This window comes from Actinocrinis puniceicyclus (assembly GCF_018283645.1).
GTDB lineage: Bacteria > Actinomycetota > Actinomycetes > Streptomycetales > Catenulisporaceae > Actinocrinis > Actinocrinis puniceicyclus.
Map to the genome: position 1 here is coordinate 1 of NZ_JAGSXH010000033.1, position 52,887 is coordinate 52,887.

A 52,887-nucleotide genomic window follows, 5' to 3' on the forward strand; every position below is an offset into this window, starting at 1 on the left:
CGCCCCGCACCCACCCCCACACACGCAGGAGAAGACAACCAGACAAGACACGAGCAGCGTTCACGACGATCCACCCACGAGCACCACCGCGCACCCACACGGGCACGACCGGCGCCACCACCACACACGCACCACTACAGCACGCGCACAGCAGATGAAAGCTCCTTAGAAAGGAGGTGATCCAGCCGCACCTTCCGGTACGGCTACCTTGTTACGACTTCGTCCCAATCGCCAGTCCCACCTTCGACCACTCCCCCCGGAAAACCGGTTAGGCCATGGGCTTCGGGTGTTACCGACTTTCGTGACGTGACGGGCGGTGTGTACAAGGCCCGGGAACGTATTCACCGCAGCGTTGCTGATCTGCGATTACTAGCGACTCCGACTTCACGGGGTCGAGTTGCAGACCCCGATCCGAACTGAGACCGGCTTTCCGGGATTCGCTCCGCCTCACGGCATCGCAGCCCTCTGTACCGGCCATTGTAGCATGCGTGCAGCCCAGGACATAAGGGGCATGATGATTTGACGTCATCCCCACCTTCCTCCGAGTTGACCCCGGCAGTCTCCCGCAAGTCCCCAACCACCCCGAAGGATGTTGCTGGCAATACAGGACGAGGGTTGCGCTCGTTGCGGGACTTAACCCAACATCTCACGACACGAGCTGACGACAACCATGCACCACCTGTGCACGACCCCAAAGGACAGGCCGTCTCCGACCCTGCACCGTGCATGTCAAGCCCTGGTAAGGTTCTTCGCGTTGCATCGAATTAAGCCGCATGCTCCGCCGCTTGTGCGGGCCCCCGTCAATTCCTTTGAGTTTTAGCCTTGCGGCCGTACTCCCCAGGCGGGGCGCTTAATGCGTTAGCTCCGGCACGGAGCCCGTGGAAACAGGCCCCACACCTAGCGCCCAACGTTTACAGCGTGGACTACCAGGGTATCTAATCCTGTTCGCTCCCCACGCTTTCGCTCCTCAGCGTCAGTAACGGCCCAGAGACCCGCCTTCGCCACCGGTGTTCCTCCTGATATCTGCGCATTCCACCGCTACACCAGGAATTCCAGTCTCCCCTGCCGCACTCCAGCATGCCCGTACCGGAAGCCAACCCGCCGTTAAGCAGCGGGCTTTCACTCCCGACGCGACACGCCGCCTACGAGCCCTTTACGCCCAATAAATCCGGACAACGCTCGCACCCTACGTATTACCGCGGCTGCTGGCACGTAGTTAGCCGGTGCTTCTTCCCCACCTACACTCACCCCATGGAACACCACAAGGCTTGGCCGATGGTGAAAGGGGTTTACAACCCGAAGGCCGTCATCCCCCACGCGGCGTCGCTGCGTCAGGCTTCCGCCCATTGCGCAATATTCCCCACTGCTGCCTCCCGCAGGAGTCTGGGCCGTGTCTCAGTCCCAGTGTGGCCGGTCGCCCTCTCAGGCCGGCTACCCGTCAACGCCTTGGTAGGCCATCACCCCACCAACAAGCTGATAGGCCGCGGGCCCATCCCTGACCGAACTGCGCCCAATCAAGACACAGACTTTCCACCACAAGACATGCATCCTATGGTCATATCCGGTATTAGCCCCGGTTTCCCGGAGTTATCCCAGAGCCAAGGGCAGGTTACCCACGTGTTACTCACCCGTTCGCCACTCACCCAGGGCCGAAACCCCGGATCCGTTCGACTTGCATGTGTTAAGCACGCCGCCAGCGTTCGTCCTGAGCCAGGATCAAACTCTCCAAAAAAGAATCCGAAACCCGGCTGAAACCATCCCGACGGGGGTCGGGACAACAACAACCATCCAAAAAAACTAATGGCATCGTAAACATAATCGACACACTGTTGAGTTCTCAAGAAACAGACACCGCATCCCCAGAGCTTTTCAGCCCCGGAGAGGTGTTCTCTTTCGGTGATCCCTACTCTACCAGATCTTCAGCCTTGCTTTTCCCACCGTTTTCGCGAGGAGACGGTGGCGCCGAATCCGTCACGCAGACGGAGATCCGGCCGCAATCCGAAGGAGGAAGGGATTTAGCCCGCCGGCCTGGTCAGACAGCGCATGCGCTGTGGTGATCCGGACTCGGCGACGTCTTCTTACGTTACGCGCGGCCGAACGCCACGTCAAACCAGCAGCTCGACAAGCCGATCAGACCCCCGCGGCAACCCGCTGCGGCTCGCTCAGCGCTGAAGCGTCGGCTTCAACTCCCGCAGCCGATCGAGCAGCCCGTTGACGAACTGCGGCGATTCCGCGGTGGACAGCTCCTGTGCCAGCGAGACCGCCTCGTCGATGGCGACCACCTCCGGCACGTCCTGCCCCCACAACAGCTCGAAGACGCCGAGCCGCAGCACATTGCGGTCCACGGTCGGCATCCGGTCCAGCGGCCAGCCGATGGAGTAGGTCTCGATCAGTGAATCAATCCGGTCGATGTGCTCGACCACGCCGTTGACCAGCTCGATCGTGTACTCACCGATACGCGGGTCGGTGTCCTGCGCGGTCATCTGCTGGGACCTGGCGACCCGGTCGGCCAGGATGCGCGACGGGTTCGCGTCCTTGAGGTCCGCCTCGAACAGCACCTCGAGTGCTCGCCGCCGCGCCTTACTCCTGGTCGCCACGTCAGTTGTTGATCCGGCCGAGGTACTTGCCCTCGCGGGTGTCCACCTTGACCTTCTCGCCGGTCGAGATGAACAGCGGAACCTGGATCTCGTAACCGGTCTCCACCGTGGCCGGCTTGGTCCCACCGGTCGAGCGGTCACCCTGCAGACCCGGCTCGGTGTACGTGATCACCAACTCGACCGCAGCCGGCAACTCGACGTACAGCGGAACGCCGTCGTGCGTGGCCACAGTGACCTCAGCGCTCTCCAACAGGAAGTTCGCGGCATCGCCCACTGTCTCGACCGGCACCTGGATCTGGTCGTAGGTGTCGGTGTCCATGAACACGAAGTCCGTGGACTCCTTGTACAGGTACTGCATCGTGCGCTTGTCCACGTTGGCCGTCTCGACCTTGATGCCCGCGTTGAAGGTCTTGTCGACCACCTTGCCGGTCAGCACGTGCTTGAGTTTGGTGCGCACGAACGCCGGGCCCTTGCCCGGTTTGACGTGCTGGAACTCCACGACGTTCCACAACTCGCCGTCGAGGTTGAGCGTCATGCCGTTCTTCAGGTCGTTGGTCGTGGCCACGGCCGGGTCACTCCTAGCGTGAGACTAAGGTTTTGCGTTCATCGCAGACCGCCAAGTCTAGCGGTCGGTCGGCGGCGCTCTTCCCGCCCGCAGGTCAGCGGGAGACCTCGGCGTAGGCGGCGGCGAGCAACTGCGGGTCGGGAGCCTCCAGCACGGCGGGTTTCGCAATACCCTGCAGCACGATGAAACGCAGCCGGTCCGCCCGGGCCTTCTTGTCGATGCGCATGGTCTCCAGCAGTTGCGGCCAAGCGTCGGCGCGGTAGGCCAGCGGCAGTCCGAGCGCGCCGAGCAGATCGCGGTGGCGCTGCGCGGTCTGCTCGTCCAGGCGGCCGGCGAGCCGGCCGAGTTCGGCGGCGAACACCATTCCCACCGAGATCGCCGCTCCGTGCCGCCACTGATACCGCTCGTTGCGCTCGATAGCGTGGCCGAGGGTGTGGCCGTAGTTGAGGATCTCGCGCAGCCCGGCCTCCTTCAGATCGACCGAGACGACATCGGCCTTCACCTGCACGGCCCGGCGGATCAGTTCGCCGGTGTGCGGGCCGCCCGGCGTCTTGGCCGCTTCCAGGTCCGACTCGATCAGGTCGAGGATCGCGGGATCGGCGATGAACCCGCACTTGACCACCTCAGCCATGCCCGCGACGTAATCGTCGCCCGGCAGGCTCTCCAGTGCGGCCAGGTCACAAAGGACGCCCACCGGCGGATGGAAGGCGCCGACCAGGTTCTTCCCCTCGGCGGTGTTGATACCGGTCTTCCCGCCGACCGCCGCGTCGACCATGCCGAGCAGCGTGGTGGGGATTTGCACCACCGGCACGCCACGCAACCAGGTGGCGGCCGCGAACCCGGCCAGGTCGGTGGTCGCTCCCCCGCCGACGCCGACGATCGCGTCGGTGCGAGTGAAGCCGGAATGGCCAAGCACCGCCCACACATGGGCCAGTACCTGCGCGGTCTTGGCCCCCTCCGCGTCGGGAACCTCTATGGTCACGGTCTCGTAGGCCACGTCCAGGTCGGCGCGGATCGCCTCGGCGGTGGCCGCCAGCGCCTTCGGATGGATCACCGCGACCCTGGCGGGCTTGTCACCGAGCAGCGCCGGCAGTTCGCCGAGCAGATTGCTGCCGATGAGCACGTCGTACGGGCGTTCGCCGCCGACCTTGACGGTGGTCGTTGCGCTCATGCGGGCAGCTCCTCGACGATCAGATCGGCGACCGCCTCGGCGGACCGGCCGACGGTGGAGACGGTGATGGTGGCCACCTGTTCGTACAGCGGCCTGCGTTGTTCGAGCAGCTGCCCGAGCTGCCCGCGCACGTTGCCGAGCAGCAGCGGGCGCGCGGTGTTCAGGCCGACCCGACGCGCCGCCTCGGCCAGATCGATCTCCAGATAGGCCACGCGCTGGCCACGCAACGCCAGCCTGGTCTCCTCGCGCACGACCGCGCCGCCGCCCAGGGACAGCACCCCCTCGTGGCCGGCGATCGCGGCGCGCACCGCCTCGGCCTCAAGATCGCGGAAGTAGGGCTCGCCCTTCTCGATGAACAGTTCGGCGATGGTCATGCCGGCGGCCGCTTCGACATCCGCGTCCGTGTCGCGGAAAGACGCACCGAGCCGCTCGGCCAGCAAGGCGCCGACGGTGCTCTTACCGCAGCCGGGGGCCCCGACGAGGATCACCCGCGGACTCACCGCAGCACCTCCAGGCCGCGCGTGCGCACCTCGGCGAGATAACCGGCGAGGTTGCGCGCGGTCTCGGAGACCGAGTCGCCGCCGAACTTCTCCAGCAGCGCCTCGGCCAGCACCAGCGCGACCATGGCCTCGGCGACCACGCCCGCGGCGGGAACCGCGCACACGTCCGAGCGTTGATGGTGCGCGACCGCGGCCTCACCGGAAGCGGTGTCGATGGTGGCCAGGGCGCGCGGGATGGTCGCGATCGGCTTCATCGCGGCGCGCACCCGCAGCGGCCCTCCAGTGGACATGCCGCCCTCGGTGCCGCCGGAATGCCCAGAGCGGCGACGCACGCCCGGCCGGCCGGGCTCCATCTCGTCGTGCGCGAGCGAACCGCGGATCGCGGCGAGGCCGAAGCCGTCGCCGAGTTCGACTCCCTTGATCGCCTGAATGCTCATCAGCGCGGCGGCGAGACGCGCGTCGAGCCGCCGATCCCAATGCACGTGGCTGCCGAGGCCCGGCGGGAGGTTGTACGCGAGGACCTCGACCACGCCGCCGAGCGTGTCACCGGCCTTGTGGCACGCGTCGATCTCGGCCACCATCGCCGAGCTCGCTTCCGGGTCGAAGCAGCGGACCGGGTCGGCGTCGATGCGTTCGAGGTCGCCGGGCCGCGGCAGCAGGCCCTCCACGGTGACCACCGGCCCGAGGCGCACGACGTGGGACAGGACTCGGATACCGGCGGCCTGGTCCAGGAAGGCACGCGCCACGTCGCCCAGCGCCACCCGCGCCGCGGTCTCCCGCGCGCTGGCGCGTTCCAGAACCGGCCGGGCGTCATCGAAGCCGTACTTCTGCATGCCGACCAGGTCGGCGTGGCCGGGCCGCGGCCGGGTGAGCGGCGCGCTGCGGGCCTGTCCCGCGCCGGTGGCGGAGAACTCGGCGGAGCCGGGTTCGAGCTCGTCGAGCGAGGCCGGACCGGCGATCGGGTCGGCGGACATGGCCGTCTGCCACTTCGGCCACTCGCTGTTGCCGATGCGGATCGCCACCGGTCCGCCCTGGGTCAGCCCGTGGCGCACGCCTCCGAGGAAGGCGACCTCGTCCTGCTCGAACTTCATCCTGGCGCCGCGGCCGTGGCCGAGCCTGCGGCGGGCGAGCGCGTCCGAGACCGCCTTAGTGGACGTGCGCACGCCGGCCGGCAGCCCCTCGATGATCGCGACGAGCGCGGGACCGTGCGATTCCCCTGCGGTGAGCCAACGCAACATGTGCCGATCATCCCATGACGCGCTCGGCTGACGGAACGCGTTGTCCACAGGTCGTATATCTTCCGACGATCAGAGGAGGCCACGTGCGCATCGGCGCCACTGCGCCGACCGGGCGAAAGTGCCGCACGCGGCACCACCAGGAATTGCTCGTCGCCCTCGGCAATGGGAGACTCACCAGTCCCGCAGCGGTGGCGAGTGTGGTGAAGTGGGGAGTTGGGATGTCGGTCGCAGGGGGCTACAGCGGCGCGGCGACAGGTACCGGGGACACGACGCGTACCACGCCTCAGGTCTACCACGACGCGGTACTCGCATCGCAGCAGTCTGCGGACCAGGCGTCCGCCAGGGGTCCGGCACCGTTGCCCCCGCTGGTGCCGCCGCCGATCGATCCGAATCTGGGTTCGTTCCCGACGCCAGGCGGCGGACCGGCCGTGTCGCAGACAGTTCCGCGACAGGACACTGAAACCCCGCCTTCCGGCCAGCCGGCCGGAGCGCCCACCTTCCCTGTAGCCCGAGTGTTCGACGGAGTCAATCCCGACGGCAGCTTGCTGATCAACCGGCAGAACCTGGACCCGCGCGAGATTCCGGCGCTGGTCGCGTACCTGACGAGGGCGGCAGTGGCGCTCTCCGCGCCCGGAACCACGCGCGACGAGTTGGTGCCCGGCGCACCGCCGAACGTGCCGCGCGTCTTCCACAGCGACGGCACGTGGATCTGGCCGGCCGCGGTCGGCTACTACCTCAGCCTGCACCAGCTTCCACCGCAGCCCGAGTTGCTCGCGCACATCAGGTCTCGCAAGTACACGCTCGGTCCCGTGCATCCAGAGGCCGCGCAGGCCGCCGCGGCACAGATCCTGGCGACCCTGAATGTCCAGCCGGTGCGAGCGCAAGGTCCGGTGCCACCGGAACCTGCACCGGTCCGGCCGACGGCGGCGGCTGTGCCGACCGGCAACCCATCGGCTGCGCTCCCATCACCCGCGGCAGCGGTTACAGCACCGGTCGCGGCACTGCCCGAGTTCAGCGCGCGCTTCAACGCCGCCGGCAACCGGCACGCGGCGTGGGTCACCGAGCAGTTGGAGGCATTTCTCGCCTTCATGCCGCTCGGTGACTGGTCGGTCGATCACGCGACGCGCGTCTATCGGCAGTCCGGCCGACAGTTCCCCGTCGACGCTCTCGGCATGCTCTCCTCCACGGGCGTATGGACGTGGGCATGGGCAGATCCGGCGGCCTGGGGCGGAAACCCGGAGATCACCGAGCAGGCGCGGCGGCTACGTGCGCTGGGCGAACGAGAGGGCGTCGCCGAGCTCACCACGCCCGCCTTCGACCTCTCCGGCATCGCGGATGCGCCGGACAGCCCGCAAGACGCCGCCGAGATGCTGGCCTGGACCTCCATGGGCCTGCTGGGCGCACGCGGCTACATCGGCCACAGTGCGGAGCACAGCGCGTCTCCCGGCGGCACGGGATTAGGCGATGCGCGCGCGTATTACGTGGTCTGCGGCTCCGAGGTGCCGAACGCGGAGCCGAGGCTCAGTACCGTGCCGCGCTTCGTCATGGAAGGCGCCGCCACGTTCGGGGAAGACGACGCCGAGTGCGTACTCGGATACGTCGAGCACTACGGCTGGGAATGGAGCCGGGTTCCGGACGGGATCGTCGTCGCCGCTGAGGGCATCGGCTCGTTCACGGTGGAGATCTCGGCCGAGGGCCGGTTGACCGGGCTGTCGCTGCACACCTGACCAGCGCCGCGGTGCGGTTCAGTAGCGGCTCAGACGACGCCAGGCGACGCGCCATCGACCGCCCGGTGTAGTGCCCCTATCCCCGCGCGCTTAGTGCAGCAGTCCCGGCGACGCGCATCGCCTCGACCACAGCGGCCCGCTGAGTCGGGTCGGCGCCCGTCATCAGCTCTACCTGCAACGAAGCCTGGTGGATGAGCAGGTCGAGCCCGCCCAATACGACACCACCAGCACACTGCCAGGCTGCGGCCAGCGGGGTCGGCCAAGGGTGGTAGAGCACGTCGAACAAGGTGCCGGCCGCAGGAACCATCCGGCTCGTCAACTCGTCCGCAGCGCCCGCGGGAGTCGTGTTGACCACGAGCGGGCTTTTCAGCGCATCGCCTGCATCCGACCAGCCGTGGACGCGCAGTCGCAGGCCAAAACGTTCGGCGACCGGCAACAACTGCTCGACCCGTTTCGGCGAGCGCACGTAGATGTCGACATCACCGGTCTGGACGATCGAAGAGAGTGCGGCCAGTGCGGATGCCGCCGTCGCGCCACCGCCCAGCACGGCAGCCTCGTCCACGCCCGTGACACCGCGTTCCGCGAGCGCGGCGATCAGTCCGGGTACATCCGTGTTCTCGCCGCGCCGCGTTCCGTCGTGTTCGAACAGCACCGTGTTGACCGCTTGGACCGAGACCGCGGTCTCACTCACGGAGTGGACCAGCGGGATGACCGCGCGCTTGAGCGGCATGGTGAGCGATAGCCCGCACCACCGCCCCGGGTCCAACTCGTCCAGGAACCCGGGAAGGGCGGCCTCGTCCACGTCGAATGCCTCGTAGCTGCGCCCGGCGAGCCCGAGCCTGCGGTAAGCCGCCACGTGCAGCACGGGCGAGAGCGAGTGCGCGATCGGCGAACCGAGCACCGCGGCTTGCAGCCGCACCCCTGTCACGGTCATCAGCCCGACCCGCACAGCCCCTTGTACTTGACGCCCAGGCTCCGCCATTGGGTGTTGTTCTGAGCGTATTGGACTCCGTCGGGAGTTGCGCAGAAGTACAGGTAGTCGTTGGCGCGGTTCGGGTTCAGCGCCGCGTCTATCGACGCCTGGTCGGGGCTGTCGATCGGACCCGGTGGCAGACCCTTGATGCCGAAGACACTGGTGTTGTACGGGTTCGCGGTGTCCCTGTTGTCCGGCACGGTACCGGTGTTGCCCATGCCGTACAGGGTCGAGGTGTCGAAGCCCAGGTGTGCGAACAGCGCCGGGTTGCTGAACCGGTTGAACACCACTCCCGCGATCTTGTTCAGGTCCGCGGTGTTCGAGCCGGCCTCGGCGCGCGCCAGCGAGGCGATGATCAGCAGCTTGTACGGGGTCAACCGGAGCGCGGCCGCCTTGGCGGTCATGTTCTCCTGGTTGAACATCGCGAGCTGGTCGTCGACCATCTTCTTGAGCAGGTCGGCCGGGGTCTTGAAATCGGTCAGCACATAGGTCTCGGCGGCGATGAAGCCCTCGATGTGCGCGTAAGGGAACTTCGCTCCGGGCTGGCCGGTGTCCCAGGCCGGCAGATCGATCTTCCCGCCGGCGATGGCGGCGCGGATGTCGGCGTCACTCCAGTTGGTCTTGGCCTCCAGCGCGGCGAAGACCTGGGCGGCGCGCTCGCCCCCGTACGTGATCAGCTGCGACTTGCTGTCCTGGTTCTTCGGGTCGAGCAGGTCCGCGACGGCCGCCGCGGCGCTGATGCCCTTCGGCAGCAGGTAGGTGCCGGCTTGTATGTTCGCGCACTTGGGCTCGGCGTTACAGGCGTTGGTGAAGGCGCGCTGGCTCTTGATCACACCGGCGTCGAACAGCTTCGCGCCGATCGTCCGGCCGCCGGCGCCGGAGGGAATGTTGACATCGACCTTGGCGCCGGTACCGGTGGTCGAGACGTAGTCCGGCGGGGCGCCGTACTTGCTCTGATACCACTGCACGCCCTTGTACCCGCCGTAGCCCAGACCGCCGGCGATCACCGAGAAGGCGAGGAACACGGCGAGGCAGTTACGGCCCTTCTTCTGCTTGGGTTTGCGTCCCTTGCCCGCCTCGCCGTCATCCGCGTCATCGTCGTCGTCGATCAGTCTGAACCGGTCGTCGTCCGGCTCGTCCCGCGACAGCGGATCGGCTTCCACTCCATGGCGCCGGCTGCGCGGCGCACCCTCAGCGCGGTTATCGGTCTCGCCGGGATACCCGGACGCGCGTCGGGAGGTGCGGGCCGAGTCGGGGAACTCGTCATCGTCCTCGTACTGCGCGTAGCCGCCGGTCGATTCGACGGACCCGCGGCGGCGCCCGTACGGGTCCTGGACCTGAGTCGGCGCCGAGCCGGGCGTCTGGAGGCCGTTGGCCGAGCCGCGGCCGGGTGCAGGCCGGCCGCCGCCGCCGCCGCGATCGACCGGATACTGGCCACTGGAGTAAGGGTCTCGCGTGCCGTTGGTCGGCGTGTATCCGCCGCTGGTGGAACCGACTGCGCTGGCGCCGCTGTCACCCGGGCTGGCGCCGTTAGGCCGCCGTGCCGGGCGCGCGTATCCGCCTGATGCGTAGGGATCCGTGGCCTGCGTACCGGGCGAATACGGCTCCGATGACGATGGATACGCGCCGGATGCGTACGAACCCGAACTGTAGGGATCGGAGCTGTAAGCATCGGTCCCGTACGAGCCGGATGCGTACGAGCCGGATGCGTATGGGTCCGATGACGGGCGCGCCGGCTGGGCCGGCCGCTGCGCTTGACCTCGCTGGCCGCCGTACTGCGGCTGGGCGCGCTGCGGTTGCTGCGATTCGTAGGACTGCTGCTGGTCGTACTGCTGCCGGGACTGATACGGCTCCTGGTACGCCGGCTGCTCGTAGGACTGGGGTTCGTAGGCTTGCTGCTCGTAGGACGGTTGTTGGTACGACGGTTGCTGATGCCCGATCGAGTCCGCGTACGCCTGCTGCTGCGAAGAGTCCCACGCATGTGGCGGGGTCGAGCGCGGACCCAGTTCGTCGTAGTACGATGCCTGCGGTTGCACAGAGTAGTCCTGCGCGTACTGATTCGACTGGTACTGGTCCTGCGCGTACTGACCGGATGCCCCCGGTTGACGCGGGTACTGGCCGGACTGCCCGGGCTGCGGTTCACGCCCTGAGGCCGCACGGCGTCCCCGGCCCGGTGCGTAACCGGGCGGGGGTGCGGGTTCCTCCAGGTCGCCGAACCAACCGTCGTCGCTCAAGCCTCGAACTCCTTAACCGGGGCGTGGGGCGCGACGTCGTCGTCGGCCGCGGACAGGTGGCCGGGCGGCCGTCCAGAGGCCCGCTCGGCGTCGAGCGCGTTCTGCAGGATCACCACGGCGGCGGCCTGATCGACCACAGCGCGGCCGCGGCGACCGCGAACTCCCGACTCGCGTAGTCCACGGGTCGCCGTGACGGTTGTCAACCTCTCATCCACCAACCGCACGGGTATCGGCCGAATTGTCCGGGCGAGGCGGGCGGCGAACTGGCGCGCCTTGACGGCCGCCGGACCCTCCGCCCCGGAGAGCGAACGGGGCAGGCCGACGATCACCTCGGTCGCCTCGTGCTCGGCGGCCAGCGCCGCGAGGCGGGCGAGGTCGCCCTCGCCCGCCTTCACCGTCTCCACCGGCGTGGCCAGCAGGCCGTCCCGGTCGCAGACGGAGACGCCGATCCGGACCGCTCCGACATCGACGCCGAGCCGCTTGCCCACTCTCACAACGGACCGTTCTCCCTGTGTCGCTGACTACGTCCTGGTACACCGACCGTCAAGGACGTACGGCGGGGCGCTCCGGTTCACCGCGCCCCGGTGCCACGTCCTGATCACGACGTCCGGCTATCCGCGCCCGGCCGCGGCGACCTGTGCCCGCACCGCTTCGAGCGCCGCGTCCAGCGCGCCCAGGTCGGTGCCGCCGCCCTGCGCGACGTCATCCTTGCCGCCGCCGCCACCGCCGAGCGTCTGGGCCGCGGTGCGTACCAGCGCCCCGGCCTTGAGACCATGATCCCTCGCCGTCTCGTTGGTCGCCACCAGGACCAGCGGGCGCCCGTTCGACGCCGCCGCCAGCGCGACGACCGCGGGCCGCGAGCCGAGCCGGCCGCGTACGTCGAACGCGAGCTTACGCAGGTCGTCCGCGGAAGTGCCGTCCGCAGCGCGGTGTGCGATGAAGGCGACGCCGTGCACGTCCACCGCCCCCGCGGCCAGCTCACCCGCGACCGCGAGGACCTGCCCGGCCTTGAGCGCGGCGATCTCCTTCTCCGCGTCCCGCAGCTTCCCGACGATGCCCGCGATCCGGTCCGGAAGTTCCTCCGGACGGGTCTTCACCAGCTCGGAGACCTGCGCGAGCAGTACGTGTTCGCGGGCGAGGAAGTCGTAGGCGTCCGCGCCGACGAGCGCCTCGACGCGCCGGACTCCGGCGCCGATGGAGGACTCGTGCAGCAGCTTGACCAGCCCGAGGCGTCCGGTGTGCAGTACGTGCGTGCCGCCGCACAGCTCGTGCGCCCAGTCGCCGACCGAGACGACACGCACGCGGTCGCCATACTTCTCGCCGAACAGAGCCATCGCGCCCATCGCCTTCGCCTCGGGCTGCGACATGATCTGCGCCGTGACCGCGAGGTCGTCGATCAGCACCGCGTTCACCAACTGCTCTGCATCCGCCAGGACGGACTGCGGCACGGCCTGCGGGTGCGCGAAGTCGAACCGGAACCGGCCGGGCGAGTTCTCCGAGCCTGCCTGCGTGGCGGTCTCGCCGAGCAGTTGGCGGAACGCGCGGTGCACCATGTGCGTCGCGGTGTGCGCCCGGGAGATCGCCTGGCGGCGGTTCACGTCGACCACCGCCTCGGCCTGCTGCCCGACGGTCACGTCGCCGTCGCGGATTACCGCGCGGTGCACGATCAGGTCCCCGACCGGCTTCTGCACATCGAGCACTTCGACCAGCGCGCCGCCGCTGAGCCGGACCAGACCGTGGTCGGCGAGCTGGCCGCCGCCCTCCGCGTAGAAGGGGGTGCGGTCCAGCACGAGCTCGATCTCCTCGCCGGCACACGCCTCGGTCGCCACCGAGCCGCCGAGCAGCAGGCCGCGCACCGTGGCTTCGCTGGTGGTCTCGCCGTAGCCGGTGAACTCGGGCGCGCCGGTGATGTCGTACAGCTGGCGGTACGCGGAAAGGTCCGCGTGCCCGGTCTTCTTCGCCTTCGCGTCCGCCTTCGCCCGCGCCTTCTGCTCGGACATCAGCCGGCGGAAGCCCTCCTCATCGACGCTCAGGCCCTGCTCGGCCGCCATCTCCAGGGTCAGGTCGATCGGGAAGCCGAAGGTGTCGTGCAGCTTGAACGCGTCCGCACCGCTCAGCTGCTTCCCGCCGGAGGTCTTCGTCGCCGTGACCGCCGTGTCCAGGATCGTCGTGCCGGTGTTGAGCGTCTCCAGGAACGACTTCTCCTCGCCGACCGCGACCGCGTCGATCCGCTTGTGGTCGGTGATCAGCTCCGGATACTGCGGGCCCATCGCCTCGACGCTCGCCGCCACGAGCTCGTGGATCGTCGGGTCGTGCGTGCCGAGCAGCCGCATGTTGCGGATCGCGCGGCGCATGATGCGGCGCAGCACGTAGCCGCGTCCCTCGTTGCCGGGGACGACGCCGTCGCCGATGAGCATCGTCGCGGCGCGCACGTGGTCGGTGACGACGCGCAGCGAGACGTCGGCCCTGTGGTCTTTGCCGTAGACCGCGCCGGTCAGCTGCGCCGCCCTGTCCATGATCTTGCGCGAGGTGTCGATCTCGTACAGGTTGTCGACGCCTTGCAGGATCGTGGCAAGGCGCTCGAGGCCGAGGCCGGTGTCGATGTTCTTGGCGGGCAGGTCGCCCAGGATCTGGAAGTCCGTCTTGCCGCTGCCCGGTCCGCGCTCGTACTGCATGAACACCAGGTTCCACAGTTCCAGGTAGCGCTCGCCGTTGACCTCCGGGCCGCCCTCCTCGCCGTATTCGGGGCCGCGGTCGTAGTTGATCTCGGAGCAGGGGCCGCACGGGCCGGGCACACCCATGGACCAGAAGTTCGGACCCATGCCCAGGCGCTGGATGCGCCCGGCCGGGACGCCGATCTTGTCGTGCCAGATCTGGTACGCCTCGTCGTCGTCCTTGTAGACGGTGATCCAGAGCTTCTCTTCCGGCAGGCCGTAACCGCCGTCCGCGACGGAGCCGGTCATCAGCTCCCACGCGTAGGCGATCGCGCCCTCCTTGAAGTAGTCGCCGAAGGAGAAGTTGCCGCACATCTGGAAGAAGGTCGCGTGCCGCGTGGTCTTGCCGACCTCGTCGATGTCCGGGGTTCGCACGCACTTCTGCACCGACGTCGCGCGCGGCGCCGGCGGCTCCTGCTCGCCGAGGAAGTAGGGCTTGAACGGCACCATGCCCGCGGGCACCAGCAGCAGGGTGGGATCGGCCGCGATCAGGGAGGCGGACGGGATCTCGGCGTGTCCGCGCTTGACGAAGAAGTCGAGCCAGCGGCGGCGGATTTCTGCGGAGTCCATCGGTCCAGTGCCTCTCGGAACGGTCGGTCCTACAACTTAATCGGTCAGGGCGCATCTCGTCGGACGGGGTGCACATGCCCGCGGGCGACCGGGCACGTGCGTCATTGTCTCAGGTGGCGGACCGGTCTTAGTCCCATTTATCCGGTCCTCCGGCCCCGACCGGTCGCGCCGAGCGGACAGGCAGACCGGCGGAGGAGCAGACGGTTCCGGTCGGCCTTTCCGCACGGGACGCGCGCTATCGCAGGTGCTTCCCATGGCCGTCCGCCGATTCGGCCGCGTCGACGCCGAGGGCGCGGTAGAGCTCGAACTCACGCTCGGCTGCCGCGGTGCGCACCTCGTCCGCGAAGCCCTGCAAGGCCTCGCCGAACACGCCGGGCAGCCCGGCGGCGCCCTCGGCGAGAGCGGACGGGGTGAGCTTGCCCAGCGTCTTGGACGCCTTCCTCACGACGAGGATGCCGGCGGCCGCGCCGAACGCGATCCAGAAGACCCGCTTGCCCATCAGCTGCCCCCTAGTCCTTCCTGGCCTTGCGCTGCGACTTGAGCTCGGCGCGCACCTTCTTCTCGACCTGCGCCTTGCGCCGGCTCGCCAGCGCGCTGCGCACGCCGTAGGAGAACGCCGCCGCCTTGATCATCGGACCGCCGACGGTCGCGGAGAAGGTGGAGGCGAGCGCGGAGGCGTTGCCGGAGAGGTTGGCGACGTTCTCGGTGATGGTGTCGACGCGCACCAACTGCTGGTTGGCGCTGACCACGGTGGTGGTGACCTCGCCGAGCAGTGGCACGGTCTGGTCCGCGATTCCGGCGACGAGCTTCTGGGTCTCCTTGAGCACCCCGGCGAGGCGTAGCAGCACGAAGCACAGGAACACGACTGCGACCGCGAAGAAGATAGCGAATACCAGCCCGACGACTGCTCCTGCCGACACCTTGGGATCCGTCCCTTCGCCCTTTTGCCCGTCGGCGCAGAACACTATCGCGTTTCGCGCTCGCGACTGGATGACCGGTCGCCCAAGAGCCCCCGCGCGCCATCGGGACGCCCCGGATCACGCAGCCGGGCCGCAACAACACGGGACCAGCGCCGGATCCGAGCGGCGCACATTCCCCCCGGCGCGGCCCGCCCGGGGTGATGAAGATGTCGAATTCACTTGAGCGGCTGCGGCGAGATTGCCGGCGCGCTATGGGCCGGGCCCGCGACGCGGGCCTCGTCTACGCAGCCGGCCGTCACTCTTCGTCGCGCATCGGGCGCGTCAGATGCATTCTCACGGCGTCGCGCACGGCACGTTCGAGGTCTGCCGGGTCCGCGGCCGCGATGGGGTTAAGACGCAGCAGGTAGCGGCAGATCGCCAGGCCCAGCGTCTGGGTCATCACCAGCGCGGCGCGCAGTTCCGCGTCGGCGTCGCCGGCGAGCGCGGCGAGGATCGGGGGCTTGATCTGCTCGTCGAAGATGCGCTGCACCTGGCCGATGGCGTCCTTGTGCGTGAACGCCGTGCGGATCAGGAGCTGTTCCACCTCGTTGGTGCCGCTCTCCCACCGGGTCATGAAGGCGTGCGCGTAGTCCTGCGCGACGCGCTCGGGGCCCGCGTCGGCCGCCACCGTCTCACGCAGCGCCAGGTCGATCGCCGCGCTAGCCTCGAACAACTGCGCCTTGCTGCCGTAGTAGCGGATGACCATCGAGGCGTCGATACCGGCGTCCGCCGCGATGGCGCGGATGGTGGCCTTCTCGTAGCCGTCCGCGGCGAACCTGGCGCGCGCGGCCGCCAGGATCGCGGCGCGCGTCTGAGCCGAGCGGTCCGTGAAATGGCGCACGGGGTGTGGCCTGTCGTCTGTCGGCGCTGCGCTCGCCGCGCCGGCTGCGCGACCGGGTTCGGGTGCCGTGGTGGACATGGGCGGCTCCGTTCGCCTCGTACTGTTCGGGCAGATGCAGGTCCATCATCGTTGGCCAACGCTTGTTGTCAAACCTGCCTGAGTCCCGTGGGGACTTCGTGGCAGCCTCGCGGGAGCCTCCGGCCAAGCGTTCTTGCGCAGCCATGTCGGCGCACTGCCGGGCGAGTCTGGGAGGATCCTCCCGGAGGTAGTCGACCGTCATGCACTTCGCCCCTTACCGCTCCGTGCTCCGGATTCCGGGGATGCGGCTTTTCATGCTGGTCGCGCTCGCCGCGCGGATCCCGGGGACGGCCACCAGTACCGCGCTGACGCTCAGCGTTGTGCTGGACCGTCATCTCGGGTATGGGGCGGCCGGCGGGGCGAGCGCCGCGTTCACGGTCGGGCTTGCCGTCGGATCACCGCTGCTCGGCCGAGCGGTGGACCGGCGCGGTCCGCGGCCGGTGCTGTGCGTGACCGGTATCGCGGCCCTGGTCTTCTGGACGGCGGCCCCGCTGTTGCCTTTCCCGGCGCTGGTCGCCGCGGCGACCGTCGGCGGGCTGCTCCAGGTGCCGATCATGGCTCTGGTACGGCAGTCGCTGGCGGCCAGGGTTCCGCCGCAGCAACGCAGGCAGGCGTACTCGCTGGACTCGATGGCCGTGGAGGTCAGCTTCATGGTCGGACCGGCGCTGGCCGTGCTGATGATCACACAGCTGGGCGACGGGATTTCGACGCTGCGCACGGTCGGGGTGGCGCTTGCTCTCTCCGCGGCGGTCATGTGGACGTACAACCCGCGCATGACCGCGCATGAAGCGGCCGAAGACGGCAGCCCCGTGACCGGCGCGGCGCAGGGGCGCCCCGACCGGCGCGACTGGCTCAGCCCCGGTTTCCTCCTGGTGCTGTTCGTCGCGGCGGCGGCGACGGTCGTGCTTTCGGGGACCGACGTGTCCATCGTCGCCGTGCTGCGCGCGCACGGTCAGGTCCAGTGGGCCGGCGTGACGATCATCTTGTGGTGCGCCGCCTCGCTGGTCGGCGGTTTCGTGCACGGCGCGGTCCCCCGACCGCTCGGCATGCTGACGCTGATGACGCTGCTGGGCGCGGCGACGATCCCGGTCGGCATGGCGCACGGCTGGCTGTTGCTCGCACTCGCGCTGATCCCGGCGGGCCTCGTCTGCGCGCCGACCGTCTCGCAGACCGTGGTCGCGGTAAGCCACGCAGTACCGCAGTCCGCGCGCGGCGAGGCTCTCGGGCTACACGCCGCCGCGCTGACCTTGGGTAACGCGGTCGGCGCGCCCCTGGCGGGCGCCGTCATCGACCATTCCTCGCCCGCGTTCGGCTTCGCCTCCGTCGGCGTGGTCGGCGCGGCCGGAGCGCTGGCCGCGGCGGCGACGGTCACCGTCCGGCGGCTGCGCCGTGTACCGCAACCGGCCGCTGCGGTAACGCCCCTCGGCGAGGCGCTGTGCGCGGCGAGCGCGGCGCCGGGCGAGTAACCGGACCCTGATTGACGGCACGGCGCGAATCAGACGCACGCATGAGACGGCGGAATAGAGGCGCAGGCCGTCGTGCTTGGATACCAACGTGGAAGCCGGTCTGATCGTCCTTGTCGTCGTGCTCGTTCTGGCGAGCGCCTTCGGTTTGTGGCGCAGGCGCACGGACGGACGAATGCGGCTCCAGCCGGCGACGGACGAGACGATGCCGATCCGCGGCGCGGAAGTCGACAGCGACGCCGACGCGCGGCGCTCGCCTGCGGCGCGTGGCGAGCAGGCCGCGCTGACCGCGCAGCAGTTGGGCGCCGCGCTGGGCAGGCGGGCGACACTGGTGCAGTTCTCGTCGGCGTTCTGCGCCCCGTGCCGCGCGGCGCGCACGATCCTCGCGGATGTCGCCGCGAAGATCGACGGGGTGGAGCACATCGAGGTCGACGCCGAGTCCCACCTCGATCTCGTGCGCGAGGTCGGCGTCATGCGCACGCCCACGACGCTCGTGCTGGACGCCGCCGGGCGGATCACCGCACGGGCATCGGGCGTGCCGCGTAAAGATCAGGTTCTTGCCGCGCTTGACGTCTCCGTACGATAGATACATGCGAGGGAAGCTGCTCACCCGTAGGCGCGCGGTAGATCACTGCCGCGTCTGCACCTGCGCGTGTCCGGGCTGCGTGCGCTAGTCCGACAGCCGGCCGGTTCCCCGCTGTTCCACTCCCGGCTGTCCCGCCGTCGTCGCGATCTCGGCCGGCTCCGGCTCGCCCGGTCGCCCCGCACATTCCCGCCCCGCACGTCCACGCCCCTTTCGGAGCGCACTGATGTCTTCCCACGTCCAGGTTCAAGACCCCGCTTTCATCGACCCGCGCGGACCCCGCTTCGGAGCAGTCATCACCACGGCAGTGCTGGCCGTGGTACTGCTCACCGGCAACGGCTGGCTGCTGGCCGCGCAGACGCTCGTCTTCGCCCTCGGCGCCTTCTCCGGGCTGAAGTTGGCGCCCTACGGGCACGTGTACCGCAGGCTCGTGCGGCCGAGCCTGCCCAAGCCCGCGGAGCTGGAGAACCCGGCGCCGCCGACGTTCGCGCAGGGCGTCGGTTTCGCGTTCGCCGCGCTCGGCACCATCGGTTATCTGTCCGGGGTGGACGCCCTCGGCCTGGTCTTCACCGCTTTCGCGTTGGCCGCCGCGTTCCTCAACGCCGCGTTCGACTTCTGCCTCGGCTGCGAGGTGTACCTGCTGATCCGTCGCGGCGCGTCGCGACGGGAGCCGGTCAACTCATGACGGTGCCGGGGCGCGAGGATGGCGCCGGTGCGGGGCAGTCGCGGTTCCGCCTGACGCTGGTGCGCGGTGACATCACCGAGCAACATGTTGACGCGGTGGTGAACGCCGCGAACTCGTCACTGCTCGGCGGCGGCGGGGTCGACGGGGCGATCCACCGGCGAGGCGGGCCGGCGATCCTGGCGGAGTGCAGGGCGCTGCGGGCCTCACGGTACGGGCGTGGGTTGCCGACCGGGCAGGCTGTCGCGACGACCGGAGGCAACCTGCCGGCGCGCTGGGTGATCCACACGGTCGGGCCGGTCTTCTCGGCCGGCGAGGACCGCTCCGCGTTACTGGCCGACTGCCATCGCAACAGCCTGCGGGTCGCGGACGAACTCGGCGCCCGCTCGGTCGCGTTCCCGGCGGTGTCGACCGGCGTGTACGGCTGGCCGCTCGACGACGCGGCGCTCATCGCGCTGCGCGCGGTGTCGCAGACGCCGACCAGCGTGGAGCTTCTCAGCTTCGTGCTCTTCGACGACCGGGCGCTCACGGTGTTCCGGCAGGCGGCTGACGCGCTCGGTCTGACCGCGCGCGACCGGCAAACGTGACCGTCGCGGCGGGTCAGGCCGGGCCGGCTCCGTCATCCGGTTTCGGTTGGCCGGAACCGGGACGCGGGCCGCTGCTCTCCCCGGCCAGCAGGGCACGGATCTTCTCCACGCGGTCGGCGTAGCGTTCCTCGATGCCGTGCCGGGTCGGGTTGTAGTACCGCTTGCCGTGGACGGCATCGGGAGCGTACTGCTGCGCGGCGACCGCGCCAGGCAGGTCGTGCGGGTACACGTACCCCTGCGCGTGGCCGAGTTTCGCAGCTCCCTTGTAGTGGCCGTCTCGCAGGTGGAGCGGCACCGGACCGGCCGAACCCGCGCGCACGTCCGCGAGCGCCGCGTCGATCGCCTTGATCGCGGCGTTCGATTTCGGCGCCAGGGCCAGCGCGATGGCCGCCTGGGCGAGCGTGATGCGGGCCTCGGGCCAGCCGAGGAACGACACCGCCTGCATCGCCGCGACCGCGGTCGGCAGCGCGGTCGGGTCCGCCAGGCCGATGTCCTCGCTTGCGGAGATGACCAGCCGGCGCGCGATGAACCGCGGGTCCTCCCCCGCCTCGATCATGCGCGCCAGGTAGTGCAGCGCCGCGTCGACGTCGGAGCCGCGGATCGACTTGATCAGCGCCGAAGCCACGTCGTAGTGCTGATCGCCGTCCCGGTCGTAGCGCACCGCGGCCCGGTCCAGCGCCTGCGCGAGGACTTCGGCCGTCACCGAGCCGAAACCCTGGTCCCTGGCCGCGCCCGCCGCCGCCTCCAGCGCCGTGAGCGCCTTGCGGGCGTCGCCGCCGGCCAGCCGCAGCAGTTGCGCGCGCGCCTCGCCGTCGAGCGTGACCGAGTCGGCCAGCCCCTGGGGCGCGACGAGGGCGCGGTCGACGAGCGTGGCGACGTCCGCGTCGTCCAGCGGTTCCAGGGTCAGCAGCAGCGAGCGGGACAGCAGCGGGGAGATCACCGAGAAGTAGGGATTCTCCGTCGTCGCCGCGATCAGCGTGACCCAGCGGTTCTCCACCGCGGGCAGCAGCGAGTCCTGCTGGGCTTTGGAGAAGCGGTGGATCTCGTCCAGGAACAGCAGCGTCTCGCGGCCGGACATGCCCAGCTCGCGGCGCGCCGAGTCGATGACGGCGCGCACCTCCTTGACGCCCGCGTTGATCGCGGACAGTTCGCGGAACACCCGGTCGGTGCTGCGCGCGACCACGTGCGCGAGCGTGGTCTTACCGGTACCGGGCGGACCCCAGAGGATCACCGAGGCGGGCACGGCGCGCGAACCGGGCGCGGCCTCCACGAGGCGGCGCAGCGGGGAGCCGGGACGGCGCAGCTTGGCCTGGCCGACGACCTCGTCGAGCGTGCGCGGTCGCATCCGCGCGGCCAGCGGGGCGCCTGCCTCGGCGCGCTCCCGGCCGACGGCGTCGAACAGGGTCTCGGGCTCCATATACCCGAGCGTAATGCGGCCCGGTGACCGTGGAAGAATCGTCGATCGTGAGGGGGATCTGCTCGGTCCGGCGACTGACCGCTGCCGAGTTGCACGCCGCGGCGCCCGACGACGTGATGGTGATCAGCGAGACCCGTGGCGGCGCGATCGCGGCCTGGTCGCTGGAGGGCGGGTTCGCATTCGCCGCCGCCGACGACTACAGCGGTTCGGCGTGCTGGCTGAGCGTCGTCGGCGAACCGCGGGCCGCGCCGTTCCTCGTGGACGCGGCGGTGGCCGACCTCGGCGCGCGGATCTCGGGGGTGACGGTCCCGCGCGGCGTGCCCTTGGCCCGGTGGAACGCCGATCCGCAACCCGGAGACGAGGCGGACAGTGATTGGGACCTGATGGCCACCTGGTCGCCGCCGCCCGCACAACCCGCGGAGTCACGGGTATCCACGATCGAGGACCGGCCGCAGATCCAGGCTTTCCTCGACCGGGTCAACCCGCGCCACTCGGTCCGCGCGGACTATGCACTGGTCGATGAGTGGGTCGCCGTGCGCGACGAAGCATCCGGCACACTGCTGGCGGTCGGTGCGTTGACGCGACGTATCTCCGGGATCGCATACCTCGCGTCGATCGCGACAGATCCCGTGCAGCGCGCAAGGGGCTTCGGCGGCGCCGTCACGGCTTCCCTGACCCGTCGCGTCTTCGAGCGCGGCGAGAAGCTGTGCACTTTGGCGCATTACCACCCGAACGAACCCGCGCGCAGCATCTACGTGCGGACCGGCTATCGGACCACACACCGGTTCTCCTCCGGCGTCATCCGCCGATAACGCGATTCGCCACCTCCCGCGCGCGGCCCGGGCACAATGATCCCCATGGGAACCAGAGGCTGGAAGATCGACCCCGCCGGGCCGTTGCGCGGGGATGTGACCGTGCGCGGCTCGAAGAACGCGGTGACGAAGCACATGGTGGCTGCGATGCTGGGCGGCGGGCCTTGCACGATCAGCAACGCGCCGCGGGTCGGCGATGTGGAGATCACCGCCCAGATGCTGCGTGCCATCGGCTGCTCCGTGGAGCGGGATGGCGACATCCTGCGGATCGAGCGGACCGCCGCGCCGCAGTCGGCGGTGCCGCAGACCTTCACCGGACGCAACCGCATCCCGGTGCTGTTGCTCGGTCCGCTGCTCAACCTCACCGGCGAGGCGTTCGTGCCCATGGTCGGCGGCGACCAGATCGGTCCGCGGCCCCTTGATTTCCATATACAGGCGCTCACTTCGATGGGTGCTCAGATCACGGTCGACGACTCGGGCATCCACGCCGTCACGCGGCGGCTGCGCGGTACGAAGGTCGCTCTGCCTTATCCGAGCGTGGGCGCGACGGAGTCCGTCATTCTCTCCGCCGTGCTCGCGGAGGGCCGCACCGTGATCACGAACGCGGCGGTCGAACCGGAGATCCTGGAGCTCGCGCTGTTCCTGCAGCGCATGGGAGCCGGCATTCAGCTGCAACCGGACCGCAGAATCCTGATCGAGGGGGTCGAGCGGCTGCACGGCGCGGCGACCCGGCTGGCCGGGGACCGGCTGGAAGCCTTCAGTTACCTGGTCGCGGGGCTGCTTACGGGCGGTCAGGTGCGGGTGCACGGCTGCGCTCAGGACCGGCTCGTCACCGCGATCGAGACGCTGCGCAAGATGGGCGCGCAGTTCGAGATCGACGAGTCCTACATCACCGCCTCCGCGCCGGGCGGCCTGCGCTCGGCGGCGGTGAGCACGGGCACGCACCCGGGCTTCATGACGGACTGGCAGCAGCCGCTGCTGGTGCTGATGAGCCAGGCGCGCGGGCTGTCGGTGCTGCACGAGACGGTCTTCGAGAACCGGTTCGTCTACGTGGACGCGCTCAAGAAGCTCGGCTGCGAGATCGAGCTGTTCCCGATGTGCCTGGGCGGCAACGCCTGCCGCTTCCACGACACCAACCACCTGCATTCGGCCGTGGTGCACGGCCCGTCGAAACTAGTGGGCGCGCAGGTGCACGTGCCCGACGTGCGCACCGGCTACTCGTCGGTGATCGCGGCATCGATCGCGCAGGGACCCTCCGTGCTCCTCGACGTCGACTCGCTGGAACGCGGCTACGACGAACCGCTCGAGCGGCTCCAGTCGATCGGCATGGCGATCACGCCGGTCGAGGCCTGACCGCGGACCGGGCTCGGGCAAGGGCGGCTGGTACGGGCGCGTCCTGGCGGCCTGCGACCAATACGGCCAGTACCTACCCAAGGGCGGGGACCTTTCTCAGCACTCACTGCGCGCTTGCCCGCACCCGCCGGGGAGGCGGCACGCGATCAGAAACACGGCCGGGCTACGTTGCCGAGACCCGGTCAACGTCGGTCGGATACGGTGACAAGTGGAACCGGGGACGAACGACGGTGCGGCGCGATATGGCGCGGCCGGGACGGTGAGGCGCGGGCTGATGACCGGGGAGCAAAGCGCGAGCGAGGGCACCGAGTTCGAGCAGCACCGGCGCTACCTCGCCGCCGTCGCGTACCGGCTGCTGGGATCGCTGGCGGACGCCGAGGACGCGGTGCAGGACGCGTGGCTGCGCTGGCAGGCCGCGGACCAGTCCGCCGTGCGCGATCCGCGCGCTTATCTGACCACGATCGTCAGCCGGATCTGCTACGACCAGCTCGGTTCGGCGCGGGCGCGACGCGAGGCGTATTTCGGCGAGTGGCTGCCGGAGCCGCAGGTGTCGCACGCGCAGGTGGAGCCGGGGCCCGAGGACGCCGCGACGCTCGGCGAATCGGTCTCCTACGCGATGCTCGCGGTGATGGAGCAACTCGGCCCGGCCGAGCGGGTGGCCTTCGTACTGCACGACGTGTTCGCACTCGAATTCGGCGAGATCGCGCAGGCGCTGGGGCGCAGCCCGCAGGCCGTTCGGCAGCTCGCGTCGCGGGCGCGGCGGCGCGTGCGAGAGGACGCCGGGCCGCGCCGGGTGGACCGCGCCGAGCACCGCAAGGCGGTCGCGGCCTTCGCCGCGGCCACTCTCAACGGCGACATCCCGGGCCTGATGGCGGTGCTCGACCCCGACGTGGTGTGGCACTCGGACGGCGGCGGGGTGGTGCGCGCGGGCCGACGGCCGGTCGCCACGGCGCAGCGGGTGTCGCGGCTCGTCGCGGGGATCGTGGCCAAGTGGCCCGGCGGCCCGCGCACCGGCCTGCGGTTGCGCGAGGTGCAGGTCAACGGGCAACCGGGCCTGGCAGCGCTCGACGGCGCGGGGGCCGCGGTGGGCGTGATCGCCTTCGTGGTGGACGGCGGCCTGATCACCCGGGCCTACGTGATCGTCAACCCGGAGAAGCTGAGCGGCGTGGCGAACGGCGCGGTCAGCGCGTTACCGGCGCGCCGGTAGGCAGGCGGCCAGGACCCGTCCGGCCGGCCGGCCGATGCGTCAGCCGCCACTCACCGCGGCGATCACGTCGATGACACCGCCCGCGGGCACCGTGGTCTGCGCACCCGACAGAGTCCTGATATCGGCGCCGTCGACGTACACGTTGACGTGGCGGCGTATCGCGGCGTTCTCGTCGCGGATCCGCCGCTCCAGCGCGGGCAGCTCGGCGGCCACACGGTCGAGCACGCCGGAGACGGTCGTGGCCAGCTCGCCCGCGCCGAGCGCGACCCTTACCTCCCGGCGTCCGCCCGCGTATCCGGCCAGCGCGCCGGGAACGTGCAGGGTGACGTCCATCCCATCGGTCATTTCGCCGCGCCTCCTGAACTCGGCATCAGGCCCACGACACCGGCCGCGCCCGCGGCCCGCCCCGACCGTTCACGCAAGCGCGAGCACGCGCACGGACAGCACGTCGGGCAGGTTGGAGGCGACTCGCTCCCAGCGCCCGGCGCCACCCGCGTACAACTCGCCGGACCGGGTGCCGAAGTACAGCCCGAGCGGGTCGGCGGCGTCCGCGGTGAACGCATCACGCAGCACCAGCGAGTAGAACTCGCTCTCCGGCAGGCCGCTGCCGACCTCGGCCCAGCTCTCCCCCGCGTCCGTGGTGCCGTAGACGCGGCAGCGGAAGTCGGGGGTGAACCGGGAGTAGTCGGAGACCAGGGGGAACACGTACGCGTGCCCGCCGCGGTGCGGATCGGCGACGATCCCGAAGCCGAACTCCCCGGGCAGGCCCTGCGCGATGGAGACCCAGGTGCCGCCCCAGTCGTCGCTGCGGTAGACGCCGTTGTGGTTCTGCAGGTAAAGCCGCTCCGGGTTCTCAGCGTCCTGTGCGACCTTGTGCACACACTGGCCGAACTCGGGGTAACGCTGTTCCTCGGGCAGGAAGGTGGCTTTGATCCCGGTGTTCGCCGCAGCCCAGCTCTCCCCGCTGTCGTAGCTGCGGTAGACGCCGCCGGAAGACAGCGCGATCAGGATGCGCCGCGGGTCGACGGGGTGCGGCAGCACCGTGTGGATCGCCTGGCCACCGTAGCCGGCGCCCCACTGCGGGCGGTGCGGATGCTCCCACAGCGGCCGCACCAGTTCGAAGTTGATCCCACCGTCCTCGGAGCGGAACAGCGCGGCCGGTTCGGTGCCCGCGTACATCACGTCGGGATCGCTCGACGGGCCCGGCTGGATCTGCCAGACGCGGGCCAGCGCCGTCTCGACGTCCTTGGGAAACGCCACCGGCGCGTGGTCCGGTTCGCTCCAGCTCGCGCCGAGGTCGTCCGAGTGCAGAATCGTCGGACCCCAGTGCTCGCTGGTCGCCGAGGCGAACAGCCGGGGAGTGGGGCGGCGCGCGTCGATTCCGACCGCGTAGACGGCCGTCATCGGCAGGGCGAGCGGTTCGGTATGCCAGGATCCGCCACGTCGGCGCGCGAGCAGCAGGCCCTTGCGGGTCCCGGCGAGCAGCAGGGTATCGGTCATATCGCCCACCGTAGCCGCGCCCTCCGACAAACGCGCGGGGAACCGGCGGATCGGGTGTGACGGCTTCTCGCGGCCCGGGCGGCGCGCGATCCGGCCCGCCCGGGCGAAGCCTCCGCGGATCGTAAGGAATGAACCCCTGGTCCCGGCCCGGCCGTGGGAGAGGATGGAAGCGGATGACGGCCCGGCGGTGGGAAGACGAGCGAGGCACCCGAGAAGATGGACGACGCGGTGGTGGTGGGCGGTCGCAAACGGTTCGGCCGCGCGGGATTCGGCGGGATCGCGCTGGGCGCGCTCAGCGGACTGGTCGCGGGAGCCTGCGCGCTCGCGGCCGGGGAACTGGTCGCGGTCTTCGCGGGCGCGGCCAGCGCGCCGGGCGTGGCGGTCGGCGAGTGGGCGATCGACCTGGCGCCGACCGCGGTCAAGGAGTTCGCGATCCGCGAGTTCGGCACGCACGACAAGTCCGCGCTGCTGACCGGCGTGTACGTGGTCCTGGCGCTGATCTGCGCGGCGGCCGGGGTGCTCGCGCGGCGGCACCTGACGGCCGCCGGCTTCATCGCCGCCGGCTTCGGCGTGATCGGGATCCTCGCCGCGGCGACGCGTCCCGCCGCGAACACCGGCTCGTTGTTCCCTTCGCTGTGCGCCGGCGCCGTCGCGGTGTGGGTTCTGCTCTGGTTGACCAGGCTGGCCGCCGAGAGCGCGGCCGAGGACGCCGGCCCGACCGAGCGGCGCCGCTTCCTCGGGGCGCTGCTCGGCGCGGCGGCCGGGGCGGCCGTCGGCGGCTTCGGCGCGAAGAGTTGGATCGACTCGCGGTACAACGCGGCTCCCGCGCGCGCCGCGGTGAAGATTCCGGTACCCGCCCGACCTCTGCCTCCGGTCACTGCGGCAACCCATCCTGATGTGCCCGGACTCGGCCCGTTCTTCACACCCAACGCCTCGTTCTACCGCGTCGACACAGCGTTGTCGGTACCGCAGATCGACCCGTCGAAGTGGATGTTGCGTATCCGCGGGATGGTGGCCAGGCCGCTGGAACTGACCTTCGAACAGTTGCTCAAGCTGCCGTTGGAGGAACACGATCTCACGCTGACCTGTGTATCGAATCCGGTCGGCGGTCCTTACTGCGGTAACGCGCGGTGGATCGGCACGCCGCTGGCTCCGCTGCTGCGGCAAGCCGGGGTGAGGACGGGGGCCGATCAGATTCTCGCGACGTCGAGCGATGGGATGACGATCGGCACGCCGGTCAACGCGGTGCTCGACGGTCGTGAGGCGATGCTCGCGGTGGCGATGAACGGCCAGGCGCTGCCGATCGAGCACGGGTTCCCGTGCCGCATGCTGGTGCCCGGCCTCTACGGCTACGTCTCCGCGACCAAGTGGGTCGTCGACCTGGAGTTGACGACCTTCGCGTCGAGCGCGGGCTACTGGGTGGCACGCGGATGGGCGCAGCAGGCACCGGTGAAGACCGCGTCGCGGATCGACGTGCCGGGCGACGGCGCGTCCGTGTCGCAGGGCACGGTGACACTCGCCGGCACCGCCTGGGCGACGCACCGGGGCGTCGCGGCCGTGGAGGTGCGGATCGACGGCCAGTGGCGGGAGGCGGCGCTCGCGGCTTCGGACACGCCGGACACGTGGCGCCAGTGGTCGTACAAGTGGGAGAACGCGCCGCGCGGCAGCCATCGGGTCGCCGTGCGCGCGACTGACGGCACGGGAACGGTGCAGACTTCGGCGGTGCGGGACGTGGTGCCGGACGGGGCGAGCGGCTACCACGAGATCACCGTCAACGCCGTCTGACGACACGGCCGCGAGGATGCGCGCCCGAGCGGTTGCGGGCGCCTGACAAGATGCAGAGGTGAACCTGGATTCCGAACTGATACCCGAGGCGACGCGGAGGCCGGGCGCGGCGCTGCCGCGTCTGGTGGCCACCGACCTCGACGGCACGCTGTTGCGTTCGGATGGCACCGTCTCGGACCGAACGTGCGCGGCACTCGCGGCGTGCACGGCCGCGGGTGTCGAAGTGCTCCTGGTCACGGCGCGGCCGCAGCGCATGGTGCTGGAGTTGGCGCGGCGCATCGGCTGCACGGCGACGGCGATCTGCGCGAACGGCGCGGCGGTGCTCGACGTCGTGACGGGTCTCACGCGCCTGGTGCACTCGTTCACGGTCGAGCAGGCGCTCTCGATCATCGCCGATCTGCGCGCCGTGCTGCCGCCGGGGACCGGCTTCGCCCTGGAGACCGGCGGAGAGGTGTTCAGCGAGCCGACGTTCCGGCCCGGCTTGGCCTCCGCGCACAACCGCACCGTCACCGCGGACCTCGCCGCGGCGCGGCCGGCCGGCGGCCGTTATGTCAAGGTGCTGGCGCGCGATGACGCGGCGGCGGCCGACGCCATGCTCGCGGCTGCGCGTGCGGTGCTGGGAGACCGTGCCGAGGCCTCGCACTCCGGCGGCCGCGGCCTGGTGGAGATCGCACCGCCCGGGGTGACGAAGGCGGGAACGCTGGCGTGGCACTGCGAACTGCTCGGCATCGCCGCGGCGCAGGTCGTCGCGTTCGGTGATATGCCGAACGACCTGCCGATGCTGACATGGGCTGGTACTGCCTACGCCGTGGCCAATGCGCACGCGGATGTGCTTGCCGTGGTAGACCGCGTTACCGCATCGAACGATGAGGACGGCGTCGCGGCGGCGCTTGAGGCACTTCTTGCGGCAGGCGGACCGCAATCGGCTTGATCGGTTGATAACGATCAAGTGAAACAGTTGCCTGCCAACCCTGATGGCAGCAGGATTCCGCAGGTGAGCATCGACGGCGAGGAGATCGCCACCGCGGCGGCGGGGTCGGCACTGGTGGCCTTCGCGTGTCCGGAATGCGGCTGGACGGGCGAGTTCGATCAGCGGTTCAGCCGCCGTGGCGAACGCCCGCGGCCAGGCCGGGCAAACGCGGTAGGTTCGGCGGGAGCCGCACAAGAGCGCGCGGATAACACGGGCCAAACCCGAGCGCGCCTCGGCGTTGCGTGCTACCCGTCGAGTTCGAGCTCGTAGTAGAGCAGTTCGCGATCTTGGCGCACGAGCCGGAACCCTGACTTGACCAGCACTCGCTGCGACGCGGCGTTGTCGTGGTTCGTGTCGGCCGCGAGGCTGGCGACATCGGCGTGGGCGCGGCAGAAGTCGATGAGCGCGTGCACCGCCTCGGTCGCATAGCCGTTGCCCCAGCTCATCGGCACCAGCCCGTAGCCGATCGTGACCTGCCGTCTCGCATCGGGCGGCCCATGGAATCCGATGGTGCCGATGGCCGTGCCGTCCATGCGGCGGTCGATGCGGTAACAGGTGAACGGATCGTGATCGGGCTGCACCGGCGGCACGGCGGCCAGGCGGGCCTCAGCCCTGGCCTTGGCGGCGTTCACCGCCATGCGCGCGGCGTCGCGGTCTCCGTGGCCGGGAAAGCCGTCCGCCCACACGTCGTCCGGCCCGGCGACCCCGCCGACGACGCGCGCGGCCTCCGCGAGAGTCAAGGGGTGCAGGACGAGACGGGTCGTGATCAGATCAGTCATCACGGGCATTCAAACCGTTGGCTGCGCGGGGCGCAACGACATTGCCCAAGTGTGGCGGATCGGTGCCGATCAGCGCCGAAGCAGGTCCTTGCGCACCTTCCCCATTGCGTTACGCGGCAGTCCCTCGACGAAAGTCACCGCGCGGGGACGCTTGTGCGCCGACAGGCTCCGCGCGACGAAGTCGATCAGATCAGATTCGGTAACGCCGTCCGCGACGACGAACGCGGCGACGCGCTGTCCGAGGTCGTCGTCCGACACGCCGATCACCGCGGCCTCACGCACGGCGGGATGCGCAAGCAGCGCATTCTCCACCTCGCCGGCACCGATGCGGTAACCGCCCGACTTGATCAGGTCAGTGGACGCGCGGCCGACGATGCGGTGGATGTTGTCCGCGCCGATCACCGCCATGTCGCCGGTGCGGAACCAATCGTCGTGGGTGAAGCTCGCCGTGGTCGCGTCGGGGCGGCCGAGGTAACCGGAGAAGACGGTCGAACCGCGCACCTGTAATTCACCGACGGTCTTGCCATCGTGCGCGACCGGGGAGCCGTCCTCGGCGACAAGGCGCGTGGTGACGCCGGTGACCGCGCGTCCTACCGTGCCCGGTTGCCGGCCCGCGTCGTCCGCGCGCGTCGAGAGCGTGATGAGGGTTTCGGTCATGCCGTATCGCTCGACGGCGCGGTGCCCTGTGAGCGCCTCGAGTTCGGCGAAGACCGGCGCGGGCAACGCGGCCGAACCGGAGACCAGCAGCCGCGCGGACGCGAGCGCCCTGGCCGCGGCGGGCTCGGCGCAGGTGCGGGCCCAGACCGTCGGTACACCGAAATAAAGGGTGCCCGGCGCGCTCTCGTTGCTCGCAGCCGCCGCGTAGCCGGCCGGGTTCGGCCGACCGGTGTGCACGAGCCGCGAACCGGTACGCAGCGCGCCCAGTACGCCCAGGACGAGGCCGTGAACGTGGAAGAGCGGCAAGCCGTGCACGAGGGTGTCCTCGGCGGTCCACTGCCAGGCGTCGGCGAGCGCGTCCAGGTCGGCCGCGATGGCACGCGCGGTGATCGGGACGCCCTTGGGCGCCCCGGTGGTGCCCGAGGTGTAGAGGATGAGCGCGGGCGAGTCGGGTGACGGCTCGGGGAAGGAGACATGGCCGGGGGCTCGCGCGGCCGCGTCGACCGGCACGACTTCGAGGCCGCAGTCGGGCCACAGATCGGCGTCGGCGGCCAGCAGCAGTGCGGAGCGGGAGTCGCGCAGCACGTGGTCACGTTCGGCCGGTCCGCAGTCCGGAGGTACGGGCACCACGGGCACTGCGGCGAGCAACCCTGCGACGACCGCGACGACGGTTTCCAGTCCCGGCGCCGCGTGCACGGCGACCGCCTCAGCGCCGGTGATGCGCGCAGCGACCGCGTGCGCGGCATCGAACAGATGCGCGCGGGTAAGGGCGCGGCCGGCCATCCGGATCGCATCGGGTTCATCGGCGGTCGCACTCGTCAGGCTCGGCAGGAGGCGCATTCCGCCACCGTACCCGGGGCCGGGTGAGGCGCGGCGCACGGGACGCGGTCGCCGTATGGGGACAGGTCGCGCTTCGCCGCGATCCGCTGAGCACACTGAGCACACTGAGCACGCTGCCGCGAGATGATAGGGCGCATGCGGCTTGTAGTTCCGTCCGGCGAGATATCGCTGGCCGAGGTAGCGTCGGTCGAACCCGGTTGGCGCAAGGACTGGCGCGGTGCGCTCGAAGATGCTGTGACGCTGTGGGAAGGCGCCGCACTCGCGGAAGTACTCGGACTGATCGAGCAGCTGCCCGAAAGCGGGGGGATGCGCTGTTTCACGCCGCGGTTCGGTATACGCCTGCATGACGCGTCGGTGGCGCGCGCCGAAGTGTACTTCTGCTTTCACTGCCACTGGGCGGTGATGGTCGACCTGCTGAATCCGGGACGCCGGGAGGTGTGGGAGACCTTTGATCCCGACAGCGATCCGGCCCGTGAGCTGTTGCACCGCTTCCGAAGCCGCGTCGCCGGCACGACCGTCGACTCCGGCGGCTGAGGTCACCGAGCGGCGGTCACGCGGTGCCCGCCGAGGTGCGCGAGAACCGCCTGATGGGCTTCCCAGCCGTCCGGGAACTTCACCGGCACACCGAGGTGGACCGGTTCGGTGTGCGGATGCGCGTCGAGAAGTTCGGGGATGCCGGCGCGCGAGACGACGATGCACGCGTGCCGGTGCCGCGAGAGCAGCACGCACAGCCGACCGGTCTCCAGGTGGAACGCGGTCGCGTCGCGCCGGCCCGACAAGGGATGCAGAACAATGCAGACGTCGTATTCGCGGCCCTGGAGCCGGTTCGCGGTGTCGACGGTCACCGCGGCCAGGTCCGCGCCGTGCCGGTCCAGCGCGGCGCGGATTCCCGCCGCCTGGTCGCGGTGCGCGGCACCGATCGCGACGCGGTCCGCGGTGACCGGCCGGCCCCCAGGGTATCCGGGGTCGAATACGCTCGCCTCGCGGCGCACGAGCCGCGCCGCGAGGCGGGCGCAGGCGTCCACCGCCTCGGTGTCGGTGCGCACGGTGTGCCGGGCCGGCAGCTCGTAGAGCGCCCAGCCGGTCTCCGCGGCGAGATCAAGGGCCTGATCGATCGGTCCGGAATCGGCGGGCCCTGCGACCGTTGCCGCGCCGGGCAGCTTCATCGCACGGTCCTGCGGTGCGCTGCCCGCCTCGAAAGGGGTGAAGGGATAGAACGCGCGGCACACGAGCGGCGCCGCGGTGGCCGGCAGGCGCCAGGAGTAGGGCAGGCGGTGCACCGGCAGCCGCGGGTTGTGCGCACGCACGACCGCCACGGCGCTGTCGGTCGGATCCCAGGGCGATCCGGCCCAGCGCTCGCCGTCGATGGTGGCGAAGGGGTCGAGCTGGCCGGGATCGCCGACGAACAGCGCGGTGCCGTCGGCGAAACGCGGGGCGATCGCCAGCAGGCCGTCCGAGCGCATCTGGTACGCCTCGTCGAGGATCGCCCAGCGCCAGCCCCCGGCCGGCCGCTCCGGCTGCGCGGTCCTGGCCCATTTCGCGGCGGTCGCGACGGTCACCGCGGGCGCGCCGAGGTCGGCGACCTTGCCCGCGACGGTGACCGAGTCGTCGGCCGCGTGCGGGCCACCGGTGTGGCGCGCGACCCGCTGCGTCGGCACGTATCCGGACGCCGACAGCCGGCCGATCGTCAGGCCCCTGCCGGACCCCGGAGCGCCGTGCGCGGCGGCCAGCCGATCGACCAGGTCGTCGACCTGCTCGTTGGTCTGCGCCACCACCATGACTGGCTCCCCGGTGTCCGCCAGCCGTCCGGCCAGCTCGACCACGAGGGTCGACTTGCCCGCGCCGGGCGGGGAGTCCACGATGACGCCGCGATGCCCGGCGCCGAGCAGGTCCGCGGTGACCGCGTCGATCACCGCGCGCGCGGCGGCGGAGCGTTCGGCGGACGATCCGGTCATCAGTGCCAGTCCTCGTCGTGGTCGGCGCCGGCCGGGGTGTACTGCGCGGGCGGGCCGCCGTGCGTCCACGGCGTCTGCTCCGGGTCCGGCAGCGGCGGCGGCGGGAAGAACTCCGCGGCCAGCACCGTCGCGTAACAGCGCGACTCGCCCGGTTCGGGCACGGAACCCTCGTCCGGCACGGCCTTGCGTCCCATGTCGTTGGAGAGTTCGAGCTCGACGACGCAGTCCGCGCCCTGCCGGGTGACCGACACTATCGACGGACGCTGATTCGGCCGCTGCGGGCAGGCCACTTTCGTACCCTGACGCAGCACCACCTGGTCGGCGGTGCGCAGCCACACGCGCGGGCGCGGCTTCGGGGTCCGGCCGCTGGTGTCGCGGCGTTCCGCGTCGACGGCGACGACGGTCCCGGCGAACGCCTCCCCGGTGACCCGGTAGGCCGCGAGCATCAGCGGGTCGTCGAGCGCGCGCTGCTTGTCGTAGGCCTCCTGGGCGGCTTCGAGGTCGGCGAGGCGCCGGGCCGCGGCCACCGCCGACTCGCGGCGCGGCTGCGGCGGCGCGCCCTCGTCCACGGCGCGGGCGAAGTCGGTGAACCGGCCGCGGTCCACCCTCCACCGGTGCTCGTCGTGCCCGGCCTCCGGCAGCGCGCGCAGCAGGTCCAGGCCCTGCCACAGCAGATCCCAGGTGGGCTGGAGCCGGCCGCGCAGCGCCTCGCGCAGGGCCCGCCGCGCGGCGTGAGCGGCGTCCGCATCGCCCTCGGCCCGCTGTTGCGCGGCGATCAGCGCACTGAGCACCCCGGTGTCGAACTCGGGGTCCGTCGCCGGGCCCGCGGACGGCCAGCGGTCCGGGTCCTCGGCCAGCGCGGCGGCCTGCGGCCCGGTCAGGCCCGCTCCTGCCGGGCCGAAGCGGTCCGGCACGATCCAGGCCAGCAGGGCGGCGAGGTGCTGGTCCTCCAGCGCGCTCTGCCCGGTGGCCCAGTGCGCCGCGAGCACCTCGGTCAGCGCGAGGCACACCGAGGAGCCCGCGGTGGGCGCGCGATCCTGCGCGAACCAGGTCAGGTAGCGCCCGAGCACCGGCACCAGCGGGTCGACCGGATAAGGCCCCTGCGCCGAGCGGAACCGGGCAGAGCGCCCGAGCAGCCGCATCGCCTCGATACCGCCCGGGTTCGGCACAACCAGCTGTGGGGCGTCCAGGTGGCGCTCCCACTGCTCGTGGTTGCGCGTGGCCTCCACCAGTTCGGTCTCGCCGCGGCACTGCGCCACGTGATCGAGCACGATGCGCGCCAGTTCGGCGAGGAAGACGAATCGCTGGTCGCGGTCACGTGGCTGGTCGACGACGAGCAGCCGCGGATCGGTGCGGTCCGTGCCGACGAGGGCGGCCAGCGGCGCCGCGGCCTCGCCGGCCATGAGTACGGGCACGAACACCAGCGGCCGCGCGGACAGGTGCACGTGCCGCACCGTGGCGAGCGGTACGGCCCGCCCGGCTTCGAACGCTTCGACCCGGGCGAGCGCGGCCAGGGCGCTCACGCGCTCGCCCCGTGCTTCCCGGTGCCGCCGTTCCCGGCCGCGCTCACGCCGGCCTGGGCGAGTGCCTCGCGGCGGGCCCGGCGCGCGGCGTTGAGCAGCCGCGCGGCCTCGGCCAAGTCGCCGTCGCCGACATCGCCGACATCGCCGCCGTCACAGCCGCTGTCCGCACTGTCGTAGCCGCCCGGGCTCGCACAAGCTGCGCGTTCGCTGAGGGCCAGGACGTCCCGCATCGTGCCGAGCCCGCCGAGCGCGTCGCGTACCGCACGTCCGAGCAGGTCGGTCGATCCGGTGACACGCGCCTCGTCCCGGCAGTAGAACGCCATGTCGCAGCGCGAGATGCACTCGGGGGCATATCTGGCCCGGACGGCAGCCACCGCCTCGCCGAGCTGCGCCGCGCTGCGTGACGGCCGACCGGCGGCATCCGCGGACAGGTCGAAGCTCAGATCGGGCTCCAGACCGTCGAGCAGCGCACCGATGCGCGGCAGCCGCTCGAGTTGGCGGCGCACGGCCGCCAGCTGCCTGCGCACGTCGATCAGCGTGGCGCACGGCGCGTTGCCGAAGTCTTTCGGGCAGATCAGCACCACGTCGGTAGCCACCAGATCGTCCGGCAGCCCGAGCCCGGCCAGCAGCCGCTGGAACGCGAGCACGTACACAGCCGCCTGGGTCGCGGCCTCGGCGACCTTCATCGGGTCGGCGTGCCCGTCGATCACCGCGAAGGACTTGATCTCGGCGAGATACCAGCGCCACCGCTGCGAGCCGTCGCGGCCCCGGGCCCGCAGCGCGACCAGGTCCGGCTCGACATACGCGGCGCGGCCGCCGACCTCCAAGCGCAGCAGCGGGTGGTCGGCCAGCAGCGGCGCCGCCTGCGGATCGCGGGCCGCTGCCACGACCAGGTCACGGGTGCGCCGGTAGCGCTCCTCCCGGTCGCCGCGGCTCAGGTCGATCAGGCCCGGATCCGCCGGGCCGGCGCCGTCGACAGGCTGGTCAGGACCCTGATCATCTTGGGCCGGGCGCAGGCCGAGTTCGTCGCGCAGCAGGGCGAGCAGCGCCGCACCGCCGTCGGACTTGACCAGCCGTTCGAAGGCGTTGCCCCGGCTGATCGCGAACGGCGACTGGCCGAAGCGCGGACCGAAGCCGATCCGCTCGGCCAGCGCCCGCTTGTCCACTCCGGCCGCGTCCAGCACCGCGCGGCGCGTGCAGCCGGGGTTGGCGGTCAGCGCCGCGAGGGTACGCGCGTCGTGGTGGCGAGACGGCACCGGCCCGCGCAGTTCGGCGAGCCGGTCCGCGACGGATGACGTGGTCATGGCGGCCATGGTGGTCCCCTACCTTAGCGGGACCGGCCACCACGCGGATGAGCCTGCCGCGGTAGGCACTACCGGCAAACATCCAACCGAGCGGCACCCCACGAGCCGACTGGCATCCCACGACTACTTGCAAACGATGCCGCGCGGTACGAACCGGCGGACCTACACCGTCTCGCCCTCGCTGGTGGGCCTCGTCTACGCCGTGTTACCGCGCAGCGCCTCGCGCGATCCCGTCAGCTTCGCCCGCGCGGCCCAGTCGCTTCGGTCGCCCGATCGCCCCGATCGCTTCGCCCTGCGTCATCGTCGGCCGGCCGCAATTCACGCAGCAGCGCCCGCACACCGTCGCGGTAGGTCGGCACCATCGGCCGCCAGCCGAGCTGCGCTTTCGCCTTGGCGTTGGACAGGCGCAGCGATTGCCGCGTCATCAGCACTCCGCCGTACGGCGCGGCCAGCCGCAGCAGCGCGCCGGGCAAGCGCAGCGGCCTGGGCAGGCCGAACGCCGCAGCGACCGCGTCCACCATCACGCCCCACCGCACCGGTTCGTCGTCGACGATGTTGTAGACCTGCCCGGGTTCTGACCTGTCGAGCGCCGCGACCGTTGCGGCGGCTGCGTCGTCGATATACACGAAGGACGCGTACGAACCGCCGCCGCGCGGCACGGGCATCTGGCGCTTGCGCAGGCTCTCAAGCATGCCGGCGACGCTGGCCGGGCCGTAGAAACCGCCGTACCGCAGCACGATCCCCTCGACTCCCGGCGCGCCGAGCACCTGCTGCTCGGTGGAGCGCATCGCCTGCCAGGAGGGTTCGAGCCTGCCGCCTGCGGCCGGGGCGAACGCGTCCTGTTCGGTCAGCAGCCTGCTGCCGTCGTGCAGGCCGTAACCGCCGAAGAAGGACTGCGTCAGGAAGCGCCGCGCGCCGACCTCAGCGGCGGCGGCCAGCAGGTTCGCCGTACCCTCCACCCGCAGCCGGTTGGTCACCTCCAGGTCGCGCGGGCGCAGCGGCATTTTCTTGAGTGATGTCAACTGATGGATGACGGCGTCCGCGCGGACGCCACGCAGCGCGCGCAGCAGGCCGTCGCGGTCGAGCGCGTCGGCGATGACGCTCGACGCGCCGAGGTCCCACAGCAGCCCCGCTCCCGCCTCGGTGCGCGTGATGCCGACGACTTCGTGCCCGGCCGCGGCCAGGCGGCGCACCAGCGGCACGCCGAGAGTTCCGGTCGCCCCGGCGAGCAGTACCTTCATGATCCGCTCCCTCGTCTTCTCGGTGGTTCATGACGAAGACGAGGCGGCACGCCGGAATGTGACGTGGCCTGCGTCACACCCTCAGCGCTGGTCGGGTTCCCGGGCGATCCCGAACAGCGGCAGCTTGAACACGGAAGGCGGCGGCTCGTCGATACCGAGCCGCGCGTACGCCTGGCGCGCGGTCAGCGAGATCATTCTCAGTGCTCTGCTGAGGAAGAACACCGCGAGCGGCAGTTCGATCAGCACCGCGGAGGCCACCGACCACCACACTCCGGCCGTGCCGAGGTCGAGCGTCACGTCGAACCACGCGTCACACACCAGCAGGGTCGCGGTCACGATGGCGCCCGGGATCACCGCCTGCCGACCGCGCCAACCCAGATACACGGTCGCCCCCAGGGCCAGCAGCAGCAGGCCGTCGAACCCGGTCCAGGTGAGCCGCCAGTGGTTCGCACGGTGCTGGTCGGGCAGGCTCAGCCCCAGGAACACGGTCCACGGCACCAATACCGCGACACACGTCAGCACGAGCCTCAGCCCGCGCCTGCGCTGACGGCGGACGTATTCGGCACTGAGCGGCAACCCGTCGCGCTCGGACGCGCTGGGCCACAGTGGTGGAGTTGAACGGTCCGCCCAGCGCCGCATCGCGCTCCTCCCGCCTGCCCCGGCCGCCGGCGTGGCGACCGCGGGTCAGTAGTCCCCGGCAACGACGTTACGCAGCGTCTCACCGCGCGCCCAGCTGATCAGGTTCTCCCGGACGACGGCGAACGCCCGCTCGCGGTTCTCCGGGACGAGCGAGCCGATGTGCGGGGTGATGAAGACGCCCGGCGCGGACCACAGCGCGTGCCCGTCCGGCAGCGGCTCGGGGTCGGTGACGTCCAGATACGCCCGAACCTTGCCGCGCTCGGCGGCGGCGATCAGTGCCTCGGTGTCCGCGACCAGCCCGCGCGCGCCGTTGACCAGCAACGCGCCGGGCTTCATCAGGGTCAGGAACTCCTCGTCGATCAAGCCCTGGGTCTGCGCGGTCAGCGGCGTGAGCACGACGACGATGTCCGCGCCCGGCAGTAGGACCGAAAGTTCGCTGATCCCGTCCACGCCCTCACGCGGGCGCCGGGCGACCCTGCGCACTTCGACTCCGAAAGGCAGCAGGTACTTCTCAAGGCACTGCGCGATGGAGCCGTATCCGACGAACAGTACCCGCGACCCGCCGAGCACGCGCACCTGGCGCGGCTCCCATCGGCCGCGCGCCTGTGCGGCCGCGTGGTGCGGGATCTCCTTGTAGACGGCCAGGATCCCGGCGAGCATGAGCTCCGCCATCAGATCGTCGTACGCGCCCCGCACGCTGCACAGGGTGACCTCGGCGGGGATCAGGTCGACTATCCAGTCCACGCCGGAGGTCAGCGCCTGGACCAGGTCGAGCCGGCTCGCGGATGCGATCAATGTCTTGAGATCGTATCCGTCGTCGGCCTGGTTGCGCACCAGCGGCGGGATGAGCACCCGCACCTCAGCGAGCCGCTGGTCGGCGAGCGGGTCGGCCGGGATCTCGACGATCTCCAGCTGTGCGCGCGCGTCCCGCGGCAGATCGTTCAAGTCCGCGAGGGTACCGGGCGCCGTCCACACCAACCTGCGCTCATCCACGTCCCCATCCTAGGCCTGACCTAGGCCTGGCCTAGGTGCCCTGGCGGCTCTGCCAACGCGCGCGGCCGTCCGATCACGCGGCCGGGCCGCATCAGTAGCCGACCGGGGACCACGGCGCGATCGCGGTCTGGAACATGGCGGACAGTCGCGCCACCGCGCCCGCGTTGTGCTCGTCGATCATGCCGAGCGCGGCGAACCGGCCGGCCGTGAAGCCGCCGAGGTAGATCGCGGCGAGCACCGCGGCCGGCAGCGTGACATCAGCGGACTCGCCGGTGGCGGTGCAGGTCGCGCCGTCCGGGCCGCCGTCGAGGGCGAAAGTGCCGTCGGCGTATCCGTCCTTGTCCACGACCCGTAGCACGATCCGCCCGGGTACCTCGTAGCGGCGCGCGGCCAGCGCGGCGGGAGCGTCGAGCACTCGGATCCACTCGCCGTCCGCCTGGTTGTCGGCCCAGGCGACGCGCCGGTTCACCAGCAGCTCACGCCACAACTCGTCCTCGCGGCGCATCACCGGCGCGCGCACTTCGCTCACCCAGTCGTGGTCGGCCAGGTACTTCCACAACCGGGCCTCGTACTCGACGGTCAACGCGAACAGGTCCCTCGCCTCGACGACGTTGTCGGGACGGTCGTGCGTCCATCGCTCCTCGTCGAACTTGTAACGCATATAGCCGACGACGTGACCGTCCCTGTCGCGGCACAGCGCGTAGAGGTCGTGTTTCGGCACGGAACCGCCCTCACGCGGCACCAGGCCGAGATGGCGTTCCCACAGCTCGCGGGGACGGCTGACCGCACCGGGAGTGAGAGCGCGTAACCGATCGTAGAGCTTGAAGCCTTCCTCGCAGACGGTCTCCGCGTCGACGAGTTCGACCGAACCGGGTAGTTCACGCGCGAATGTCGCGGCACGCGCGTCAAGGTGCCAATTGGCCGTGGTCGTGGCGGCCCCGAAGCCGAAGCGGCCGTAGATCGGGTACTCGGCCGCGTAGAGCCCGGCGAGAGGTTCGCCGCGCTCCTTCGACGCACTCAGCGCGCCGGCCAGCATCCGGGAGAGCAGACCGTTGCGGCGGTGCGTCGGGGCGACGGTGACGGCGCTGATTCCGGCGAGCGGCACAAAGGCGCCGCCGGGGACGGTCAGTTCCATCTCGATCGAGCGCAGCGTGCCGACCGGCTTTCCCGCGTCGAACGCCCCCCAGCAGCGATCCAGGTCGAACCAGCGACGCCGGCGTGGCCCGTCGCCGCGGTTCTGCGGCGTCAAGAAACCGATGTCGATCGCGTCGCTCCACGCATCGAACTCCTCATCGTTGACCTTGCGCACGTCAAACGTCATGAGCGCAACGTATCCCCGGCTGTGGCGATCCGCGAATGGATTTACGCGGGCCGCAGTGCCCGTGCCGAGAGCGCGATGCCCGAGGTGACCACGGCGGTGACCCAGAACGCGAAGGGCAGTGACACCGCTGATCCCAGCGCCCCGACCGAGGGACCGGCGACGAGTCCGGCCGCGTACATGATCGTGGTGATCCCGGCGACCGCCGACTCGGCGTTACCGCCCAGCCGCCCGGTAGCGGCGATGGCCAGCGGCACCGAGGTCGCGATACCGAGCCCGACTGCCGCGAAGCCGAGCATGCCGAGCGCAGGACTGTGCGCGAGCGCGACCATGCACATGCCCGCGACGGCCACCGCCCCGCCGATCCGCACGGTGAGCACCGCGCCGAGCCGCCGGGCGACCGCGTCACCTGTCAACCGGCCGAGCGCCAGAGTCACCGAGAAGCCGGTCAGGCTGTAGGCGCCGAGCGCGGCGGTGGTGTGAGTGACGTCCGTGAGGTAGACCGCGCACCAGCTTCTCGCCGCCCCCTCGGCGAAGATTCCGCAGAACCCGACGACGCCGACGAACAGGATCGCCTTGGACGGCAGTGCGTAATGCGGCGCGGCCACCTCCGGCGACGCCGGGTCGTTCGGCGGCAGGAGAGCGCAGGAGGCGACACCCAGCACGGCGAACGCCGCCGCGGTGGCCGCGAACTCGGCCGGGGCGCCGATCCCGGCCGCGGCAGCCAGGCCGCCGAGCACCGAACCCGCGATCATGCCGACCGCCCAGAGCCCGTGGAAGCCAGACATGATCGACCTGCCCGCGCGCGACTCGACCCGCACCGCGTGCCCGTTCATCGCCACATCCGCGCAGCCCGCCGTGGCTCCGAAGACGAACAGCACCGCGGCCAGCGACCAGGCGCCGGGCATGAGCGCGGGCACCGCCAACGACGCGCAATACAGCGCGATCAGGATGCGCATACCCGTCTTGGCGCCGAAGCGATGGACGACGCGGGCCGTCGCCGGCATCGCGGCCAGCGCTCCGGCCGTCTCCGTGATCAGCGCCGCCCCGAGCACGCCGGGACTGGCGTGGATGTGCGATTGGATCCAGGGCACACGGGCCGCGAAGGTACCCGAGATGACGCCGTGCACCGCGAAGATCAGGTTCACCGCCACCCTGCCGTGCCGCGCCCCGGCGAGCGGACGCACAGGCGGGAGCGCGACCGCCGGCTGCGCGCCCAGATCGCCCCCGACGCTCAAGATCCACCCCCGCTGCGTGGCTACGGAAACTCGACGCGGCCACAGTAACAGTTAGGTTCCCTAAAATATAGCCGCCGACAGCCGGTACACACCATCGAAGCGCTTCGATGCTTGAACACCCACGCGAACTGGCGTTGCTCAACGGCAGCGGCATCGAGGTCATGATCCGGACCGGCACGAGCGGCACGAGCGGCAAGGGCGGCAAGGGCGGCAAGGGCGGAAAGCCGGTCTACTCATTCGAGCGCACCGGCAACGAGACCTCAGGCTCGATGAACATCCTCGGCCTGATGAAGTGGGAACGGCACGCGGGAGGACGTCACCGTCACCCGTCTACACGGCGTCCGCGGGCTGACACGACGTCAGCACCGCTGTAGCCGGCTCCTCGTCCGGGCGCGCCGCCGCCGGGTCGGCCGCGTAATCAAGCGCCCGGGCCTCCGGGAACACCCACCTGTGCATCGCCCAGAACCGGAACACGGTACCGAGTCCCTGCCCGACGATGAACTGCGCGACGTTCGCGGCGAGCAGCGAGGTGTAACCGAGGACGTACTCGTTGAAAGCCACGCACGCCGCCGTGATCAGCATGCCGACGCCCGAGACCAGCAGGTACAGGACGACCTCCGCGGCGGACTGGCGGCGGTCGCGGCGCCGGAACACCCAGAACCGGTTGCCGAGATACCCGACCACCGTGCCGAGCGTCGTGCCCGCGACCGACCCGTACACCTTCGGCGCGTGGAAGACACCGATCACGAGGTTGAACGTCGCGATGTCGCAGGTGACTCCGACGACGCCGACCATGCTGAAACCGACCATCTCCCGCCACAACCGACGGACGATGCCGACCGCCCAACGCCGCATGTGCTTCGTCCCCCAACTCAAGTCGTACGGGGCCCTCTGTCACCGCGCCCGCCGCGGTTACCCCACACTCGCATCCATATACGCGTCCAGTGTGGCGTACAGCAGGTTTCCAGGCGTCATTCTGAGGTATGAAGGTGCATCGGCCGGCCGCGCCGGACGGCAGCGCAAGGTGACCTGGACAAGGTGACCTGACGCGCAGTCAGCTTGCGCCGCCGCGTGCTCGCGGTCACTCCGCCTCGGTCTCGCCCGGCTCCTTCGGCTTCGCATCGATCCCGGCCTCCTTGCGCTGCGCCGGCGTGATCGGCGTCGGCGCGCCGGTCAGCGGGTCGCCGCCGGAGGCGGTCTTCGGGAAGGCGATCACGTCGCGGATGGTGTCCGCGCCGGTCAGCAGCGCGACCAGACGGTCGAGGCCGAGCGCGATACCGCCGTGCGGCGGCGGCCCGTAGTTGAACGCCTCCAGCAGGAAGCCGAACTTCGAGCGCGCCTCCTCGTCGGACAGCCCGATCGCGGCGAAGGCCCGCTCCTGCACGTCCTTGCGGTGGATACGGATCGACCCGCCGCCGATCTCGGAGCCGTTGAGCACAAGGTCGTAGGCGTTGGACAGCGCGGTCGCAGGGTCCTTGTCGAAGGTCTCCAGGCTCTGCGGGGTCGGCGCGGTGAACGGGTGGTGCACCGCGGTCCAGCCGACGTGCTCCCCCTGTTCGTCCTCGACCGGCTCGAACATCGGGAAGTCCACGACCCACAGGAACTTCCATGCCGCGGCGCCCTGCACGTCAGGGTCGATCAGCGAGCAGCGCCGGGCGATCTCCAGCCGGGCGGCGCCGAGCAGTTCCAGCGAGGCGGTGCGCTTGCCGGCCGCGAAGAAGACCGCGTCGCCGTCTGACGCGCCGACAGCCGCCTTGAGCCCGGCCAGGTGCGTCTCGGAGAGGTTCTTGGCCACCGGGCCCCGCGGCTCGCCGGTCTCGGCGTCGAAGAGCACGTAAGCAAGGCCGCGCGCGCCACGCGACTTGGCCCAGTCCTGCCAGCCGTCGAGCTCCTTACGCGTCTGCGACGCGCCACCCGGCATGACCACCGCGCCGACGTAAGGAGCCTGGAACACCCGGAACCCGGTGCCCGTGAAGTACTCGGTCAGCTCGACGAGTTCCTGGCTGAAACGCAGGTCCGGCTTGTCCGAGCCGAAACGCGCCATCGCCTCGGCGTAGGTCAGCCGCGGCAGCGGGGTCGGGATCTCAGCGCCCAGGACCTCGCGCCACACCCGCCGCACGACCGCCTCGCCGACCGCGATCACGTCCTCCTGGTCGGCGAACGACATCTCGATGTCGAGCTGGGTGAACTCCGGCTGCCGGTCGGCGCGGAAGTCCTCGTCCCGGAAGCAGCGCGCGATCTGGTAATAACGCTCCATCCCGGCGACCATCAGCAACTGCTTGAACAGCTGAGGCGACTGCGGCAGCGCGTACCAGGAGCCCGGCTGCAAACGCACCGGGACAAGGAAGTCGCGCGCGCCCTCCGGCGTCGAGCGGGTCAGGTACGGCGTCTCGATGTCCAGGAAACCGAGCTGGTCCATCACGTCCCGGATGACCTTGGTGGCCTTGGACCGGATACGGATGTTCGACGCCATGTCGTCACGGCGCAGATCCAGGTACCGGTACTTGAGCCGCACTTCCTCGTTGATGTTCGCGCTCTTGCGCTCGTCGGTCGGGAAAGGCAGCGGCGCGGACGGCGAGAGCACCTCGACCGTGTCGACGACGACCTCGATCTCGCCGGTCGGCAGGTCCGCGTTCGCGTTGCCCTCCGGGCGTTCGCGCACCACTCCGGTGGCCGTCACGCAGTACTCGTTGCGCAGGTCGTGGACGGCTTCGGACGGTGCCGATTCCGCGGCGTCCGCCGCCTGGCGCACCACGACCTGCACCACCCCCGAGCCGTCGCGCAGGTCGAGGAAGGTGACGCCGCCGTGATCACGCCGCCGGGCCACCCACCCGGCCAGGGTGACGGTGCTTCCGGCGTCGGAGGCCCGCAGGCTCCCCGCCTCTCGCGTGCGGATCACGACAACTTCTCCTTGATCGTCGAAACGAGCCGGTCGATCGGAACGGGGACCTGCTCCCCGCTCTCCAAATCCTTGAGTTGCACCACGTCGGCGGACAGATCCCGCTCACCCGCCACGACCGCGTACCGCGCGCCGGAGCGGTCAGCGGCCTTCATCGCTCCCTTGAGGCCCTTGCCGCCGAACGCGAAATCGGCGCTGACGCCGGCTCGGCGCAGCTTCTGCACCAGGCCGAAGAGCAGGTGCCGGGCGGCCTCGCCCAGCGGCACCGCGAACACGTCGACGCCGCGCCCGGAGCCCGGGACGGCGACGCCCTCCGCCTCCAGCGCGAGAACCGTGCGGTCCACCCCCAGCGCCCAACCGACCGAGGGCAGCGGCGGGCCGCCGAGCTCCTGCGACAGCCCGTCGTACCGGCCGCCGCCACCGATCGCCGACTGCGCGCCGAGGCCGTCGTGCACGAATTCGAATGTCGTGCGCGTGTAGTAGTCCAGGCCGCGCACCAGCCGCGGATCGTCTTCGAACGCGACGCCGCCGATCGACAGCAGCGACCTGACCTCCTCGTGGTACGCCTTGCAGGCGTCGCACAGGTAATCGGCGATCACCGGCGCGTCCGTCAGCTGCGCGCGCACCTCGGGCCGCTTGTCGTCGAGCACCCGCAGCGGGTTGATGTCGATACGGGCGCGCGTGTCTTCGTCCAAGTCCAGCCCGCGCAGGAACTGCTGCAGGGCCGCGCGGTACACCGGCCTGCACTCGCTGTCGCCGAGCGTGTTGAGAAGCAGCCGGACCTGGCGCAACCCCAGATCGCGGAAAGCCTCGGCCGCCAACATGATGATCTCGACGTCGACCAGCGGGTCCTCGGAGCCCAGCGCCTCGGCGCCGACCTGCGAGAAGTGCCGGTAACGGCCCTTCTGCGGCCGCTCGTACCTGAAATACGAGCCCGAGTAGTACAGCTTCACCGGCAGCGCGCCCTTGTCGAGGTTGTGCTGCAACACGGCGCGTACCACCGACGCGGTGCCCTCCGGGCGCAGCGTGAGTGAGTCCCCGCCGCGCGTGGTGAACGTGTACATCTCCTTGGTCACGATGTCGCTGGACTCGCCGACGCCGCGCTTGAACAGCGCCGTGTCCTCGAACGCCGGGGTCTCGACGTAGCCGTATCCGGCGCGCCGCGCCACCGCGGACATCGCCTCGCGTACCGCGAGGAACGTCGCCGACTTCGGCGGGATCAGGTCGAAAGTGCCCTTGGGGGCCTGGTAGGTGCTCACTGCTGCGTTTACCCGTCTATCCGCTACATGCCGGTTCGCGCGGTACCCGGGTCCCTGAGCCGGGTCAGGAACGGGTTCGACACGCGTTCACGGCCGATGGTCGTCTGTGGTCCGTGGCCGGGCAGCACGATCGTGTCGTCCGGCAGCGGGAGCACGACGCGGGCGAGCGATTCGAGGATCGCCCGCGGATCACCCCCGGGCAGGTCGGTGCGTCCGATGGAGCCGGCGAACAGCAGGTCCCCGCTGAACAACACGTCAGCCTCCTGCTCGGAGCCGTCCGGCGGGCCGCCGGCGCGGGGCACCCGGAAAGTCACCGACCCCCTGGTATGGCCCGGGGCGTGGCCGACGACGAAATCGACGCCGAGCAGGTCCTCCAAACCGAGCCGCTGACCGTCCTTCAGCTCCCGCACCTCGGAGGGCTCCGTGAAAGTTGCGCCGCCGAAGAAGGGCGAACCGGACGGCACGCCGATCGCCGCTCCCGGGTCGGAGAGCATGAAACGGTCCTCGGGGTGGATGAACGCCGGGACGTCGTGCGCGCCACAGACCGGAGCGACCGACCAGACGTGGTCGTAATGCCCGTGCGTGAGGATCACCGCCGCGGGCCTGAGCTTGTGCTCGCGCAACGTGTCATCCAACTGCCGGACCGCATCCTGACCAGGATCGATCACGACGCAGCGCTCATTCGGCCCGGGCGCCACGACGAAGCAGTTGGCGCCGATCGGACCGGCGGGAAAGCCTGCGATGAGCACGTGCGTCCTGTTCTCGGCGTGTCCGGGCGGACTGTCGGGTGACCCGCGTGGTCAGCCAAGACTACCGGCGGCGCGCGTTCGATCGCGAACCGGTTAGCGCAGTGCGTTGCGTCTTCAGGACGTGCCCGTACACTTCACGCGGGCGCGAGCGACGCGGGCCGCGGCGTGGACGGTGCGATCCGAGGCAGTGCGATCCGCCATTGCGATCCGAGGCAGTGCGGACACGAGAGCAAGGAGAAGACGAGAGTGGCGAGCACCAAGGACCGGCAGCGGGCACTGGAGCGGGCACGCTACGAGCGGGTGCAGCAGAAGATCGCCAGGCAGCAGGCGGCGGCGAGGCGCAAGAAGCGGGTCGCCATCGTCACGGCCGTCGCGGTCTTGGTGGTCGGCGGCGGCGCGACCGCCGCGGTCCTGGCGACCTCCTCCAACCCGAAGACGACGCCGCAGGCGCAGAGTTCGGCCTCCGCGCCGGCATCGGCCGCGGCCAGCGCCGCCCCGTCGAGCACGGCGGAGAAGACCGGCTACACCAAGACCGGCACCGCGGCGAAGAACGTGGGCATTCCGGTCTTCGACGCGACCGCCGCGGCCAAGCCGTACACCGCCACGATCCACACCAACCGCGGCGACATCGTCTTCACCGCGTTGAGCGCGAAGGCCCCGTACACGACGTTCTCCTTCCAGTACCTGGCCGGGAAGAACTACTTCGACAACACCAACTGCCACCGGCTGGTGACCTCCGGCATCTACGTGCTGCAGTGCGGTGACCCGACCGGCACCGGGCAGGGCGGCCCCGGATACCAGTTCCAGGACGAGAACCTGGGCTACTTCGGCGCGGCCGGATCCTCCGGGCAGGTCACTTACAAGGCCGGGACAGTGGCCATGGCCAACTCGGGGCCGGGCACCAACGGCAGCCAGTTCTTCCTGGTGTACAAGGACTCGCCGCTCGCGCCGAACTACACGCCGTTCGGCACGATCACCAAGGGCATGGACGTCCTGCAGGCCATCGCCGCTCAGGGCAACGGCCCGACCGACCCGAACACGCAGAACACTCCGCCCAAGGAGAAGGTGACGATCCAGTCCGTGACGATCTCCCAGTCGTAACCCCGCCCAGCCCGACCACCCGACGGTCCCCGGACGATTTCCCACTGCCCGGGGGCCGTCGTTGCTTGTAGAGTGCCCTGCGCCTGTTGTTAAAACGGCGCCACTGTGAAAATGGGCTTTTCGAGCGTGGCCGCGGCGGCCCGATGGGCGCCGCCACGGCCGGGTTCGAAGAGGCTGAAGATGGAACTACGTCGGTTCACCGCAGTACCGTGACGCAAGGGGCGCGTCGCCGCTCGCGATCATGGTCACAGTCGCACGTCCAAGGAGGGCACCGTGTCCGAGGGGCCGGAGCAGCCGGAGCAGACCGCCACCGCCGAACCGCAGCCGCAGGCCCAGGGCGAGGCTCCAGGAGAGGCTGCGGCGTCCAGCGAGTGGGGCCGGGTCGCCGCGGACGGTTCGGTGTTCGTGCACACCGCCGAGGGCGAGCGGCAGATCGGCTCCTGGGCGGCCGGCACTCCGCAGGAGGGCCTGGCCTTCTACCAGCGCAAGTTCGACGGGCTCAAGGCCGAGGTCGAGCTGCTGGAGAAGCGGTTGAGCACCGCGCATCTGGACGCGAAGGACGCCGACGCGAGCATCGCCAAGCTGCGCGAGCAGCTGGTCGAACCGCACGCGATCGGCGATCTTGACGCGCTGCGCAAGCGGCTCGACAAGCTCGGCGAGCTGGCCGAGCAGCGCCGCGCCGCCAAGCGCGAGGCGCGCGCCCGCCAGCAGGCCGAGGCCGCCGTGCACAAGGAGCGGATCGTGGCGGAGGCGGAGAGCCTGGCGCAGTCCGCCGAGTGGAAGACCACCGGAGAGCGGCTGCGCGCGCTGGTGGACGAGTGGAAGCAGGTCCCCCGGCTGGACCGCAAGTCCGACGACGAGTTGTGGTCCCGCTTCAGCACCGCCCGCTCCGCCTTCGCCAAGCGCCGCAAGACCCACTTCGCGCAGCTCGACGCCGAGCGCGAGGAGGTGCGCGCCCGCAAGGAGGCGCTGGTCGAGGAGGCCGAAAGCCTGGCCGAGTCCACCGACTGGGCGAACACCGCGCAGCGCTTCCGCGACCTGATGAAGCAGTGGAAGACCGCGGGCCGGGCTCAGCGCGAGGTGGAGGACAAGCTCTGGGAGCGCTTCAAGCACGCTCAGGACACCTTCTTCGCGGCCCGCAACGCGGATCTCGACCAGCGGGACGCGGGCTTCCGCGAGAACCAGTCCCGCAAGGAGGAACTGCTGGCGGAGGCGCAGAAGCTGCTGCCGGTCACCGACCTGAAGGCGGCCCGCCACGCCCTGCGCGGCATCCAAGCGCGCTGGGAGGAGATCGGGCCGGTGCCGCGCGAGACCAAGCCGCGGCTGGAAGGCGCGCTGCGCGACGTCGAGCGCGCGGTCGCCGACGCCGAGCAGGCGGAGTGGAAGCGCACCAACCCGGAGGCCAAGGCGCGCGCCGAGGCGACGGTGCGGCAGTTGGAGGCCTCCATCGCGAAGTTCGAGAAGGAGTTGGAGCGGGCCCGCGCGGCCGGTCAGCAGCGCAAGATCGACGACGCTGAGGCGGCGCTCGCGGCGCGGCACGAGTGGCTCGCCCAGGCCCAGGCCGCGCTGGACGAGTTCACCCGTTAGGACTAAGAGGACGTTTGGTCTGGTTTTGGGGGCGAATCGGCCGATCGACGACGCTCGCTGCGTTGCCGAAACACCCACAGACAACCCGGTATGAGGGTGTTCCGGCGCCTTGCGAGCGCCGCCGCTTGGCCGATTCGCTGTCTGGTACCCGACTTCTCGGGCAAAACGGACGTCTAACTATCGTGACGGTTGACCCCAAAACCAGACCAAACGCCCTCTAATACCCGCCAGGTTGAATCAATCGATCCGGCCGCCCGAGATAACGCGGGCGGCCGGATCGCGTTCTCACCGAGGAGCTATCCGGCTGCGGGATCCACGGGCAGACCCGCCGTCTCGATCACGATCGGGAACGGCCGTTCGATGTGAACCGGTTTGCCGTAGTGAATCAGCTGGCGCAGCGTGTACTCGCCGTCCTCGGGTTGCGCGTAACGAGTCGCCGAGCGCGTGTAGGGATCGAAGACCACGTATTCGGCGATGCTGGAGCGGGCATATACGCCTACTTTGACTCCGTAGTCGAAGTCACGCGTGGTCGGTGAGATGATTTCGAAGACGCAAGCGATCCAAGCCGGGTCACAGACTGAGATGTTGTTGTCCTCAGCCTCCGCTCTGGGGACCACGGCAATGTCGGGGCAGTACTCGTGCTGTTCGATCTCGAACGGTGTGAGCACGTCAGAGGTATAAAGCATATCGGCCGGCAACTGCTGATCGAGCTGTGACATGAGCCGATGAAGAGTCAGATTGTGCGCTGAACGAAGCGGACTCATGATGATGTTGCCCCCGATGATCTCGGCCTTCTTGAATCGCTCAGGCACATTGATCTCCAGGAGAACCGGAACGGCCTGCTCAAGCATTGCTGTCACTTCAACCTCCTCTGGTTGATCAGCAGGCCGATCATATCGCTGCGTCATGACAACATCACACTCGGTAGACGTCGTATACGCCCTCGATGCCGCGCACAGCCTTCAGCACGTGGCCGAGGTGCTTCGGGTCGCCCATCTCGAAGGTGAAGCGGGACATGGCCACCCGGTCGCGCGAGGTGTTCACGTTCGCCGACAGGATATTGACGTGCTGGTCGGACAGGACCCGCGTGACGTCCGAGAGCAGCCGCGCCCGGTCCAGCGCCTCGACCTGGATGGAGACCAGGAAGACCGAACTGGCCGTCGGCGCCCATTCGACCTCGACCATGCGCTCCGGCTGGTGCATCAGCGCCTCGACGTTGCCGCAGTCCTTGCGGTGCACGGACACCCCGCTGCCGCGCGTCACGAAGCCCACGATCGTGTCCCCGGGAACCGGGGTGCAACAGCGCGAGAGCTTGACCCAGATGTCGTCAGTACCCTTGACCAGCACGCCGGGATCGCCACCGGGTCGGCCGCGGCCGCCGGAACGGCGCCGCTCGCCCTTGTCACCGGGCAGCCCCGGGAGGGTCGACTCGGCCAGATCCTCGGTCGTGCCCTCCTCACCGCCGAGGGTGTGAATCAGCCGCTGCACGACCGACTGCGCCGAGACGTGGTTCTCACCGATCGCCGCGTACAGGGCGGAGATGTCCGCATAGTGCAGGTCCAGCGCGATCGAGCCGAGCGACTCGCTGGAGAGCAGCCGCTGCAACGGCAGGCCCTGCTTGCGCATCGTCTTGGCCAACTGCTCCCGGCCCTGCTCGATGGCCTCCTCGCGGCGCTCCTTGGTGAAATGCGAGCGGATCTTGTTGCGGGCGCGCGGTGAGGCGACGAAGCCGAGCCAGTCCCGGCTCGGCCCGGCCGTGGGCGCCTTCGAGGTGAAGATCTCCACCACGTCGCCGTTGTCCAGCTTGGACTCCAGCGGCACCAGCCGTCCGTTGACCCGCGCGCCGATGCAGTGGTGGCCGACCTCGGTGTGCACCGCGTAGGCGAAGTCCACCGGCGTCGAGCCGGACGGCAGCGGGACCACGTCGCCCTTGGGCGTGAAGACGAAGACCTCGGAGGCGGACAGGTCGAAGCGCAGCGCGTCCAGGAACTCGCCCGGGTCGGCCGTCTCGCGCTGCCAGTCGAGCAGTTGCCGCAGCCAGGCCATGTCGCCGACCTTGCCGGCGGCCGCCGAGGCGTCGCCGCCGCCCCCTGCGCCGCGGACCGCCTCCTCCTTGTACTTCCAGTGCGCCGCGACGCCGTACTCCGCGCGCCGGTGCATCGAGTACGTGCGGATCTGCAGCTCCACCGGCTTGCCCTGCGGCCCGATCACCGTGGTGTGCAAGGACTGGTACATGTTGAACTTCGGCATCGCGATGTAGTCCTTGAACCGGCCGGGAACCGGATTCCACCGCGCGTGGATGCTGCCGAGCGCGGCGTAGCAGTCGCGCACCGACTCGACCAGGACCCGGATGCCGACCAGGTCGTAGATCTCGGTGAAGTCGCGGCCGCGCACGATCATCTTCTGGTAGACCGAGTAGTAGTGCTTCGGCCGCCCGGTGACCGTGGCCTTGATCCGGGCGCCGTGCAGGTCGCTCTGCACCATGTCGATGACCTGCGCCAGGAACTCCTCGCGCTTCGGCGCGCGCTCCGCCACGAGGTGCACGATCTCGTCGTACATCTTCGGGTAGAGGATCGCGAAGGCCAGGTCCTCAAGCTCCCACTTTATGGTGTTCATGCCCAGGCGGTGCGCCAGCGGGGCGTAGATCTCCAGCGTCTCGCGGGACTTCTGCTCCTGCTTGTCCCGGCGCATGTACCGCATGGTGCGCATGTTGTGCAGCCGGTCGGCCAGCTTGATGACCAGGACCCTGATGTCGCGGGCCATCGCCACGACCATCTTGCGGACGGTCTCGGCCTGAGCGGCCTCACCGAGCTTCACCTTGTCCAGCTTGGTGACGCCGTCGACGAGCAGCGCGACCGTCTCGCCGAAGTCGCGGCGCAGCATGTCGAGGGTGTAGTCGGTGTCCTCGACGGTGTCGTGCAGCAGACCGGCGCACAGGGTCGGGATGTCCATGCCGAGTTCGGCCAGGATCGTGGTCACCGCCACCGGGTGCGTGATGTACGGGTCGCCGCTCTTGCGGCGCTGCCCGCGGTGGTACTTCTCCGCGATCTGGTAGGCCCGCTCAAGGGTGCGCAGATCCGCCTTCGGGTCGCTGGCCCGCACGATGCGGAACAGCGGTTCCAGGACCGGGCTGGGACCGCCCGGACGCGGGCCGCCGAGGCGGGCGAGCCTGGCGCGCACCCGGCTCGAAGCGGCCGGAGCGGACGTGCGCGTCCCGGCCGGCTGTGCTGGGACGGGGATCGCCGCGGACGACGCGGGGACCGGCTCGGGGCCATGCGCGGGCTGCGGACCTGCGGACTCGGCGGACGGCGCGGGAACTGTCCCGGTCCGCTGATCCTGCTCGGCTCGTAGCGCCGCCTCCCGCGTGGTCGTCAAACCGCTACCTCCCTGTGACGGCCTAGGTCACCGGATCAACGGGATGCGCCGCCAGATGATTCCAGGCCTCGCCTACATCGTACCGGTGGCAACCGCCGATGAGGACGCCGAATCGATCAAAGGCACGGTTCCGGCGCGATCGCACCGGCCGGCGCCCGCGGGCCTGGCCGCATCACACGGTCAGCAGCGCCGTGACCGGCAGGCTCGGGCTGTCCAGGGCCAGGCGGCCGCGACCGCCGAGGAAACCGAGCTCCATCAGCACAGAGAGGCCCACGGGCTCGGCTCCGCACCGCCTGATCGCCTCAACCGCGGCGGCCGCCGTTCCGCCGGTGGCCAGGACGTCGTCCACGATCAGGACCCTGTCGCCGGGAACGAACGAATCCCGGTGGATCTCCAGCGTGGCCTCACCGTACTCGAGCGCGTAGGAGACCGCGTGCACCGCACCCGGCAGCTTGCCCGCCTTACGCACCGGGATGAAGCCGATCTGCGCCGCCACCGCGACCGGGGCGGCCAGAATGAAGCCGCGCGCCTCAAGGCCGACCACCTTGGTCGCCCCGGACTCGCGGGCCTGCCGGGCGAACTCGCCCGTCATCACGCGGAACGCGGCCGGGTCGGCCAGCAGCGGGGTGATGTCCTTGAAGACGATCCCGGGCTTCGGATAGTCGGGCACGTCCCTGATCCGGGAGCCGAGCAGCTCAGCAATCACGGGGGCAACTCTAGCCTGAGTGCCTGGTCCGCCACTCCGAAGACCGATCCGGGGGGCGCTTGGGTCTCAGCGTGGGTGGGGTCGGCTGGTGGTGCGGAGCCGGGGGCTCCTGTGGTCAAATATGGCCTTCTCCTGGTACGGGTTGTCGCGTCCGGGACAGAGTCCCGAGCGTCATCGAGTGGCAGGAGGCGCTGTGAC

General features: G+C 70.3%; 46 protein-coding genes and 1 rRNA gene. 14 read left to right on the forward strand and 33 right to left on the reverse strand.

From position 1 onward, the window contains the following. Positions 1–169: 169 nt before the first annotated feature. From KGA66_RS11660 to aroC, 6 genes are all read right to left on the reverse strand, one after another. Positions 170–1,732 (reverse strand): 16S ribosomal RNA (locus tag KGA66_RS11660). 430 nt (positions 1,733–2,162) lie between these two features. Further along, the gene (gene nusB / locus KGA66_RS11665; RefSeq protein ID WP_211467658.1) at positions 2,163–2,597 is read right to left on the reverse strand and encodes a transcription antitermination factor NusB; all 435 of its coding nucleotides are present in this window, start codon (positions 2,595–2,597) and stop codon (positions 2,163–2,165) included. A 1-nt stretch (position 2,598) separates the two neighbouring features. Continuing rightward, the gene (gene efp / locus KGA66_RS11670; RefSeq protein WP_211467660.1) at positions 2,599–3,162 is read right to left on the reverse strand and encodes an elongation factor P; all 564 of its coding nucleotides are present in this window, start codon (positions 3,160–3,162) and stop codon (positions 2,599–2,601) included. Between the two features lie 94 nt (positions 3,163–3,256). Continuing rightward, positions 3,257–4,333 carry a 3-dehydroquinate synthase gene (aroB, locus tag KGA66_RS11675; RefSeq protein ID WP_211467662.1) on the reverse strand — a complete coding sequence of 359 codons (1,077 nt, stop codon included), beginning with the start codon at positions 4,331–4,333 and terminating at the stop codon, positions 3,257–3,259. Next, positions 4,330–4,833 (reverse strand): shikimate kinase, encoded by a 504-nt coding sequence (locus tag KGA66_RS11680; protein ID WP_211467664.1) that lies wholly within the window; start codon positions 4,831–4,833, stop codon positions 4,330–4,332. Before KGA66_RS11680 ends, aroB begins: the two co-directional genes overlap by 4 nt. After that, positions 4,830–6,071, reverse strand: a complete 1,242-nt coding sequence (gene aroC / locus KGA66_RS11685) for a chorismate synthase (protein ID WP_211467666.1) — start codon at positions 6,069–6,071, stop codon at positions 4,830–4,832. Before aroC ends, KGA66_RS11680 begins: the two co-directional genes overlap by 4 nt. Before the next feature lie 218 nt (positions 6,072–6,289). On the opposite strand from aroC, the gene KGA66_RS11690 reads away from it, so the two are divergent. After that, on the forward strand, positions 6,290–7,798 hold the full coding sequence (locus tag KGA66_RS11690) for a DUF6882 domain-containing protein (RefSeq protein WP_211467668.1): 1,509 nt from the start codon (positions 6,290–6,292) through the stop codon (positions 7,796–7,798). Positions 7,799–7,874: 76 nt separating this feature from the next. Here KGA66_RS11690 and KGA66_RS11695 read toward each other — a convergent pair whose 3' ends face one another. The 7 genes from KGA66_RS11695 to KGA66_RS11725 form a co-directional block, all read right to left on the reverse strand. Next, positions 7,875–8,732 carry a shikimate dehydrogenase gene (locus tag KGA66_RS11695; RefSeq protein ID WP_246507552.1) on the reverse strand — a complete coding sequence of 286 codons (858 nt, stop codon included), beginning with the start codon at positions 8,730–8,732 and terminating at the stop codon, positions 7,875–7,877. Beyond that, a complete protein-coding gene (mltG, locus tag KGA66_RS11700; RefSeq protein WP_211467670.1) occupies positions 8,732–11,005 on the reverse strand; it encodes an endolytic transglycosylase MltG in 2,274 nt (757 codons plus the stop codon). Before mltG ends, KGA66_RS11695 begins: the two co-directional genes overlap by 1 nt. Beyond that, positions 11,002–11,499 (reverse strand): Holliday junction resolvase RuvX, encoded by a 498-nt coding sequence (gene ruvX, locus KGA66_RS11705; protein ID WP_211467672.1) that lies wholly within the window; start codon positions 11,497–11,499, stop codon positions 11,002–11,004. Before ruvX ends, mltG begins: the two co-directional genes overlap by 4 nt. Positions 11,500–11,616: 117 nt before the next feature. Next, positions 11,617–14,289 carry an alanine--tRNA ligase gene (gene alaS, locus KGA66_RS11710; RefSeq protein WP_211467674.1) on the reverse strand — a complete coding sequence of 891 codons (2,673 nt, stop codon included), beginning with the start codon at positions 14,287–14,289 and terminating at the stop codon, positions 11,617–11,619. Between the two features lie 235 nt (positions 14,290–14,524). Continuing rightward, the gene (locus tag KGA66_RS11715) at positions 14,525–14,788 is read right to left on the reverse strand and encodes a hypothetical protein (protein ID WP_211467676.1); all 264 of its coding nucleotides are present in this window, start codon (positions 14,786–14,788) and stop codon (positions 14,525–14,527) included. Between the two features lie 10 nt (positions 14,789–14,798). After that, the gene (locus KGA66_RS11720; protein ID WP_211467678.1) at positions 14,799–15,209 is read right to left on the reverse strand and encodes a DUF948 domain-containing protein; all 411 of its coding nucleotides are present in this window, start codon (positions 15,207–15,209) and stop codon (positions 14,799–14,801) included. A gap of 295 nt (positions 15,210–15,504) precedes the next feature. Beyond that, complete coding sequence (locus KGA66_RS11725; RefSeq protein WP_211467680.1) at positions 15,505–16,167, reverse strand: TetR/AcrR family transcriptional regulator; 663 nt, start codon at positions 16,165–16,167, stop codon at positions 15,505–15,507. Positions 16,168–16,367: 200 nt separating this feature from the next. Between KGA66_RS11725 and KGA66_RS11730 the strand changes: the two genes are divergently transcribed. From KGA66_RS11730 to KGA66_RS11745, 4 genes are all read left to right on the forward strand, one after another. Beyond that, positions 16,368–17,633, forward strand: a complete 1,266-nt coding sequence (locus KGA66_RS11730) for an MFS transporter (RefSeq protein ID WP_438822034.1) — start codon at positions 16,368–16,370, stop codon at positions 17,631–17,633. Between the two features lie 88 nt (positions 17,634–17,721). Further along, complete coding sequence (locus KGA66_RS11735) at positions 17,722–18,216, forward strand: TlpA family protein disulfide reductase (RefSeq protein WP_312886872.1); 495 nt, start codon at positions 17,722–17,724, stop codon at positions 18,214–18,216. A gap of 223 nt (positions 18,217–18,439) precedes the next feature. After that, on the forward strand, positions 18,440–18,898 hold the full coding sequence (locus KGA66_RS11740; protein WP_211467684.1) for a DUF4395 domain-containing protein: 459 nt from the start codon (positions 18,440–18,442) through the stop codon (positions 18,896–18,898). Beyond that, positions 18,895–19,482 carry an O-acetyl-ADP-ribose deacetylase gene (locus tag KGA66_RS11745; protein ID WP_211467686.1) on the forward strand — a complete coding sequence of 196 codons (588 nt, stop codon included), beginning with the start codon at positions 18,895–18,897 and terminating at the stop codon, positions 19,480–19,482. Before KGA66_RS11740 ends, KGA66_RS11745 begins: the two co-directional genes overlap by 4 nt. 13 nt (positions 19,483–19,495) lie before the next feature. On the opposite strand, the gene KGA66_RS11750 is transcribed toward KGA66_RS11745, so the two are convergent. Next, complete coding sequence (locus tag KGA66_RS11750) at positions 19,496–20,899, reverse strand: replication-associated recombination protein A (RefSeq protein ID WP_211467688.1); 1,404 nt, start codon at positions 20,897–20,899, stop codon at positions 19,496–19,498. A gap of 23 nt (positions 20,900–20,922) precedes the next feature. Here KGA66_RS11750 and KGA66_RS31555 point away from each other — a divergent pair, with 23 nt between their 5' ends. The 3 genes from KGA66_RS31555 to sigJ all read left to right on the forward strand — a co-directional run bounded on the left by KGA66_RS31555 (position 20,923) and on the right by sigJ (position 24,271). After that, a complete protein-coding gene (locus KGA66_RS31555; protein ID WP_211467690.1) occupies positions 20,923–21,711 on the forward strand; it encodes a GNAT family N-acetyltransferase in 789 nt (262 codons plus the stop codon). Positions 21,712–21,756: 45 nt separating this feature from the next. Further along, positions 21,757–23,064 (forward strand): UDP-N-acetylglucosamine 1-carboxyvinyltransferase, encoded by a 1,308-nt coding sequence (gene murA / locus KGA66_RS11760; RefSeq protein WP_211467692.1) that lies wholly within the window; start codon positions 21,757–21,759, stop codon positions 23,062–23,064. Between the two features lie 274 nt (positions 23,065–23,338). Then, on the forward strand, positions 23,339–24,271 hold the full coding sequence (gene sigJ, locus KGA66_RS11765; protein ID WP_211467694.1) for an RNA polymerase sigma factor SigJ: 933 nt from the start codon (positions 23,339–23,341) through the stop codon (positions 24,269–24,271). 39 nt (positions 24,272–24,310) lie between these two features. Here the strand turns inward: sigJ and KGA66_RS11770 are convergent, their stop codons facing one another. Both KGA66_RS11770 and KGA66_RS11775 read right to left on the reverse strand, forming a co-directional pair. After that, positions 24,311–24,616: a MoaD/ThiS family protein gene (locus KGA66_RS11770; RefSeq protein WP_211467696.1), complete on the reverse strand. Its 306-nt coding sequence runs from the start codon at positions 24,614–24,616 to the stop codon at positions 24,311–24,313. 69 nt (positions 24,617–24,685) lie between these two features. Next, on the reverse strand, positions 24,686–25,771 hold the full coding sequence (locus KGA66_RS11775; protein WP_211467698.1) for a WD40/YVTN/BNR-like repeat-containing protein: 1,086 nt from the start codon (positions 25,769–25,771) through the stop codon (positions 24,686–24,688). Positions 25,772–25,987: 216 nt separating this feature from the next. On the opposite strand from KGA66_RS11775, the gene KGA66_RS11780 reads away from it, so the two are divergent. Further along, positions 25,988–27,556, forward strand: coding sequence for a molybdopterin-dependent oxidoreductase (locus KGA66_RS11780; RefSeq protein WP_211467700.1), 1,569 nt, complete (start codon positions 25,988–25,990; stop codon positions 27,554–27,556). Positions 27,557–27,614: 58 nt separating this feature from the next. Then, the gene (locus KGA66_RS11785; RefSeq protein WP_211467702.1) at positions 27,615–28,487 is read left to right on the forward strand and encodes an HAD family hydrolase; all 873 of its coding nucleotides are present in this window, start codon (positions 27,615–27,617) and stop codon (positions 28,485–28,487) included. Between the two features lie 284 nt (positions 28,488–28,771). Here KGA66_RS11785 and KGA66_RS11790 read toward each other — a convergent pair whose 3' ends face one another. Together KGA66_RS11790 and KGA66_RS11795 are read right to left on the reverse strand one after the other, a co-directional pair. Beyond that, entirely contained in the window at positions 28,772–29,305 is a 534-nt protein-coding gene (locus KGA66_RS11790; protein ID WP_211467704.1) for a GNAT family N-acetyltransferase, read from the reverse strand. 69 nt (positions 29,306–29,374) lie between these two features. Beyond that, on the reverse strand, positions 29,375–30,802 hold the full coding sequence (locus KGA66_RS11795) for an AMP-binding protein (protein ID WP_211467706.1): 1,428 nt from the start codon (positions 30,800–30,802) through the stop codon (positions 29,375–29,377). Between the two features lie 234 nt (positions 30,803–31,036). Between KGA66_RS11795 and KGA66_RS11800 the strand changes: the two genes are divergently transcribed. Continuing rightward, the gene (locus KGA66_RS11800; RefSeq protein WP_211467708.1) at positions 31,037–31,336 is read left to right on the forward strand and encodes a hypothetical protein; all 300 of its coding nucleotides are present in this window, start codon (positions 31,037–31,039) and stop codon (positions 31,334–31,336) included. Between the two features lie 2 nt (positions 31,337–31,338). Here KGA66_RS11800 and KGA66_RS11805 read toward each other — a convergent pair whose 3' ends face one another. The 8 genes from KGA66_RS11805 to KGA66_RS11840 form a co-directional block, all read right to left on the reverse strand. Continuing rightward, positions 31,339–32,757 carry an AAA family ATPase gene (locus KGA66_RS11805; protein ID WP_211467710.1) on the reverse strand — a complete coding sequence of 473 codons (1,419 nt, stop codon included), beginning with the start codon at positions 32,755–32,757 and terminating at the stop codon, positions 31,339–31,341. Next, positions 32,757–34,280, reverse strand: a complete 1,524-nt coding sequence (locus tag KGA66_RS11810; protein WP_211467712.1) for a hypothetical protein — start codon at positions 34,278–34,280, stop codon at positions 32,757–32,759. The genes KGA66_RS11805 and KGA66_RS11810 overlap by 1 nt, the downstream gene beginning before the upstream one ends. After that, on the reverse strand, positions 34,277–35,584 hold the full coding sequence (locus KGA66_RS11815; protein ID WP_211467714.1) for a hypothetical protein: 1,308 nt from the start codon (positions 35,582–35,584) through the stop codon (positions 34,277–34,279). The genes KGA66_RS11810 and KGA66_RS11815 overlap by 4 nt, the downstream gene beginning before the upstream one ends. A gap of 233 nt (positions 35,585–35,817) precedes the next feature. Next, the gene (locus KGA66_RS11820) at positions 35,818–36,825 is read right to left on the reverse strand and encodes an NAD-dependent epimerase/dehydratase family protein (RefSeq protein ID WP_211467716.1); all 1,008 of its coding nucleotides are present in this window, start codon (positions 36,823–36,825) and stop codon (positions 35,818–35,820) included. Between the two features lie 81 nt (positions 36,826–36,906). Beyond that, positions 36,907–37,347, reverse strand: coding sequence for a hypothetical protein (locus KGA66_RS11825; protein WP_211467718.1), 441 nt, complete (start codon positions 37,345–37,347; stop codon positions 36,907–36,909). A 162-nt stretch (positions 37,348–37,509) separates the two neighbouring features. After that, a complete protein-coding gene (locus KGA66_RS31560) occupies positions 37,510–38,457 on the reverse strand; it encodes an NAD(P)-dependent oxidoreductase (RefSeq protein ID WP_211467720.1) in 948 nt (315 codons plus the stop codon). Between the two features lie 91 nt (positions 38,458–38,548). Further along, positions 38,549–39,778 (reverse strand): GNAT family N-acetyltransferase, encoded by a 1,230-nt coding sequence (locus tag KGA66_RS11835; RefSeq protein WP_211467722.1) that lies wholly within the window; start codon positions 39,776–39,778, stop codon positions 38,549–38,551. 41 nt (positions 39,779–39,819) lie between these two features. Further along, positions 39,820–41,013, reverse strand: coding sequence for an MFS transporter (locus tag KGA66_RS11840; protein ID WP_211467724.1), 1,194 nt, complete (start codon positions 41,011–41,013; stop codon positions 39,820–39,822). A gap of 107 nt (positions 41,014–41,120) precedes the next feature. Between KGA66_RS11840 and KGA66_RS11845 the strand changes: the two genes are divergently transcribed. Further along, a complete protein-coding gene (locus KGA66_RS11845; protein ID WP_211467726.1) occupies positions 41,121–41,387 on the forward strand; it encodes a hypothetical protein in 267 nt (88 codons plus the stop codon). Here the strand turns inward: KGA66_RS11845 and KGA66_RS11850 are convergent. The 4 genes from KGA66_RS11850 to KGA66_RS30955 form a co-directional block, all read right to left on the reverse strand. Beyond that, positions 41,344–41,868: a GtrA family protein gene (locus KGA66_RS11850; protein WP_211467728.1), complete on the reverse strand. Its 525-nt coding sequence runs from the start codon at positions 41,866–41,868 to the stop codon at positions 41,344–41,346. The genes KGA66_RS11845 and KGA66_RS11850 overlap by 44 nt on opposite strands. A gap of 226 nt (positions 41,869–42,094) precedes the next feature. Next, entirely contained in the window at positions 42,095–43,912 is a 1,818-nt protein-coding gene (aspS, locus tag KGA66_RS11855) for an aspartate--tRNA ligase (protein ID WP_211467730.1), read from the reverse strand. Next, the gene (hisS, locus tag KGA66_RS11860; protein WP_211467732.1) at positions 43,909–45,171 is read right to left on the reverse strand and encodes a histidine--tRNA ligase; all 1,263 of its coding nucleotides are present in this window, start codon (positions 45,169–45,171) and stop codon (positions 43,909–43,911) included. The genes aspS and hisS overlap by 4 nt, the downstream gene beginning before the upstream one ends. Before the next feature lie 23 nt (positions 45,172–45,194). Continuing rightward, complete coding sequence (locus KGA66_RS30955; RefSeq protein ID WP_211467733.1) at positions 45,195–45,920, reverse strand: MBL fold metallo-hydrolase; 726 nt, start codon at positions 45,918–45,920, stop codon at positions 45,195–45,197. Positions 45,921–46,166: 246 nt separating this feature from the next. Here KGA66_RS30955 and KGA66_RS11870 point away from each other — a divergent pair, with 246 nt between their 5' ends. Both KGA66_RS11870 and KGA66_RS11875 read left to right on the forward strand, forming a co-directional pair. Next, the gene (locus KGA66_RS11870; protein ID WP_211467735.1) at positions 46,167–47,021 is read left to right on the forward strand and encodes a peptidylprolyl isomerase; all 855 of its coding nucleotides are present in this window, start codon (positions 46,167–46,169) and stop codon (positions 47,019–47,021) included. A gap of 399 nt (positions 47,022–47,420) precedes the next feature. Next, positions 47,421–48,608 carry a DUF349 domain-containing protein gene (locus KGA66_RS11875; protein WP_438822035.1) on the forward strand — a complete coding sequence of 396 codons (1,188 nt, stop codon included), beginning with the start codon at positions 47,421–47,423 and terminating at the stop codon, positions 48,606–48,608. 296 nt (positions 48,609–48,904) lie between these two features. Here the strand turns inward: KGA66_RS11875 and KGA66_RS11880 are convergent, their stop codons facing one another. From KGA66_RS11880 to KGA66_RS11890, 3 genes are all read right to left on the reverse strand, one after another. Next, on the reverse strand, positions 48,905–49,516 hold the full coding sequence (locus KGA66_RS11880) for a Uma2 family endonuclease (RefSeq protein WP_211467739.1): 612 nt from the start codon (positions 49,514–49,516) through the stop codon (positions 48,905–48,907). A 7-nt stretch (positions 49,517–49,523) separates the two neighbouring features. Further along, entirely contained in the window at positions 49,524–51,983 is a 2,460-nt protein-coding gene (locus tag KGA66_RS11885; protein ID WP_281416571.1) for a RelA/SpoT family protein, read from the reverse strand. Positions 51,984–52,155: 172 nt separating this feature from the next. After that, positions 52,156–52,689: an adenine phosphoribosyltransferase gene (locus KGA66_RS11890; RefSeq protein ID WP_312886873.1), complete on the reverse strand. Its 534-nt coding sequence runs from the start codon at positions 52,687–52,689 to the stop codon at positions 52,156–52,158. Positions 52,690–52,887 lie beyond the last annotated feature (198 nt).

Excerpts from the sequence above, each read along its gene's own strand:
- aroB (WP_211467662.1), bottom strand. The coding sequence starts at position 4,333 with ATGAGCGCAACGACCACCGTCAAGGTCGGCGGCGAACGCCCGTACGAC.
- aroC (WP_211467666.1), bottom strand. The coding sequence starts at position 6,071 with ATGTTGCGTTGGCTCACCGCAGGGGAATCGCACGGTCCCGCGCTCGTC.
- KGA66_RS11690 (WP_211467668.1), top strand. The coding sequence starts at position 6,290 with ATGTCGGTCGCAGGGGGCTACAGCGGCGCGGCGACAGGTACCGGGGAC.
- KGA66_RS11695 (WP_246507552.1), bottom strand. The coding sequence starts at position 8,732 with ATGACCGTGACAGGGGTGCGGCTGCAAGCCGCGGTGCTCGGTTCGCCG.
- alaS (WP_211467674.1), bottom strand. The coding sequence starts at position 14,289 with ATGGACTCCGCAGAAATCCGCCGCCGCTGGCTCGACTTCTTCGTCAAG.
- KGA66_RS11715 (WP_211467676.1), bottom strand. The coding sequence starts at position 14,788 with ATGGGCAAGCGGGTCTTCTGGATCGCGTTCGGCGCGGCCGCCGGCATC.
- KGA66_RS11725 (WP_211467680.1), bottom strand. The coding sequence starts at position 16,167 with ATGTCCACCACGGCACCCGAACCCGGTCGCGCAGCCGGCGCGGCGAGC.
- KGA66_RS11730 (WP_438822034.1), top strand. The coding sequence starts at position 16,368 with ATGCACTTCGCCCCTTACCGCTCCGTGCTCCGGATTCCGGGGATGCGG.
- KGA66_RS11740 (WP_211467684.1), top strand. The coding sequence starts at position 18,440 with ATGTCTTCCCACGTCCAGGTTCAAGACCCCGCTTTCATCGACCCGCGC.
- KGA66_RS11745 (WP_211467686.1), top strand. The coding sequence starts at position 18,895 with ATGACGGTGCCGGGGCGCGAGGATGGCGCCGGTGCGGGGCAGTCGCGG.
- KGA66_RS11750 (WP_211467688.1), bottom strand. The coding sequence starts at position 20,899 with ATGGAGCCCGAGACCCTGTTCGACGCCGTCGGCCGGGAGCGCGCCGAG.
- murA (WP_211467692.1), top strand. The coding sequence starts at position 21,757 with ATGGGAACCAGAGGCTGGAAGATCGACCCCGCCGGGCCGTTGCGCGGG.
- sigJ (WP_211467694.1), top strand. The coding sequence starts at position 23,339 with ATGACCGGGGAGCAAAGCGCGAGCGAGGGCACCGAGTTCGAGCAGCAC.
- KGA66_RS11770 (WP_211467696.1), bottom strand. The coding sequence starts at position 24,616 with ATGACCGATGGGATGGACGTCACCCTGCACGTTCCCGGCGCGCTGGCC.
- KGA66_RS11775 (WP_211467698.1), bottom strand. The coding sequence starts at position 25,771 with ATGACCGATACCCTGCTGCTCGCCGGGACCCGCAAGGGCCTGCTGCTC.
- KGA66_RS11780 (WP_211467700.1), top strand. The coding sequence starts at position 25,988 with ATGGACGACGCGGTGGTGGTGGGCGGTCGCAAACGGTTCGGCCGCGCG.
- KGA66_RS11790 (WP_211467704.1), bottom strand. The coding sequence starts at position 29,305 with ATGACTGATCTGATCACGACCCGTCTCGTCCTGCACCCCTTGACTCTC.
- KGA66_RS11795 (WP_211467706.1), bottom strand. The coding sequence starts at position 30,802 with ATGCGCCTCCTGCCGAGCCTGACGAGTGCGACCGCCGATGAACCCGAT.
- KGA66_RS11805 (WP_211467710.1), bottom strand. The coding sequence starts at position 32,757 with ATGACCGGATCGTCCGCCGAACGCTCCGCCGCCGCGCGCGCGGTGATC.
- KGA66_RS11815 (WP_211467714.1), bottom strand. The coding sequence starts at position 35,584 with ATGACCACGTCATCCGTCGCGGACCGGCTCGCCGAACTGCGCGGGCCG.
- KGA66_RS11820 (WP_211467716.1), bottom strand. The coding sequence starts at position 36,825 with ATGAAGGTACTGCTCGCCGGGGCGACCGGAACTCTCGGCGTGCCGCTG.
- KGA66_RS11835 (WP_211467722.1), bottom strand. The coding sequence starts at position 39,778 with ATGACGTTTGACGTGCGCAAGGTCAACGATGAGGAGTTCGATGCGTGG.
- KGA66_RS11845 (WP_211467726.1), top strand. The coding sequence starts at position 41,121 with ATGCTTGAACACCCACGCGAACTGGCGTTGCTCAACGGCAGCGGCATC.
- KGA66_RS11850 (WP_211467728.1), bottom strand. The coding sequence starts at position 41,868 with ATGCGGCGTTGGGCGGTCGGCATCGTCCGTCGGTTGTGGCGGGAGATG.
- KGA66_RS11880 (WP_211467739.1), bottom strand. The coding sequence starts at position 49,516 with ATGACGCAGCGATATGATCGGCCTGCTGATCAACCAGAGGAGGTTGAA.